At 74.2% G+C, this 44,703-nt stretch carries 35 protein-coding genes, 2 rRNA genes and 1 pseudogene; 29 read left to right on the forward strand and 9 right to left on the reverse strand.

Annotated features, from left to right (window positions below; genetic code table 11):
- The 4 genes and pseudogenes from ACIG5E_RS30730 to ACIG5E_RS30745 form a co-directional block, all read left to right on the forward strand.
- Window positions 1–93: ribosomal RNA gene (locus ACIG5E_RS30730) — 23S ribosomal RNA — on the forward strand; the annotation flags it as partial.
- 108 nt (window positions 94–201) lie between these two features.
- A 5S ribosomal RNA gene (gene rrf, locus ACIG5E_RS30735) occupies window positions 202–318 on the forward strand.
- 523 nt (window positions 319–841) lie between these two features.
- Window positions 842–1,762: pseudogene (locus tag ACIG5E_RS30740) on the forward strand (hypothetical protein); the annotation flags it as partial.
- Window positions 1,763–2,035: 273 nt separating this feature from the next.
- A complete protein-coding gene (locus tag ACIG5E_RS30745; RefSeq protein WP_396539013.1) occupies window positions 2,036–2,920 on the forward strand; it encodes a hypothetical protein in 885 nt (294 codons plus the stop codon).
- A gap of 71 nt (window positions 2,921–2,991) precedes the next feature.
- Here the strand turns inward: ACIG5E_RS30745 and ACIG5E_RS30750 are convergent, their stop codons facing one another.
- Complete coding sequence (locus ACIG5E_RS30750) at window positions 2,992–4,362, reverse strand: DUF1015 family protein (protein ID WP_396538923.1); 1,371 nt, start codon at window positions 4,360–4,362, stop codon at window positions 2,992–2,994.
- A gap of 92 nt (window positions 4,363–4,454) precedes the next feature.
- Here ACIG5E_RS30750 and ACIG5E_RS30755 point away from each other — a divergent pair, with 92 nt between their 5' ends.
- On the forward strand, window positions 4,455–5,018 hold the full coding sequence (locus tag ACIG5E_RS30755) for a tetratricopeptide repeat protein (RefSeq protein ID WP_396538925.1): 564 nt from the start codon (window positions 4,455–4,457) through the stop codon (window positions 5,016–5,018).
- Window positions 5,019–5,085: 67 nt separating this feature from the next.
- Window positions 5,086–6,126, forward strand: a complete 1,041-nt coding sequence (locus ACIG5E_RS30760; protein WP_396538927.1) for an HAD-IIA family hydrolase — start codon at window positions 5,086–5,088, stop codon at window positions 6,124–6,126.
- A 16-nt stretch (window positions 6,127–6,142) separates the two neighbouring features.
- Here ACIG5E_RS30760 and ACIG5E_RS30765 read toward each other — a convergent pair whose 3' ends face one another.
- Window positions 6,143–6,490 (reverse strand): alkyl sulfatase C-terminal domain-containing protein, encoded by a 348-nt coding sequence (locus ACIG5E_RS30765; protein WP_396538929.1) that lies wholly within the window; start codon window positions 6,488–6,490, stop codon window positions 6,143–6,145.
- 157 nt (window positions 6,491–6,647) lie between these two features.
- Here ACIG5E_RS30765 and ACIG5E_RS30770 point away from each other — a divergent pair, with 157 nt between their 5' ends.
- The 4 genes from ACIG5E_RS30770 (at window position 6,648) to ACIG5E_RS30785 (ending at window position 9,502) form a co-directional block, all read left to right on the forward strand.
- Window positions 6,648–7,469 carry a hypothetical protein gene (locus ACIG5E_RS30770; protein WP_396538931.1) on the forward strand — a complete coding sequence of 274 codons (822 nt, stop codon included), beginning with the start codon at window positions 6,648–6,650 and terminating at the stop codon, window positions 7,467–7,469.
- The gene (locus ACIG5E_RS30775; protein ID WP_396538933.1) at window positions 7,453–7,659 is read left to right on the forward strand and encodes a hypothetical protein; all 207 of its coding nucleotides are present in this window, start codon (window positions 7,453–7,455) and stop codon (window positions 7,657–7,659) included. Before ACIG5E_RS30770 ends, ACIG5E_RS30775 begins: the two co-directional genes overlap by 17 nt.
- A 36-nt stretch (window positions 7,660–7,695) precedes the next feature.
- A complete protein-coding gene (locus ACIG5E_RS30780; RefSeq protein WP_396539015.1) occupies window positions 7,696–8,502 on the forward strand; it encodes a TlyA family RNA methyltransferase in 807 nt (268 codons plus the stop codon).
- Window positions 8,503–8,593: 91 nt separating this feature from the next.
- On the forward strand, window positions 8,594–9,502 hold the full coding sequence (locus ACIG5E_RS30785) for an NAD kinase (RefSeq protein WP_396538935.1): 909 nt from the start codon (window positions 8,594–8,596) through the stop codon (window positions 9,500–9,502).
- 22 nt (window positions 9,503–9,524) lie between these two features.
- Here the strand turns inward: ACIG5E_RS30785 and ACIG5E_RS30790 are convergent, their stop codons facing one another.
- On the reverse strand, window positions 9,525–11,033 hold the full coding sequence (locus ACIG5E_RS30790; RefSeq protein ID WP_396538937.1) for a PLP-dependent aminotransferase family protein: 1,509 nt from the start codon (window positions 11,031–11,033) through the stop codon (window positions 9,525–9,527).
- Window positions 11,034–11,174: 141 nt separating this feature from the next.
- On the opposite strand from ACIG5E_RS30790, the gene ACIG5E_RS30795 reads away from it, so the two are divergent.
- From ACIG5E_RS30795 to ACIG5E_RS30805, 3 genes are all read left to right on the forward strand, one after another.
- Window positions 11,175–11,855: a YitT family protein gene (locus ACIG5E_RS30795; RefSeq protein WP_396539017.1), complete on the forward strand. Its 681-nt coding sequence runs from the start codon at window positions 11,175–11,177 to the stop codon at window positions 11,853–11,855.
- 88 nt (window positions 11,856–11,943) lie between these two features.
- Window positions 11,944–13,677 carry a DNA repair protein RecN gene (recN, locus tag ACIG5E_RS30800; protein WP_396539019.1) on the forward strand — a complete coding sequence of 578 codons (1,734 nt, stop codon included), beginning with the start codon at window positions 11,944–11,946 and terminating at the stop codon, window positions 13,675–13,677.
- Window positions 13,678–13,858: 181 nt separating this feature from the next.
- Window positions 13,859–15,025, forward strand: a complete 1,167-nt coding sequence (locus ACIG5E_RS30805) for a glycosyltransferase family 4 protein (protein WP_396538939.1) — start codon at window positions 13,859–13,861, stop codon at window positions 15,023–15,025.
- A gap of 7 nt (window positions 15,026–15,032) precedes the next feature.
- Here ACIG5E_RS30805 and ACIG5E_RS30810 read toward each other — a convergent pair whose 3' ends face one another.
- The gene (locus ACIG5E_RS30810) at window positions 15,033–17,027 is read right to left on the reverse strand and encodes a glycoside hydrolase family 15 protein (protein WP_396538941.1); all 1,995 of its coding nucleotides are present in this window, start codon (window positions 17,025–17,027) and stop codon (window positions 15,033–15,035) included.
- A 718-nt stretch (window positions 17,028–17,745) separates the two neighbouring features.
- Between ACIG5E_RS30810 and ACIG5E_RS30815 the strand changes: the two genes are divergently transcribed.
- The 10 genes from ACIG5E_RS30815 (at window position 17,746) to ACIG5E_RS30860 (ending at window position 30,412) form a co-directional block, all read left to right on the forward strand.
- A complete protein-coding gene (locus ACIG5E_RS30815; protein WP_396538943.1) occupies window positions 17,746–19,425 on the forward strand; it encodes a CTP synthase in 1,680 nt (559 codons plus the stop codon).
- A 106-nt stretch (window positions 19,426–19,531) separates the two neighbouring features.
- Window positions 19,532–20,179 (forward strand): NUDIX domain-containing protein, encoded by a 648-nt coding sequence (locus ACIG5E_RS30820; RefSeq protein ID WP_396538945.1) that lies wholly within the window; start codon window positions 19,532–19,534, stop codon window positions 20,177–20,179.
- A 218-nt stretch (window positions 20,180–20,397) separates the two neighbouring features.
- Entirely contained in the window at window positions 20,398–22,467 is a 2,070-nt protein-coding gene (locus ACIG5E_RS30825; RefSeq protein WP_396538947.1) for a tetratricopeptide repeat protein, read from the forward strand.
- 261 nt (window positions 22,468–22,728) lie between these two features.
- Complete coding sequence (gene ald, locus ACIG5E_RS30830) at window positions 22,729–23,844, forward strand: alanine dehydrogenase (RefSeq protein ID WP_396538949.1); 1,116 nt, start codon at window positions 22,729–22,731, stop codon at window positions 23,842–23,844.
- Between the two features lie 435 nt (window positions 23,845–24,279).
- Window positions 24,280–25,347, forward strand: coding sequence for a ParA family protein (locus tag ACIG5E_RS30835; protein WP_030245868.1), 1,068 nt, complete (start codon window positions 24,280–24,282; stop codon window positions 25,345–25,347).
- Window positions 25,344–25,952 (forward strand): hypothetical protein, encoded by a 609-nt coding sequence (locus ACIG5E_RS30840; RefSeq protein ID WP_396538951.1) that lies wholly within the window; start codon window positions 25,344–25,346, stop codon window positions 25,950–25,952. Before ACIG5E_RS30835 ends, ACIG5E_RS30840 begins: the two co-directional genes overlap by 4 nt.
- A gap of 102 nt (window positions 25,953–26,054) precedes the next feature.
- Complete coding sequence (locus ACIG5E_RS30845) at window positions 26,055–26,933, forward strand: segregation and condensation protein A (RefSeq protein WP_396538953.1); 879 nt, start codon at window positions 26,055–26,057, stop codon at window positions 26,931–26,933.
- A gap of 287 nt (window positions 26,934–27,220) precedes the next feature.
- Window positions 27,221–27,814: an SMC-Scp complex subunit ScpB gene (locus tag ACIG5E_RS30850; RefSeq protein WP_396539022.1), complete on the forward strand. Its 594-nt coding sequence runs from the start codon at window positions 27,221–27,223 to the stop codon at window positions 27,812–27,814.
- Between the two features lie 62 nt (window positions 27,815–27,876).
- Window positions 27,877–29,181 carry a pseudouridine synthase gene (locus ACIG5E_RS30855; RefSeq protein WP_396538955.1) on the forward strand — a complete coding sequence of 435 codons (1,305 nt, stop codon included), beginning with the start codon at window positions 27,877–27,879 and terminating at the stop codon, window positions 29,179–29,181.
- Window positions 29,182–29,404: 223 nt separating this feature from the next.
- On the forward strand, window positions 29,405–30,412 hold the full coding sequence (locus ACIG5E_RS30860; protein WP_396538957.1) for a helix-turn-helix domain-containing protein: 1,008 nt from the start codon (window positions 29,405–29,407) through the stop codon (window positions 30,410–30,412).
- A gap of 40 nt (window positions 30,413–30,452) precedes the next feature.
- Here ACIG5E_RS30860 and ACIG5E_RS30865 read toward each other — a convergent pair whose 3' ends face one another.
- The 3 genes from ACIG5E_RS30865 to ACIG5E_RS30875 form a co-directional block, all read right to left on the reverse strand.
- Entirely contained in the window at window positions 30,453–30,815 is a 363-nt protein-coding gene (locus ACIG5E_RS30865; RefSeq protein ID WP_396538959.1) for a DUF952 domain-containing protein, read from the reverse strand.
- A 65-nt stretch (window positions 30,816–30,880) separates the two neighbouring features.
- Window positions 30,881–32,428: a mucoidy inhibitor MuiA family protein gene (locus ACIG5E_RS30870; protein ID WP_396538961.1), complete on the reverse strand. Its 1,548-nt coding sequence runs from the start codon at window positions 32,426–32,428 to the stop codon at window positions 30,881–30,883.
- A gap of 3 nt (window positions 32,429–32,431) precedes the next feature.
- Entirely contained in the window at window positions 32,432–34,693 is a 2,262-nt protein-coding gene (locus tag ACIG5E_RS30875) for a DUF4139 domain-containing protein (protein ID WP_396538963.1), read from the reverse strand.
- 369 nt (window positions 34,694–35,062) lie between these two features.
- On the opposite strand from ACIG5E_RS30875, the gene ACIG5E_RS30880 reads away from it, so the two are divergent.
- The 5 genes from ACIG5E_RS30880 to der all read left to right on the forward strand — a co-directional run bounded on the left by ACIG5E_RS30880 (window position 35,063) and on the right by der (window position 41,234).
- The gene (locus tag ACIG5E_RS30880) at window positions 35,063–36,148 is read left to right on the forward strand and encodes a prephenate dehydrogenase (RefSeq protein WP_396538965.1); all 1,086 of its coding nucleotides are present in this window, start codon (window positions 35,063–35,065) and stop codon (window positions 36,146–36,148) included.
- Window positions 36,149–36,192: 44 nt separating this feature from the next.
- Window positions 36,193–37,323, forward strand: coding sequence for a DUF4419 domain-containing protein (locus ACIG5E_RS30885; protein ID WP_396538967.1), 1,131 nt, complete (start codon window positions 36,193–36,195; stop codon window positions 37,321–37,323).
- A complete protein-coding gene (locus tag ACIG5E_RS30890) occupies window positions 37,320–38,702 on the forward strand; it encodes a DUF4419 domain-containing protein (RefSeq protein ID WP_396538969.1) in 1,383 nt (460 codons plus the stop codon). The genes ACIG5E_RS30885 and ACIG5E_RS30890 overlap by 4 nt, the downstream gene beginning before the upstream one ends.
- Window positions 38,703–38,862: 160 nt before the next feature.
- Complete coding sequence (cmk, locus tag ACIG5E_RS30895) at window positions 38,863–39,576, forward strand: (d)CMP kinase (protein WP_396538971.1); 714 nt, start codon at window positions 38,863–38,865, stop codon at window positions 39,574–39,576.
- 203 nt (window positions 39,577–39,779) lie between these two features.
- Window positions 39,780–41,234, forward strand: coding sequence for a ribosome biogenesis GTPase Der (gene der, locus ACIG5E_RS30900; protein WP_396538973.1), 1,455 nt, complete (start codon window positions 39,780–39,782; stop codon window positions 41,232–41,234).
- Between the two features lie 176 nt (window positions 41,235–41,410).
- Here the strand turns inward: der and ACIG5E_RS30905 are convergent, their stop codons facing one another.
- Window positions 41,411–42,028, reverse strand: a complete 618-nt coding sequence (locus tag ACIG5E_RS30905; RefSeq protein WP_396538975.1) for a hypothetical protein — start codon at window positions 42,026–42,028, stop codon at window positions 41,411–41,413.
- 186 nt (window positions 42,029–42,214) lie between these two features.
- Window positions 42,215–43,099 carry a hypothetical protein gene (locus ACIG5E_RS30910; protein WP_396538977.1) on the reverse strand — a complete coding sequence of 295 codons (885 nt, stop codon included), beginning with the start codon at window positions 43,097–43,099 and terminating at the stop codon, window positions 42,215–42,217.
- Between the two features lie 594 nt (window positions 43,100–43,693).
- On the opposite strand from ACIG5E_RS30910, the gene ACIG5E_RS30915 reads away from it, so the two are divergent.
- On the forward strand, window positions 43,694–44,476 hold the full coding sequence (locus ACIG5E_RS30915) for a transglycosylase family protein (RefSeq protein ID WP_396538979.1): 783 nt from the start codon (window positions 43,694–43,696) through the stop codon (window positions 44,474–44,476).
- Window positions 44,477–44,703 lie beyond the last annotated feature (227 nt).

The following is a 44,703-nucleotide window of genomic DNA, read 5'->3' on the forward strand; positions in this document are numbered from 1 at the left end:
GGCTCCCAGTAGACGACTGGGTTGATAGGCCGGATATGGAAGCCCTGTGAGGGGTGGAGTTGACCGGTACTAATAGGCCGAGGGCTTGTCCTCAGACGCTCGCGTTCACTGTGTGGTTCCCGGGTAGCGAACAGCTATCGCCGGCGAACAAGAAACACTTATTCAACTGAAAAGTGTGTTTCGCTGAATACCCGATAGGGTTTCGGTGGTCATAGCGTGAGGGAAACGCCCGGTTACATTCCGAACCCGGAAGCTAAGCCTCGCAGCGCCGATGGTACTGCAGGGGGGACCCTGTGGGAGAGTAGGACGCCGCCGAACAATTATTCAAGGCCGCGGCCCCAGCGATTCGCTGGGGCCGCGGCCTTTTTGTGTTTTGCGAACTTGCACGAGACCGGCAGACCGGGACTTCCGCCCAGACGCGGACGCTTCCGACATGCCGGACAATGGAGATGGTGCGCGGCCAGGAGGCCGGCGCCGATACCGCGTGACGGCACTGATGTTGCTCGGTCCGCGCGGTGGAGCTGAAGCAGCAGAAGGAGTCACCAGGATGTCGAACCAGCCCGAGGGCCGTCCCGAGCGTCGATCGGACGACGGCCGAGGCTACGAGCCCCGGTCCCGTGGGGGCGGGTCGAACGACCGTGGCGGCTCCCGTCGTGACGATCGTGATGACCGTCCGCGTCGTGACGACCGTCCGTCGTACCGCGACCGTGATGACCGCGGTGGCGACCGCGGTGGTTTCCGTCGCGATGACCGTCCGCAGGGTGGCGGTTTCAACCGTGACCGTGGCGACCGCCCCCAGGGTGGTGGCTTCAACCGCGACCGCGACGACCGTGGCGGCTTCCGTCGCGACGACCGGCCCCAGGGCGGCGGCTTCCGTCGTGACGACCGCCCCGGTGGCTTCCGTCGTGACGACCGCCCCGGTGGCTTCCGTCGTGACGACCGTGATGACCGTCCGCGTCGTGACGACCGTCCGCACGGTGGCGGCTTCAACCGCGACCGTGACGACCGTGGCGGCGACCGCGGTGGTTTCCGTCGTGACGACCGTCCGCAGGGTGGCGGTTTCAACCGTGACCGTGGCGACCGCCCCCAGGGTGGTGGCTTCCGTCGTGATGACCGCCCCTCCGGCTTCAACCGCGACCGTGACGACCGCGGTGGCGACCGTGGCGGCTTCCGTCGTGACGACCGCCCCGGTGGCTTCCGCCGCGATGACCGTGACGACCGTCCGCGTCGTGACGACCGTCCGCACGGCGGCGGCTTCACCCGTGACCGCGACGACCGTGGCGGCTTCCGTCGCGATGACCGTCCGCAGGGTGGCGGTTTCAACCGTGACCGTGGCGACCGCCCCCAGGGCGGTGGCTTCCGCCGGGACGACCGTCCGCAGGGCGGCTTCCGTGACCGCGATGACCGCGGTGGCGACCGTGGCGGCTTCCGTCGCGATGACCGTCCGCAGGGTGGCGGTTTCAACCGTGACCGTGGCGACCGCCCCCAGGGTGGTGGCTTCAACCGCGACCGCGACGACCGTGGCGGCTTCCGTCGCGACGACCGGCCCCAGGGTGGCGGCTTCCGTCGTGACGACCGCCCCGGTGGCTTCCGTCGTGACGACCGTGACGACCGTCCGCACGGCGGCGGCTTCACCCGCGACCGCGACGACCGTGGCGGCGACCGCGGTGGTTTCCGACGTGACGACCGCCCCTCCGGCTTCACCCGCGACCGCGATGACCGCGGTGGTGACCGTGGCGGCTTCCGCCGCGACGACCGCCCCTCCGGCTTCACCCGCGACCGCGACGACCGCGGTGGCGACCGTGGCGGCTTCCGTCGTGACGACCGTGGCGGCGACCGCGGTGGTTTCCGTCGGGACGACCGCCAGGGTGGCGGCGGCTTCCGCCGTGACGACCGTCCGTCGTACCGCGACCGCCGGGACGACCGCGGCGGCGACCGCGACCGTCGGGACTATGACGACCGTCGCGGCAACTACGAGCCGGTCAAGCGCCTGCCGATCCCGGAGGACGTCACCGGCTTCGAGCTGGACGCGGACGTGCGCCAGGAGCTCAAGAGCCTGCCCAAGACCCTCGCGGACGATGTCGCCCGCAACCTGGTGATGGTGGCCCGCCTGCTCGACGGCGAGCCGGAGGAGGCCTACCAGTACTCGCGCGTCGCGCTGCGACTGGCGTCCCGCGTGGCCGCCGTCCGCGAGGCGGCCGGGTTCGCCTCGTACATGACGCAGCGGTACTCCGAGGCGCTGACCGAGTTCCGCGCCGCCCGTCGGATGACCGGCCGTGCCGACCTGTGGCCCGTGATGGCCGACTGCGAGCGCGGTCTGGGCCGTCCGGAGCGGGCGCTGGCGATGGCCGGTGAGCCGGAGGTGAAGCAGCTGGACAAGGCCGGCCAGGTCGAGATGCGCCTGGTGGCGGCCGGTGCCCGCAGCGACATGGAGCAGTTCGACGCCGCCGTCGTCACCCTGCAGAGCCCGGAGCTGGCCTCCAGCACCGTGCACTCGTGGACCGCTCGTCTGCGGTACGCCTACGCCGAGGCGCTGATCGCGGCCGGCCGTGGCGACGAGGCCCGTGACTGGTTCGCCAAGGCGGCCGAGGCCGACACCGACGGTTCGACCAACGCCTCGGAGCGTCTGGCCGAGATCGACGGCGTGGAGTTCACCGACGCGCTCGACCCGGAGCTGGCCGAGGACGACGCCGAGCAGGCCGACGCCCCGGCGAAGAAGCGCGGCGGCGACAACTCCGACGACCGGGTGATCTTCGAGGACGAGGAGGACGTCGAGGAGTACTACGACGAGGACGACCTCGAGATCGACGAGGAGTTCGACGGCGTGATGCCCGAGCGTGCCGAGGACGCCAAGGCGGACGAGGCCGAGAAGGCCGAGAAGTCCGACGAGGCCGAGGCCAAGGGCGACGCCCAGGCCTGAGCGCCCTGAAACACCGTGAGGCCCTGCCGTTCCCGGAGGAACGGCGGGGTCTCACGGCGTTCGGGCCTCTGCTACCCCAGCGGAAGGCTGCGCAGCACCAATCCGGTGGCCGGCTTCGGGCCGAACGAGGTCGACTTGCGCGGCATGGTGACGCCCTGCTCGGCCAGCCGCCGCACCACGCTCTCCCGGACGGGGTGGAGCAGGACGGCGGTCCCGCCGGCGCGGGCGGCCTCGCGCTCGGCGGCCGCGGCGGTGTGCAGGTAGCCGATGTCGTCGGGGCCGTCGGGGACGTGCCACGTGTGGTCGAGCAGGGTGGCGTGCAGCACGGTGGCGTCCAGGTGTCGCCACTCCTCGGGCCGGTCGTGCGGCACGGTCGCGTCGAGCAGGGCCTCCTCGGGCTCGCTGAGCAGCCAGAAGACACCGTCGCCGCCGGTGAGGACGAAGCCGTTGCCGCCGTGCCGCTTCTGCTCGGCGAGCGCCTGGAGGGCGGCGGGCAGCGGGCCGGGGACCTCCTTGACCTTCCACTGGTCGCCGAGCTTCTCCAGCGCCTCGGCCACCGGCAGCCGGTACAGCACGCGGTGGATGGCCCGGACCCGCAGTGGGTAGCGGGCGGTGTCCACCAGCAGCACCATGCCGCGGTCCCACGGGCTGCGCGGCAGGTGGCGGTGCTCGCGCTGGAGCCGCAGGTACATCGCCCACCGGTGGTGGCCGTCGGCGATCAGGGCCCGGCAGGTGGCCAGGTCGCGGCTGATCTCGCCGAGCAGGACGGGGTCGGTGACGGCCCACAGGCGGTGGTGGGTGCCGTCGCTGGTCGTGGTGGAGAGCAGCGGCGCGCCCTCGACCGTCCGCTCGATGACGCCGGAGGCGCCGCCGTTGCCCCGGTAGGTGAGCAGCAGCGGTTCGAGGTTGGCCCGGGTGGTGCGCATCAGCCCGACCCGGTCGGCGACCGGCCGGGGCATGACGTCCTCGTGGGGGAGGACGACGCCGACCTCGGGGCCGCTCACCGCCAGGGCGCCGATCAGGCCGCGCTGGAGCAGTTCGGGCGCGTCGCCGCTGCCGGGGACCCGCTGCTCGTAGACGTAGATCGCCGGTTCGGGGTCGGCGGCGAGGATGCCCTCGCGCTGCCAGCCGGTCAGCAGCCGGGCGGCGTGCCGGTACTTGGTGTCGCGGTCGGGGCGGTCGCCGGCGTCCTCGGGCTCGGGCCGGGGCAGGATCAGCCGGACCACGTTGTGCGGGTCGGCCGTCTCCAGGTCCAGCCGGCGCCCCGGGTCGACGACGTCGTACGGCGGGGACATCACCGCGGCCAGCGCGCCGACCCGGTCGGGGACGTAGCGCAGGCCACGGAAGGGGGACAGGGACAGGCCTGCGGTGGCGACGTGCCCGGGGTCACCGGGGCCGCCCACGGGAGTCTCGACTCCGTCTTCTGCACTGGGTGTGCTCATTCTGGGCATCGTAACCGGGTACGCGTTGTTGAGAGATCGGAATGCCCGCGCCGAGCGGTGGGGCGGGTGTGCGGACGAGGGCGAGGTACGGCATGCAGGACGGGCAGGAACGGGTGGACGGCGGCGTGCCGGGCGAGCAGCCGCCGACAGGGGGCGTCCCGGCCCAGGGGCGTTCCGGGGAGCCCGTGGGGGACGTCTACGACTGGTTCCGCCGGGGCGCGAAGCTGCTGGCCCAGGGGCATCCGGCGGCGGCCGAGCAACTGCTGGCCCGGGCGGCGGAGGCCGAACCGCACTCGCGCAGCATCCGGGAGGCGCTGGCCCGGGCGCAGTTCGACGCCGGTTCGTACGCGGCGGCGCTGGAGAACTTCCGGGCCGTGGCGCTGGCCGATCCCTCGGACGACTACGCTCAGTTCGGGTGGGGCGTCGCGGCGGCCCGGCTGGGCGACTTCGAGACCTCCGCCGAGCACCTGGCGCTGGCCGTGGCCATGCGTCCGGAGACCGACCACTACCGGTCGGCGCTGCGGCAGACCAGGGCGACCCTGGCGGCCCGCGCCGGGGCGTTCGGCCCGCTGTTGCCCGGTGCGCCGGGCTACCGGGAACCGAGCCTGCCGGGGGAGGCCGGGGGAGAGCCCGAGGGCATCGACGACGACGCCTGACCGGGCGGGCAGTGACGAGCAGACGGACCGCAGCGCACGAGGCTGCGGTGGATGGGATTGGGCAGGCATGAGCGAGACGGCCACCACCGCACGACGGACCGCCCCCGGCGGCAGCGACCGCCCGCTGACCGAGGCGTACGACACGGCGCTGCTGGACCTGGACGGCGTGGTCTACGCCGGCCCGCACGCGGTCGAGCACGCGGTGGACTCGCTGGCGGCTGCCCGTACGGCCGGGATGCGGCTCGCGTACGTGACCAACAACGCCTCCCGCCCGCCGCGGGTGGTCGCCGAGCACCTGACCGAGCTGGGCGTGCCGGCCGAGCCGGCGGACGTCATCAATTCGGCCCAGGCGGCCGCCCGGGTGGTCTCCGAGAAGGTGCCCGCCGGGGCGAAGGTCCTGGTGGTGGGCGGCCTGGGGCTGGAGGAGGCGCTGGCCGAGCGCGGGCTGGTGGCGGTCCGCTCGATGGCCGAGGAGCCGCTCGCGGTGGTCCAGGGCTTCGACCCGTCGGTGGGCTGGCCGCAGCTGGCGGAGGCCGCGTACGCGGTGCGCAGCGGGTTGCCGTGGGTCGCCTCCAACACCGACATGACGGTGCCCACGGCGCGCGGCATCGCTCCCGGCAACGGGACGCTGGTGGCGGCGGTGCGGGCGGCGGCCGGGGTGGAGCCGGAGGTGGCGGGCAAGCCGCTGCCGCCGATGCACCGGGAGACCGTGCTGCGGACCGGCGCCCGGCGCCCGCTGGTGGTCGGGGACCGGCTGGACACGGACATCGAGGGCGCGTTCAACGGCGGGGTGGACAGCCTGCTGGTGTTCACCGGCGTGACCACCCCGGCGCAGCTGCTGGCGGCCCCGGTCGAACACCGGCCGACCTATCTGGCCGCCGACCTGCGCGGCCTGCTGGTCCCGCAGCCCGCGGTGACGGCGGCGGACGGCGGCTTCGCTTGCGGCGGCTGGACGGCGACGGCGGAGGGCGGCGCGCTGCGGCTGGCCGGCGCCGGGGACCGCTGGGACGGCCTGCGGGCGCTGTGCGCGGCGGCCTGGACGGCGCTGGACGCGGCGGACGGCGAGCCGGTGGACGGGCGGAAGGCGCTGGCCGAGCTCGGCTTCTGACCGGTGGCCGGGGGCCTCAGAGCAGGGTGCGCAGCCGCAGCAGGTCGCGCAGGCCGGCCTCCAGCTTGACCCGGCCGCTCGCCCAGGCGGCGGCGAAGTTGAGGTCGCCGCCGACCAGGGCGAGCAGGTCGTCGCTGGCCATGGTCAGCCGGATGGCGGCCTTCTCGCCGGGCGGGCCGGGTGTGGTGATGACGTCCTGGATCCGGCCGTCGCGCAGCCGGCCGGTGAAGGTCAGGTCCAGGTCGGTGATCCGGCAGCTGAGCGAGCGGTCGAGGGCGGCGGCCTTGCGGACGTCGCCGGTGGAGCTCGCCATGTTCCGGCTGAACTGCTCCAGCGCTTCCCGGCACTCCTCGGCGTTCGCCATGGCGGTCGCTCCATCCCCAGGTCGCTACGGTGCTGACTGCCGGGCCACGGTACCTCAGGAGGGTTTTGGCGGTAGCGTCGTCAGTGGGGTGCCCGGAAACGCCCGGGTGCCGAGGGCGACGGAGCGAGGCGCGCGCAGGCGCGGAGGAGGCACCCGGATGCTGCCGAGGACGGTGCGGGGAGCGGTGGCGGCCGCCGCCGTGGTGGTGGAGGAGGTCGGCAAGCGGGTCGCCGACACGGCGGCCGCGGTCCTGGAGAAGACCGGCGTCGACGTCTCCGAGGTCGAGCGCAAGCTGGGCGGGCAGTTCCCGCCGTCGGCCAAGGCGCTGCAGAGCCTGGCGGAGGAGGCGGTCACCGCCGGGCGGGCCGGGGTGGACCTGGCCGTCGGGGTGGCGCGCAACGAGGTGGAGAAGGCCTTCGAGAAGGTCGGCGACCAGGTGACCAAGGTCGGCGTGGTGCTGGCGTACCTGGAGAGCAAGCTGCGCGAGGTCGAGGAGGAGCCGGCCGCGACGAAGCCGGCCCCGCATCCGTACGCGGCGCCGTACCCGGAGGACGAGCCGACGCCGGCGCCCCGGGCGGACGACCTGTTCGGGCGGGGCTGGGAGTTCGAGGACGAGCCGGTGGCGGCGGAGCCGGTCGTGAGCGAGCGGGTGGAGGTGGACGAGCCGGTCGAGTTCGATCCGCCGGTGTCCCCGCTCTCCCCGGCGACGGAGGCCGCGGTGCGGAAGGCGATGACCGAGGGCGCCGAGGAGCCCGCCGCCGGGAAGAAGGCGGCGCCCGGGAAGAAGGCGGCGCCCGCGAAGAAGGCACCCGCCAAGAAGACGGCCGTCGCGAAGAAGGCGACCGTCAAGAAGTCCGCCGCCGCGCAGCCGAAGCAGAACGGCGCCGAGCCCAAGGCGGCCGCCAAGCGCACGGCGACGAAGAAGACCACCGTCCGCAAGGCCACCAGCACCAAGAAGCCAGATGTCCGGGACGAGTGAGGGCGGCACCCGGGTGGAGGCGGTCGAGCCGCTCGGCGTCGAACTGCTGCCCACCGGGCACCCCGGGGTGGACGCCGGGCTGGCCCGGCTTGAGGCTCTGGACGGGGTCCCGGCCGAGGCACACGTCGCGGTGTACGAAGATGTTCACCAACGGCTCGCCGACACGCTGGCCGCGCTCGACCAGGAATGATCCGCAGGACCCGTAGGAGCTGAAACACCAGTGGCAGTGGCACGACGCCGACTCGACGCGGAGCTGGTCCGCCGCAAGCTGGCCCGATCGCGTGAGCACGCGTCCGAGCTGATCGCGGCCGGCCGGGTGACCGTCGGCGGCACCACCGCGACCAAGCCGGCCACCCAGGTGGAGACCTCGGCGGCGGTCGTGGTGGCCAAGGACGAGAACGACCCCGACTACGTCTCCCGCGGCGGGCACAAGCTCGCCGGGGCGTTCGCGGCCTTCGTGCCGCAGGGCCTGGTGGTCGAGGGCCGCCGGGCGCTGGACGCGGGCGCCTCCACCGGCGGCTTCACCGACGTGCTGCTGCGGGCCGGGGCCGCCCACGTGCTGGCGGTGGACGTCGGTTACGGGCAGCTGGCCTGGTCGCTGCAGAGCGACGAGCGGGTGACGGTGATGGACCGCACCAACGTCCGCGAACTGACCCGGGAGATGATCGGCGGCGCCCCCGTCGACCTGGTGGTCGGCGACCTGTCCTTCATCTCGCTGGGCCTGGTGCTGCCGGCGCTGGCCGGCTGCGCGGCCGAGGACGCGGACCTGGTGCTGATGGTCAAGCCGCAGTTCGAGATCGGCAAGGAGCGGCTCGGCAGCGGCGGGGTGGTGCGCAGCCCGGAGCTGCGGGCCGAGATGGTGCGCCAGGTGGCCGGGCAGGCGTGGCAGCTCGGACTGGGCGTGCGCGCGGTCACCGCGAGTCCCCTGCCGGGGCCGTCCGGGAACGTCGAGTACTTCCTCTGGATGCGCCGGGACGCCCCGCAGCTGGACCCCGCGGAGGCGGACCGGGCCGTGGCGGAAGGGCCCCGGTAGGGTGCTCTGCGAGCGTCCGGCCCGTCATGCTGGATGGCGCGGCCGCACCGGGCCAAGGGCGACCCGGCAGGCGTAGGGAGAGGGCAGCGGCATGAGCGATGAAGAACGCACGGTCTTCCTGATCGCGCACACCGGCCGGGAGGCGGCGCTGCGCAGCGTCGAGGGCCTGGTGCACGGGCTGCTGAAGGCGGGGCTCCGGATCAGGCTGCTGGAGGCCGAGGCGGTGGACCTCGACCTGCCGGAGGGGGTCGAGAAGGTCGCCGAGGGGCCGGGCGCGGCGGACGGCTGCGAGCTGATCCTGGTCGCCGGCGGCGACGGGACGCTGTTGCGCGGCGCGGAGTTGGCGCGCTCGCACGGGCTGCCGATGCTGGGCATCAACCTCGGCCGGGTCGGCTTCCTGGCCGAGGCCGAGCGGGACGACCTGGCCGTGGTGGTCGAGCGGGTGGTCGACGCCGACTACGAGGTCGAGGAGCGGATGACGCTCGACGTCATCGTCCGGACAAACGGCGATGTGGTGCACCAGGACTGGGCGTTGAACGAGGCGTCGATCGAGAAGGCGTCCCGGGAACGGATGTTGGAGGTGGTGACCGAGGTGGACGGCCGCCCGGTCTCCAACTTCGGCTGCGACGGGGTGGTCTGCGCGACGCCGACCGGCTCGACCGCGTACGCCTTCTCGGGCGGCGGGCCGGTGGTGTGGCCGGAGGTGGAGGCGCTGCTGATGGTGCCGATCTCCGCGCACGCGCTGTTCGCCCGGCCGCTGGTGACCTCGCCGGACTCGGTGCTGGCGGTCGAGGTGCAGCCCAAGACCCCGCACGGGGTGCTCTGGTGCGACGGGCGGCGCTCGGTCGAACTGCCCGCCGGGGCACGGGTGGAGGTGCGCCGGGGGCAGACGCCGGTGCGGCTGGCCCGGCTGCACCGGGCGCCGTTCACCGACCGGCTGGTGGCCAAGTTCGCGCTCCCGGTGACGGGTTGGCGCGGGCGGTCGAACAAGCCCTGCTGACCCAAGGTGACCTGACGCGGCGTCAGACCGCCAGTGCCTGGCCCTCGTCGGCCGGGCCGAACCGGCCGCCCGCCGTCGCGCGGGCGGCCACCTCGGCCAGCCGTTCGACGGCGGCGGGGACGGCCGCCGCGGGCACGGTGAGCGGGAGCCGGATGTGGTGCTCGAAGGCGCCGTCCGAGCCGAACCGGTTGCCGGCCGCGATCCGGACCCCGGCGGGCTCCCCGGCCTGGGCCAGCGCCGCGCCGGACAGGCCGCCGGTGGAGCCCCAGAGCGAGAGGCCGCCGGGCGGCAGCGGGAAGCCCCAGTCCGGCAGCTGCCCGGAGAGTGCGGCGGCGAAGGCGTGGGCGGTGGCCCGCAGCCGGTCCAGCTGGTGGGCGCGGACGGCCCGGAGCGGCTCGCCCAGCAGCTCGGCGGCGATCAGCTGGTCGAGCACCGGGGTGCCGACGTCGCTGTAGACCCGCTCGGTGGCCAAGCGGCGGACGAGCGCGGGCGCGGCCCGGACCCAGCCGATCCGCAGGCCGCCCCAGAGCAGCTTGCCGGCCGAGCCGACGGTGACCACCTGGGCGGAGCGGTCCAGCGCCGCCATCGGGCGCGGAAGCGGCATGGACTCCGGGACGCCCCAGCCGAGTTCGGCGGTGGTCTCGTCCACCAGCACGATGCTTCCGGCGGCCCGGGCGGCGGCCAGCAGCCGGCGGCGCTGCTCCTCGTCGATCAGCGCGCCGGTGGGGTTGTGGAAGTCCGGGATGACGTACGAGACCTTGGGGGCGGCCCCGCGCAGCACCCGCTGCCACTCCTCCAGGTCCCACTGCCATTCGCCCGCTCGCCCACCGGAGGCGTACGGCACCGGCACCAGGCGGGCCCCGGTGAGGCGCAGTGCCTGGAGGGTGTGGGCGTAGCTGGGGGCCTCGACGGCGACCCGGTCGCCGCGGCCGACCAGGACCCGCTGGACCAGGTGCAGGCCGCCCATCGCTCCGGTGGTGACCAGGATCTGGTCGGGGGTGGTGGGCAGTCCGCGCTCGGTGTAGCGGCGGGCGACGGCCTCGCGCAGCACCGGGACGCCGGTGGGGTAGTGGCCGTGCCCGGCGGCGTAGTGCGGCAGCAGTTCGACGGCCCGGGCGGCTGCCCGGCCGAACCAGGGCTGCGGGGCGGGCAGGGCGGCGACGCCGAGGTCCAGGATCCGGCCCTGCTCGTCCGGCGGGACGGGGTGCAGGGCGTCGCTGGGCGGCGGGGCGCCCTCGGGCAGGCAGGTCCAGCTGCCGGCGCCGCGGCGGCTGTGCAGGTAGCCGTCGCCGCGCAGGGTCTCGTACGCGGTGGCGACGGTGGTGCGGCTGAGTTCCAGGGCGGAGGCGAGTTCGCGTTCGGCGGGCAGCCGGGCGCCGACCGGCAGCCGGCCCTCGGTGACCAGCAGCCGGATCTGCCCGGCGAGGGTGCGGTAGGCGGGGCGGCGCGCGGTGGCCGGTTCGGGGAGCCGGGCGGTGGCGAGCAGTCGGGCCAGTGCGGGCGGGGTGACGGTGGTGTGCCAGTCGGCCATACGCTCATCAGTCCACTTGCTCGGGATTGGCCCTGTCGAAGGCCTCATTGGCCTGTTCATCATGGCAGGGCGGCCGTCGGGCCGCCACCACCGGGGCCGCCCCGGGGTGCGGCACCACCCGCAGGAGCACCAGTGGCCACCATGACCACCCCGACGTCCACCATCGCCTCCGAACCGGCCCGACCGGGCCTCGCCGTCCGGGTCCTCGGCGACACCCACGCGCTGGGCCGGCGCCTCCCGCAGCTGGCCGTCGGCCTCACCCTCTACGGGGTGAGCATGGCGCTGATGCTCCGCTCCGGCCTCGGCCTCGACCCCTGGGACGTCTTCCACCAGGGCCTGCAACGGGTGCTCGGCCTCACCGTGGGCGCCTGGGTGACGATCTGCGGCGCCCTGGTCCTGCTGCTGTGGATCCCGCTGCGCCAGCGCCCGGGGGTGGGCACCGTCGCCAACGTGCTGATGATCGGTGCGGCGATGGACCTCACCCTGGGGCTGGTCGGAGGCCCGCACGGCCTGACCGCCCGGGTGGCGCTGATGGCCGCCGCGGTGGTGCTCAACGGCGTCGCCTCGGGCCTCTACATCGGAGCCCGCCTCGGCCCCGGCCCGCGCGACGGCCTGATGACCGGCCTGCACCGGCGCACCGGGAGGTCGCTGCGGCTGATCCGCACCGGCATCGAGCTGACCGTACTGGCCGCCGGACTGCTGCTCGGCGGCACCGCCGGGGTCGGCACGGTCGTGTACGCGCTGCTCATCGGCCCGTTGGTGCAGGTCTTCCTGCCGTGGTGCACGGTGCCCACCGCTACCGAAACCTCCCGGAAGGGGTGAACTTGGCGGCAGCGAGTTGCCGCACGCCGTTGCCGCTCGTCGCGCTCCGGGGGCGGAACCTCGTAAGGTCGTCTCCGTGTTGGACGAGATGCGGATACGGGATCTTGGGGTCATCGACGACGCGGTGGTCGAGCTGGCCCCCGGCTTCACCGCCGTGACCGGTGAGACCGGCGCCGGCAAGACGATGGTCGTGACCAGCCTCGGCCTGCTGCTCGGCGGACGCGCCGACCCCGGCCTGGTACGGCACGGCGCCGGACGCGCCGTGGTGGAGGGCCGGCTGGAACTGCCCGCCGACTCCCCGGTCGCGGCGCGCGCCGTCGAGGCCGGGGCCGAACTGGACGACGGCGCCCTGCTGGTCAGCCGCACCGTCTCCGCCGAGGGGCGCTCCCGGGCGTACGTCGGCGGGCGGGCCGTCCCGGTCGGGCTGCTCACCGAGCTCGGCGAGGATCTGATCGCCGTGCACGGCCAGACCGACCAGCAGCGGCTACTGCGCCCGGCCCGTCAGCGCGGCGCACTGGACCGCTACGCCGGCGAGTCGGTGGCCGAGCCGCTGGCCCGCTACCGGGAGACCTACCGCGTTCTGCGCGAGGTCTCGGCCACCCTGGAGGAGCTGACCACCCGGGCCCGCGAGCGCGCCCAGGAGGCCGACCTGCTCCGCTTCGGCCTGGACGAGATCGCGGCCGCCGAGCCGGTGGCCGGCGAGGACGTCGAGCTGGCCGCCGAGGCCGAGCGGCTCGGCCACGCCGACGCGCTGTCCTCCGCGGCGACCCTCGCCCACGCCGCCCTGGCCGGCGACCCGGCCGACCCGGAGGCGCTGGACGCGGGCACCCTGCTCGCCCAGTCCCGGCGCGCCCTGGACGCGGTGCGCCACCACGACGAGCGGCTGGCCGTTCTGGCCGACCGGCTGAACGAGGTCGGCTACCTGCTGGCCGACGTCGCCGGGGACCTGGCCGGCTACGCCGACGACCTGGACGCCGACCCGGTGCGGCTGGGCGCGGTCGAGGACCGCCGGGCCGTGCTGGCCCAGCTGCTGCGCAAGTACGGCGGCGAGGAGAACACCCTCGCCGAGGTGATCGACTGGGCCGAGGCCGGCTCCACCCGGCTCGCCGAACTCGACGGCGACGACGAGCGGATCGACCAGCTCGGCGCCCAGGAGACCGAGCTGCGGGCCGAGTTGGCCGAGCTGGCGGCCGAGGTGTCGGCCGCCCGGCAGGCCGCGGCCGGGCGCTTCGCCGAGGCCGTCTCCGCCGAACTCGCCGAACTGGCCATGCCACACGCCCGGGTGACCTTCTCGATCACCCGGGTCGACGATCTGGCCGGGATCGAGGTGGACGGCCGCACGGTCGCGTACGGACCGCACGGCGTGGACGAGGTCGAGGTGCTGCTCGCCCCGCACCCCGGCGCCCAGCCGCGCCCGATCGCCAAGGGCGCCTCGGGCGGTGAGCTGTCCCGGGTGATGCTCGCCGTCGAGGTGGTCTTCGCGGGCGCCGACCCCGTCCCCACCTACCTGTTCGACGAGGTGGACGCGGGCGTCGGCGGCAAGGCCGCGGTCGAGATCGGCCGCCGGCTGGCCAAACTGGCCGAAACCGCCCAGGTCGTGGTGGTCACCCACCTCCCTCAGGTCGCCGCGTTCGCGGACCGGCACCTGGTGGTGGAGAAGACCAACGACGGCACCGTGACCCGTTCCGGCGTCAAGGTGTTGAACGACGAGGAGCGAGTGCGCGAACTCTCCCGGATGCTGGCCGGCCTGGAGGACTCGGAGCTGGGCCGCGCTCACGCCGAGGAGCTGCTGGCCGCCGCCCGGGCCCCCCGCCACCGGTAGCCCGGGACCGGCGGCCCTCACCGCGGGACGACGGCGCGCCCCCCGTGGCGCCGACTGTCCAAGAGGGCCGCCGACCTGGCATGGTGGCGGCTGGACACTGGCTTTCCAGTCCCGAGCGCCGCCCGGCGGGCAACCCTCGCGAAGCGGCGCGCGAACCTGATCGAGTCGGATGCGAGACGACGTGGACCATTCCGCCGCCCGGGCCACCGCGGCCGCCCCGGAACCGGGGCAGCTGCACGTGGTACTCGTCCTGGCCGCCAGCACCGGCGGCATCGGTGCGCACGTGCGCTCCCTGGCCCAGGGCCTGGTCGCGCACGGGGTGATCGTGACGGTCTGCGCACCGGCCGGTACGGACGCGCTGTTCGGCTTCTCCCGCACGGGCGCGCGGTTCCACACGGTCGACATCACCCCCACCGCGGGCGCCCGCAGCGACGCCACCGCGATCGGCGAGCTGCGGCGGGCCTTCACCGGAGCCGACGTGGTGCACGCCCACGGGCTGCGCGCCGGGCTGCTGTCCGACCTCGCGCTGCGCACCGCCGGCCGCTTCCCGGGCCTGCGCCCGGAGACCCCGCTGGTGGTCACCTCGCACCACGCGCTGCTGGCCACCGGCATGGAGCGGCGCCTGCAACGGCTGATGGAGCGCCGGGTGGCGCGCGCCGCCGACCTGGTCCTCGGCGCCTCCTCCGATCTGGTCGCCCGGGCCCGCGAACTGGGCGCCACCGACGCCCGGCTGGGCCCGGTGGCCGCCCCGCCGATGCCCGAAGGCCGACTCGGCCGGGCCGAGGCGCGCGCCGCGCTGCTCGGCGACGGCCCGGACCGCCCGCTGGTGCTGGCGGTCGGCAGGCTCGTCCCGCAGAAGGCCTTCGGGCTGCTGCTGGACGCGACCGGCGAGCTGTCCGCGCTGGACCCGGAGCCGCTGCTGCTGCTCGCCGGGGACGGCCCGGAGGCGGGCCCGCTGCGCGAGCGGGTGGCCGCGGAGAAGCTGCCGGTGCGGCTGCTCGGCTACCGCACCGACGTGCCCGACCTGCTGGCCGCCGCCGACGTGGTGGTGGTCTCCAGCCGCTGGGAGGCCCGTTCGCTGGTGGTCCAGGAGGCGATGCGGGCCGGTGTGCCGGTGGTCGCCACCGCCGTCGGCGGCATCCCCGAACTGGTCGGCGACGCCGCCGTGCTGGTGCCGCCGGGCGACCCTGCGGCACTGGGCCGGGCCGTGCGCGAGCTGCTGGTCGCCCCGGCCCGCCGCGAGCAGCTGGTGGCGGCCGGCCGACAGCAGGCCGAGACCTGGCCGGACGAGGCCGCCACCGTCGCCCAGGTGCTCAGCACCTACGACGAGCTGGTCCAGCGGGCCTGAGTCACGCTCAGACCGTCGCCTGCTCGACCCGGTCGGCGGCCGGGCCGTCCGGCTGGGCCGACAGGTAGGCGGCGCCGCAGGCGGTCAGCCGCAGGGCGGTGTCGATCAGCGGGACGTGGCTGAAGGCCTGCGGGAAGTTGCCGACCTGGCGCTTGAGCCGCGGGTCCCACTCCTCGGCGAGCAGTCCGAGGTCGTTGCGCAGCGACAGCAGCCGGTCGAACAGCTCGCGGGCCTCCTGCACCCGGCCGATCATGGCGAGGTCGTCGGCCAGCCAGAACGAGCAGGCCAGGAAGGCGCCCTCGTGGCCGGACAGCCCGTCCACGTTGGTCCCCGACTCGTCGTGGGTCGGGTAGCGCAGCACGAAGCCGTCCTCGGTGGACAGTTCGCGCTGGATCGCCTCGATCGTGCCGATCACCCGCTTGTCGTCCGGCGGCAGGAAGCCGACCTGGGGGATGAGCAGCAGCGAGGCGTCCAGCTCCCGGCCGCCGTAGTACTGGGTGAAGGTGTTGCGCTCCGGGTCGTAGCCCTTCTCGCAGACGTCCCGGTGGATGGTGTCGCGCAGTTCGCGCCAGCGCTCCAGGTGGTCGTCGGCGGGGGCGTCCTCGGGGGTCTGCTCCAGCAGCTTGATGGTGCGGTCGACGGCGACCCAGGCCATCACCTTGGAGTGGACGAAGTGCCGGCGCGGGCCGCGGACCTCCCAGATGCCCTCGTCCGGGTTCTGCCAGTGGTCCTCCAGGTACTCGATCAGGCGCAGCTGGAGGTGGTGGGCGTGGTCGTTGCGGACCAGGCCGGTCATGTGGGCCAGGTGCAGGGCCTCCACGACCTCGCCGTAGACGTCGAGTTGGAGCTGCCCGGCGGCGCCGTTGCCGATCCGGACGGGCTGGGAGCCCTCGTAGCCGGGCAGCCACTCCAGCGAGGTCTCGTTGAGCTCGCGCTCGCCGGCGATGCCGTACATGATCTGCAGGTTCTCCGGGTCGCCGGCGACGGCCCGCAGCAGCCACTCGCGCCAGGCCTTGGCCTCCTCGCGGTAGCCGGTGCGCAGCAGCGAGGAGAGGGTGATCGCGGCGTCGCGCAGCCAGGTGTAGCGGTAGTCCCAGTTGCGCTCGCCGCCGATGTCCTCCGGCAGGGAGGTGGTGGGGGCGGCGACGATGCCGCCGGTGGGGGCGTAGGTGAGGCCCTTGAGGGTGATCAGCGAACGGATCACCGCCTCGCGGTAGGGGCCCTGGTAGGTGCACTGGTCGGCCCAGTCGTGCCAGAAGTCGGCGGTGGCGTCGAGCATCGCCTCGGCGTCCGGGACGGCCGGGGGCTCCAGGTGGGAGGCCTGCCAGGTGAGGGCGAAGGCGATCCGCTCGCCGGCCCGGACGGTGAAGTCGGCGTAGGTGGTGAGGTCGCGGCCGTAGGTCTCGGCCTCGCCGTCCAGCCAGACCGAGTCGGGGCCGGCCATGGCGACGGTGCGGTGGCCGCCGTCGGCCTGCTCGACCCGGTGCACCCAGGGGACGATCCGGCCGTACGAGAAGCGCATCCGCAACGCCGAGCGCATCCGGACGGCGCCGGCCACGCCCTCGACGATCCGGATCACCTGGGGGACGGCGTCCCGGCCGGCCAGCGGACGGGGCGGCATGAAGTCGATCACCCGGACGGTGCCGCCCTGGGCGTCCCACTCCTGCTCCAGGATCAGCGAGTCGCCCCGGTAGCGGCGCCGGTCGGCGGGCACGGCGGGGGCGGCGACGGTGGGCGGAGGCACGCGCAGGTCGCCGGGGGCGGCGATGCGGACCCGGCCGGCGGTGGGGGTCGTGGCGGCCGGGGCGGGGAGCTCGGTCACGACGGCCTCGGCCGGGCCGATCCGCCAGAAGCCGTGTTCATCGGTGCCGAGCAGGCCGGCGAACACGGCCGGCGAGTCGAAGCGGGGAAGGCAGAGCCAGTCCACCGCCCCGTCCCTGCTGACCAGGGCAGCGGTCTGCATGTCCCCGATGAGTGCGTAGTCCTCGATACGGCCGGCCACGTGGATCTCCAGTTCGCAATGTGGTCAGGGCATCGGCGAACCAGGGAGCGAGCGGTCTGCGGGGCCGGAGGTTCACCCCGGGACGTCCGGCCCGCCGGGGGGTGGTGGCGGGCCTTGCTGGAGTGTCCGCGCGGGGCTCGGTCGAGCCCCTGAGGGTGGGTGGGGAGGAGCTGGATTACGGGGAGGTCCGGTCGCGCATCGGGGACCGGGAGTGTCCTGACGCTCCCACGCCCTCCGCGTGCTCGTGCTGTCGCGATGCGTCCGTGCAGCTTACGACGGACGAAAGGGGCGAAGCACGCGGGCGCAGCCTCGTGTGGCGCCGCAATTCGGCGGAAATGCCGTGCATCGCGGGGGTGCGGCGCAGGATGGTCCGGAAGGATCAGCTCCGGGTGGCCGTAACGGAGGGCCTGGCATGGCCCGACCGGAGCGCCCCGGCTGGCCCGGTCCGGCGGGTGGTGCGACCGGTGTGACTCGTGCGGCGCATGATGCGCCGGTGGTGCGCCCGGCGTACGCTCCCGGAGTGCCGCGCGCGGGCCGAACGGCGTCCCGGTCAGGTCACTGATACCCTGGTATCCCGTGGACCGGCGGGATAAAACGCCCCGGACCAGCCGAACCGACGACCCTACGAGCGCCGAGCACTCGCCGGCCTCCGTCGCCCGGCGAGCCGCGAGCCTCCCGCCCACGTCACCTTCGACACGCGACCCACGGGAGCCCCCTCTTGGCACAGCCCCATTCCGGCAAGGCAGCGAACGGCCGCGCCGTGACGACCAAGCACCTCTTCGTCACCGGGGGTGTCGCCTCTTCGCTCGGCAAGGGGCTGACCGCCTCCAGCCTCGGCGCGCTGCTCAAGGCCCGCGGCCTGCGCGTGACGATGCAGAAGCTGGACCCTTACCTCAACGTGGACCCGGGCACCATGAACCCGTTCCAGCACGGTGAGGTCTTCGTCACCGACGACGGCGCCGAGACCGACCTCGACATCGGTCACTACGAGCGCTTCCTCGACACCAACCTGCACGGCTCCGCGAACGTCACCACCGGCCAGGTGTACTCGACGGTCATCGCCAAGGAGCGCCGCGGCGAGTACCTGGGCGACACCGTCCAGGTCATCCCGCACATCACCAACGAGATCAAGTCCCGGATCCGCCGGATGGCGACCGAGGACGTCGACGTGGTGATCACCGAGGTCGGCGGCACCGTCGGCGACATCGAGTCGCTGCCGTTCCTGGAGGCCGTCCGCCAGGTCCGCCACGAGGTCGGCCGGGACAACGTGTTCTTCGTGCACGTCTCCCTGCTGCCGTACATCGGCCCCTCGGGCGAGCTCAAGACCAAGCCCACCCAGCACTCCGTCGCCGCGCTGCGCAACATCGGCATCCAGCCCGACGCGATCGTGCTGCGCGCCGACCGCGAGGTCCCGCAGGCGATCAAGCGCAAGATCTCGCTGATGTGCGACGTGGACGAGGAGGCCGTGGTCGCGGCCATCGACGCCAAGTCGATCTACGACATCCCCAAGGTGCTGCACGGCGAGGGCCTGGACGCCTACGTGGTGCGCCGCCTGGACCTGCCGTTCCGCGACGTGGACTGGACCACCTGGGACGACCTGCTGCGCCGCGTCCACGAGCCGCAGCACATCGTCAAGGTCGCCCTGGTCGGCAAGTACATCGACCTGCCGGACGCGTACCTGTCGGTGACCGAGGCGCTGCGCGCCGGCGGCTTCGCCAACAACGCCCGGGTCGAGATCAAGTGGGTCACCTCGGACGACTGCGAGACCCCCGAGGGCGCCCAGGCGCAGCTCGGTGACGTCGACGCGATCTGCATCCCCGGCGGGTTCGGCGACCGCGGCGTCAACGGCAAGGTCGGCGCCATCACCTACGCCCGCGAGAACAAGGTCCCGCTGCTGGGCCTGTGCCTGGGCCTGCAGTGCGTGGTCATCGAGGCCGCCCGCAACCTGGCCGGCCTGCCCGAGGCCAACTCCACCGAGTTCGACGCCGCGGCCAAGCACCCGGTCGTCTCCACCATGGCCGAGCAGCTGGCCATCGTCGACGGCAAGGGCGACCTGGGCGGCACCATGCGCCTGGGCCTGTACCCGGCCAAGCTCGCCGAGGGCTCGATCGTCCGCGAGGTCTACGGCGGCGAGCAGTACGTCGAGGAGCGCCACCGCCACCGCTACGAGGTCAACAACGCCTACCGCGCGGACCTCGAGAAGACCGGCCTGCAGTTCTCCGGCCTCTCGCCCAAGGGCGACCTGGTCGAGTACGTCGAGTACCCGCGCGAGGTGCACCCGTACCTGGTGGCCACCCAGGCCCACCCGGAGCTGAAGTCCCGCCCGACCCGCCCGCACCCGCTGTTCGCGGGCCTGGTCAAGGCCGCCATCGAGATCAAGACCACGGCCGCCGAGTAGTCACCTTCTCCTCGGCCCCGGTCGTTCACCGGACGGCGGCCCCGCGATTCCCGCGGGGCCGCCGTTCGGCGTTAGATTGTGTCGTACTGACGAAAAGGGGAGAGCGATGGACGAGCAGCGCGACGTGGTGATCGCCGACACGGCCGAGGAGTGGGAGGTCCGGGGCAGCGCGACCCCGTTCCAGGGCAAGGTCACCGGTGTGCGCAGCGAGGAGGTCCGGATGCCCGACGGCAGCTGGGCCCGGCGCGACTACCAGACCCACCCAGGCTCGGTCTCCGTGCTCGCCCTGGACGACAAGCAGCGGGTGCTGGTGCTGCGCCAGTACCGCCACCCGGTCCGCCAGCGCCTGTGGGAGCTGCCGGCCGGCCTGCTCGACGTGCCCGGCGAGAACCCGTGGCACGCCGCCCAGCGCGAGCTGTACGAGGAGGCCCACTGCAAGGCCGACACCTGGCGGATCCTCGCCGACTACTACACCTCCCCGGGCGGCACCGACGAGGCGCTGCGGATGTTCCTGGCGACCGACCTGTCGGACGCCGAGGGCGAGCGCTACGCGGCCGAGGGCGAGGAGCAGGAGATCGAGGTCGCCTGGGTGCCGGTGCCCGAACTGATCCGGCTGATCCACGCCGGACAGCTGCACAACCCGACCCTGATCACCGGCACCCTCGCCGTGCACGCCGCACTGACCTCCCCGGAGGGCCTGGACGGGCTGCGCCGCCCGGACGCGCCGTGGCCGGCCCGGCCCTTCGAGGTGTGACCCCTCCCGACGCGTGGCGCCCCGCGGGACGTCGGCGAACGACCCGGCTTGATGCCTTGGGGTGATTTGCCGGTTCGTACGACCGGATGTCACCTCGGATCAGCCGGACGGTCGAACTACGCTTCGCAGACAGGGCGCCCGTCCCGGGCCGCCTCCGCCGAGCACCGGACACTGACCAGCCGGTCGCCGGGCGCGGGATGACGTCGGGAGTGGCACGGGTGGCGAGGAAGACGGCGACGATGGACCCCGGCCCCGACGTGCCCGCGAGCGCCGTTCCGGGGCTCGACCGGCTGCCGGCCGGGCCCGCGCTGTTCGCCGGGCGGCGCGCCGAGCTGGCCGCGCTGCGGGCGGGCGCCACCCGGCGGGTGAACGGCCGCTGCCCCGTCCTGGTGCTGGCCGGGCGGCCCGGTTCGGGCCGCACGGCGCTCGCCGCCCGCTTCGCCCGGACCGTCGCCGCCGACTACCCGGACGGCGTGCTGTTCGCCCGGCTCTCCGCCCCGGACGGCGGGCGGGTGCCGCCGGGCCGGGCCGCCCGGCTGCTGCTGGAGCAGCTCGACCCGCAGGCCGCCGTGCCGCTGCCCGGGGTGGTCGAGGACGGGCGGGACGAGCCGGGCTGCGTGGCGCTGCGGGAGGCGCTGGCGGGGCTCAAGGTGCTGCTGGTGCTGGACGACGTGCGGGACGCCGGGCAGGTGTGGCCGCTGCTCGCCGACGAGCCCGGCTGCCTGGTGATCGCCACCACGCCCGGGCCGCTCACCGGGATCGAGGACATCGACCCGGTGATCCTCGGCGGGCTGGACCGGCAGGCCTCCGGGGAACTGCTGGCCGACCTGGTGGGCGGCACCCGGATCTCCTGCGACCCGGTCGGCGGGGCCGACCTCGCCGAGGCCTGCGCCGCCCGGCCCGCCGCGCTGCGGCTGATGGCGGGGTTGCTGCGCAGCGACCCCAAGCTCGCCGTCACGGAGGCGGCGCGCGAGCTCAACCGGGTGGTGGGGGAGCAGTCGGAGCCCGGGAAGCCGGGGGAGGAATCGGCCAAGCCCGGGAAGCCCGGGAAGGCGGGGGAAGCGGGACGGCGGAACCCCCGGGAGAAGAAGGGGGAGGGGAAGGCCGCCGAGCCCGCCTCCGCCGCCGAGCCGGCCGTGCCCGAACCAGCGGCCACCGAGCTGACCAGCAGCCCGGCGAGCTGGGTGAAGCCCGGGCCGGAGCCCGCGGAGCCGGTGCCCGTCCCCGACAACGACCCGCTGCTGGGCGCGTTCACCCTGCTGTACCGGGGGCTGCCGGCCGCCCAGGCGCGGATGCTGCGCACCCTCACCCTGGCCCCGGCGCAGACAGCCGACCCGCGCACCGCCTCCGCCCTGGTCGGCTGCCCGGCGCCGGAGGCCGCAGCGACGCTGGCCGCGCTGGCCGAGCGGGAGCTGCTCGGCGAGGAGGCACCGGCCGTCGACGGCACTCCGCGCTACCGGGTGCCCGGGCGCCTCTACCCGCGGCTGGTCCGGCTGCGGGAGCAGGAGGACCGGCCCGCCGAGACCGAACTCGCCCGGGCCCGGCTGCTGGAGCGGCTGGTCCGGCTCACCGAGTCGGCCCGCGCCCTGCTCGACCCGGCCGACGGTCCGGCTCGCGAACCGCTGTCGGCCGCGCTGCGGCTGGGCTCGGCCGGGCACGCCCGGGACTGGCTGCTCGGTGAGCGGGAGCTGCTGTTCGGCGCGGTGGCCGACGCGATCGGCCAGGGCGACCTGGACGGCTCGGCCGGCCGGCTGGTCACCGCGCTGCTGCGGGCCCTGCCGCTGACCGGCGCGGCCGCTCCCGCCGACCTCTACCGGCTGCACGAGCTGGTGCTCACCGTCGCCGAGCGCAACGGCCGCCCCCGCCGGGCCTCGGCCGCGCTGCTCAACCTGGGCGACCTACAGGCGGCGGCGGGCAGCTGGGAGCAGGCCGCGGCGCACTACCGGGCCGCCCTGGAGCACGCCCGTACCGTCGGGGACGAACCGCTCTGTGCCAGGGCCCTGGAGGGCGCGGCGGGCTGCCACCGGGCGCTCGGCGACGCGGTGCGCGCCGCCGACTGGTACGGGCGGGCGCTCGGCCTGCGGCAGTCGCTGGGGGACCACGCGGCGGAGGCCCGGCTGCTGGCCCGGGTGGCCGAGGCGCACACCGCCCAGCGCCGCTTCGAGGAGGCCGACCGGGAGTACCGGGCCGCCCTCGCGGTGCTGCGCCGGATCGGCGACGAACGGGGCCGGGAGGCCGTCGGGGCGGCGCTGGCGGACCTGCGTGAACGCGTCGAGGGCGGGTGGTGAGGGCGGTTTCGGAGGTATCGTCGAAAGTGCCCGGTTGGAGCGATTATGGCAGGTAAGTTCCAGTGGAAGCCTACGAACCTGCCAATGTGTTCGGCGAAATTATTCGATTTGGAAGGCTGACACGCCGCCTGGGCTTCATTACACTCGAACTCAGTCGCGCAGCGATCCCCTGCCCCGGCCTGCCCGGAGGCTTCCCCACGTGCGCGTCGCCCACCGGTCTTCTCCGGTCGGGACCCCCATGGCAAGAGGACGTGTTCAGTCGTGAAGGTCGGCATCCCCCGCGAGGTCAAGAACCACGAGTACCGCGTGGCCATCACGCCCGCCGGCGTGCATGAGCTGGTCCGCAACGGACACGAGGTCTACATCGAGGACAACGCCGGTCTCGGCTCCTCGATCCCCAACGAGGAGTACGTGGCCGCCGGCGCCACCATCCTCCCCACCGCCGACGAGGTGTGGGCCACCGCCGACCTGCTGCTGAAGGTCAAGGAGCCCATCGCCTCCGAGTACCACCGGCTGCGGAAGGGCCAGACCCTCTTCACGTACCTGCACCTGGCGGCCGACCGGGCCGGTACCGACGCGCTGGTCGCCTCGGGCACCACCGCGATCGCGTACGAGACCGTGCAGCTGGGCAACGGCGCGCTGCCGCTGCTCGCCCCGATGTCCGAGGTCGCGGGCCGCCTGGCCCCGCAGGTCGGCTCCTACCACCTGATGCGTCCGGCCGGCGGCCGCGGCGTGCTGCCCGGTGGCGTGCCCGGTACCCACCCGGCCAAGGCCGTCGTCATCGGCGGTGGCGTCTCCGGCTGGCACGCGGCCACCATCGCCATCGGCATGGGCTACGACGTGACCCTGCTGGACCGCGACATCAACAAGCTGCGCGAGGCCGACCGCATCTTCGGCACCAAGATCAAGGCCATCATGTCCAACTCGTTCGAGCTGGAGAAGGCCGTCCTGGACGCCGACCTGGTCATCGGCGCCGTGCTGATCCCGGGCGCCAAGGCCCCGAAGCTGGTCACCAACGAGCTGGTCTCCCGCATGAAGCCGGGCTCCGTGCTGGTCGACATCGCCATCGACCAGGGCGGCTGCTTCGAGGACTCGCACCCGACCACGCACGACGACCCGACCTTCCAGGTCCACAACTCGGTCTTCTACTGCGTGGCCAACATGCCGGGCGCCGTCCCGAACACCTCCACCTACGCGCTGACCAACGCCACCATGCCGTACGTGCTGGAGCTGGCCAACCGCGGTTGGAAGGACGCGCTGCGTCGTGACCCGGCGCTCGCCAAGGGCCTGAACGTCCACGAGGGCCAGATCACCTTCCCGGCCGTGGCCGAGGCCTTCGGCCTGGAGTCGGTCACGCTGGAGAGCGTGCTCGCCTGAACTCCCTGACCGCACGGCGGTCCTTCGCCCCCGACCCGATCCGTTCGGGTCGGGGGCTTCACCGTGCCCGTGAACACCGGGTGGAGCGGGCGGGTCGCTCTGTCGTCAATTCCCGTCGGTCGTGTCACCCGACCCACACCCGCCCGCAGAAACGTTAGGGTCATAAGCCCGCTCATCCCTTGACAGCAGCCCGCCCGATAGTCGACACATCGTGCCCACTACCGTGGATTGTGTTGCTGCGAACGCCTTGAACGGCCTAGAGTCGCAAACCGTCGGCTGCTGCCACGCTGACGAATCGACATAGAGTCCTGGATCCCCAAGGAGGTAAGACGACTTGTGAATGAGTCGACAATTGCTCCCGGGGGTGGTCAGCCAGGACTGGCGGAGCTCACCGCCGGCCAGCCGAGTGAGGAGCCCGGGGCCCGGCAGCCCTCCGTGGGCTCGGCCGAGGTCGGCTCGGTCGCACTCCGTACCTTCGAAGCACGCCAGAACACAGCGCAGGTGACCACGGTGACCGACCACGACGCCGACTTGGCGGCCTACGGCCTGGCCTACGGCGAGTTCGCCTACGGCGCCTACGACGACCCGGACGCCGAGTACGAGCCGGACCCGGAGTACGCCGCCACGCTGGCCCCCGACGCCGCGCGCCAGCGCCGCGAGCGGGTCGGCCCGACCGGCCGTCCGCTCCCGTACTTCCCGATCCCCGCGCCGGTCGCCGAGCACGGCCCCGCCCAGATCATCGCCATGTGCAACCAGAAGGGCGGCGTCGGCAAGACCACGTCGACCATCAACCTGGGCGCGGCGCTGGCCGAGTACGGCCGCCGGGTGCTGCTCGTCGACTTCGACCCGCAGGGCGCGCTCTCGGTCGGCCTCGGCGTCAACCCGATGGAGCTCGACGTCACCGTCTACAACCTGCTCATGGAGCGGGGCCTGACGGCCGATGAGGTGCTGCTCAAGACCGCCGTCCCCGGCATGGACCTGCTGCCCTCCAACATCGACCTCTCCGCCGCCGAGGTGCAGCTGGTCAGCGAGGTGGCCCGGGAGTCCGCGCTGGCGCGCGCCCTGAAGCCGCTGCTGCCGGACTACGACTACGTCATCATCGACTGCCAGCCCTCGCTGGGCCTGCTGACGGTCAATGCGCTGACGGCCGCTCACAGCGTGATCGTCCCGCTGGAGTGCGAGTTCTTCGCGCTGCGCGGTGTCGCGCTGCTGACCGAGACCATCGAGAAGGTGTGCGAGCGGCTCAACCCCGAGCTGCGTCTGGACGGCATCCTCGCCACCATGTACGACTCGCGCACCGTGCACAGCCGTGAGGTGCTGGCGCGGGTCGTCGAGGCGTTCGGCGAGCACGTCTTCCACACCGTCATCGGGCGGACCGTGCGCTTCCCGGAGACGACCGTCGCCGGCGAGCCCATCACGACGTACGCGACCAACTCGGTCGGTGCCGCCGCCTACCGCCAGCTCGCCAGGGAGGTGCTCGACCGGTGCCGCCCCGCCGAGTGAGTCTCCCGGGTGCCGACGAGCTGTTCCGGACCACCGGCGGGATGGCGCTGTCGCCGTCCCTCGCGCCGCGTCCGGCCGCCGAGGCATCCAGACCGGAGACCGCGCGGACCGTCAACGGCACGGACGGCGCCGAGGGGGCCCAGGCCGCCCAGGACGACCGGCGGGCGCCGCAGGACCAGCAGTCGGCCGCCGCGCTGCCCCCGCCCGGGCAGCCGCCCGTCCAGCGGACGGCCGGGGGCCAGGGCGCCGCGCCGGGCGAAGGCCAGGCCGGGACGACCGTGACCGGGGGCCGCGGTGCCGCCGCCGCTCCGGCGGGCCGCACCCACGCGGGTGCGGCCGAGGAGCAGGCCGCCGGACGCGCCCGGCCGCGTGGCCGCGCGCCGCGCCGCCCGAGCGGGCGCGAGCGGCACGACGAGAAGATCACCGTGTACGTGTCCGCCGAGGAGCTCATGGACCTGGAGCACACCCGGCTGGTGCTGCGCGGCGAGCACGGGCTGGCCGTGGACCGCGGACGGATCGTCCGGGAGGCCATCGCGGTGGTCCTGGCGGACCTGGAGCAGCGCGGCGAGGCCTCGATCCTGGTCCGGCGGCTGCGCGGCCGCTAGCGCGCCCCCGCCGGGCGCCGACGGCGGTGCGCCGGTGCCGGGCGGCGTGTCGGCGGGACCCGGGGCGGGACCGGCGGCGCGGGCGGGTGAAGATGGACCGTCATGCCGAGCACCGTCGAACCAGCCGCCAGCGCCGTGATCGCCACCGAGGAGGAGCCGCGGGGCGGCTTCCGGGTACGGCTGGACAACTTCGAGGGCCCCTTCGACCTGCTGCTCAGCCTGATCGCCAAGCACAAGCTGGACGTCACCGAGGTCGCGCTGGCCACCGTGACGGACGAGTTCCTGGCGCACATCCGGGCGATGGGCCCGGACTGGGACCTGGACGCGGCGACCGAGTTCCTCGTGGTGGCCGCCACCCTGCTGGACCTCAAGGCCGCCCGGCTGCTGCCGGTGGCCGAGGTCGAGGACGAGGCGGACCTGGCCCTGCTGGAGGCGCGTGACCTGCTGTTCGCGCGGCTGTTGCAGTACCGCGCGTACAAGCGGGCGGCGGCGTTGTTCGGCGAGCGCTGGGCGGCCGAGCTGCTGCGGCGGCCCCGGACCGTCGGGCTGGAGCCCCGGCACGCGGAGCTGCTGCCCGAGGTGGTCATCACCGTCGGGCCGGAGCGGCTCGCCCAGCTGGCGGCCAAGGCCATGGAGCCCAGGCCGAAGCCGGTGGTGTACGTGGACCACATCCACACCCCGCCGGTCAGCGTGCGCGAGCAGGCCTCCCTGGTGGCCGGGCTGCTCACCGGCCTCGGCGAGGCCTCCTTCCAGCAGCTGGTCGCGGACGCGCCGGACACCCTGGTCGTGGTCGCCCGCTTCCTGGCGCTGCTGGAGCTGTACCGGGAGCGGGTGCTGGCCTTCGAGCAGCCGGAGGCGCTCGGCGAGCTGCGGGTGCGCTGGGTGGCCGAGGAGGGCCGGGGCGCGGTGGAGGTGACCGACGAGTTCGACCGGCCGGCGGGTGAGGCGGAGCGGTCCCAGGAGGAGGACGGGCGGCGATGAGTGGCGGGAACGACGGCGGGCGGCCGGTGCGGCGCCCGCTCGGGCTGCCGGGGCGACCGCGGGCCGAGGAGTGGCTGGAGCCGGCCTTCGAGCTGCTGCCGGAGCCCGTGCCGGAGCCCGTGGCGGTGCCGGTGGCGGTGCCGGTGGCGGTGCCGGGCCCGGTGGACGGCGAGCCCCGGGTGGTGCACCAGAAGTCGGCTCCGTCGACCTCCGGTGCGGAGGAGCCGGCCGCCGCTCCCGAGGAGCCCGTCGGGCCGGGGCTGAAGGCCGAGCTGGAGGCGATCCTGATGGTCGTCGACGAGCCGGTCGGGGACGAGCGGCTGGCCGGGGTGCTGGAGCGGCCGCGGGCCGAGGTGGCGCGGGCGCTGCGCGAGCTGGCCGCCGAGTACGCCGCCCAGGGGCGCGGGTTCGACCTGCGGCTGGTGGCCGGCGGCTGGCGTTTCTACAGCCGGGAAACCTGCGCCGCGGCCGTCGACCGCTTCCTGCTGGACGGCCAGCAGGCCCGGCTGACCCAGGCCGCGCTGGAGACCCTGGCGGTGGTCGCCTACCGGCAGCCGGTGTCCAGATCGCGGGTTTCCGCCGTCCGCGGTGTGAACTGTGACGGCGTGATGCGTACCCTGGTACAGCGAGGACTGGTGGAAGAGGCCGGATCCGAGCCTGAAACAGGTGCGATCCTGTATCGGACGACGAACTACTTCCTGGAACGGATGGGGCTCCGCGGCTTGGACGAGCTGCCGGAGCTCGCTCCCTTCCTGCCCGAGGTCGACGACGTGGAAGCGGAGTCCCTGGAGGGCACGATGATCGCGGAGGCGGTCGCCGCCGCTGCCGTGCAGGCCGCGGACGGCAGTGGCGAGGCCGGTCGGGCAACGCACGATCGGTAGGGGGAGGTGAGGTCGGCCGAGACGACCGCACATCCCAGACGGAACGACGTACGGACACTTTGATGCGTAGCAGTGGCAACGGCAGGAACGGCAGCGGCGGCGGCAGCGGCAGCGGTCGCGGCGGACAGGGCGGGGGCCGGGGCGGCTCGTACGGCGGCGGCAGCGGCGGCGGTCGCGGCGGCTCGGGGTCGGGTTCGCGCGGCGGTTCGTACGGTGGCGGCTCGGGTTCGGGTTCGGGCTCGCGCGGCGGCTCGTACGGCGGCGGCAGCGGCGGCGGTCGCGGCGGTTCGTACGGTGGCGGCTCGGGTTCGGGTTCGGGCTCGCGCGGCGGCTCGTACGGGCGGGACGGCGGCCGCCGGGACGACCGGCGCGACGACCGCTACCCGGACCGCCCGCTGCGGCCCGAGGAGCGCAGGTACGACCGCCCCGAGTACGGCGGCGGCCCGAACGCCACCCCGGCCCGCGGCGGCTTCGCCGGCCGGCGACCCGGTCCGGCCCCGCGCCCGCGCCGGGAGGGCCAGGGCGCCCCGGGCGACCCGCGCCGCCAGCCGCAGCGCTCGCGCGAGCTGCAGGCCAAGATCGAGGACGCCGTCCTCGCCCGGCACGACAAGCCGGCCGTCAAGCTGCCCAAGACCTTCGGCGAGCCCGAGGGCGAGCGCCTGCAGAAGGTGCTGGCCCGGGCCGGCGTCGGCAGCCGCCGCGCCTGCGAGGAGCTGATCGAGCAGGGCCGGGTCGAGGTCAACGGCAAGCGGGTCACCGAGCAGGGCAAGCGGGTCGACCCGCAGAACGACGAGATCAAGGTGGACGGCCTGACCGTCGCCACCCAGTCCTACCTGTTCTTCGCGCTCAACAAGCCGGCCGGCGTGGTCTCCACCATGGAGGACCCGGACGGGCGCCAGTGCCTGGGCGACTACGTGACCAACCGGGAGACCCGGCTGTTCCACGTCGGCCGGCTGGACACCGAGACCGAGGGCATCATCCTGCTCACCAACCACGGCGAGCTGGCCCACCGCCTCACCCACCCCAAGTACGGCGTGACCAAGACCTACCTGGCCGCCATCCAGGGCCCGATCCCGCGTGACCTGGGCAAGCAGCTGGCCCAGGGCGTGGAGCTGGAGGACGGCTTCGCCCGCGCCGACAGCTTCAAGGTGGTCTCCAACGTCGGCAAGAACTACCTGGTCGAGGTGACCCTGCACGAGGGCCGCAAGCACATCGTCCGCCGGATGCTGTCCGAGGTCGGCTTCCCGGTCGAGAAGCTGGTGCGCACCCACTTCGGCCCGATCGCGCTCGGCGACCAGAAGTCGGGCTGGCTGCGCCGCCTGACCAACCCGGAGGTCGGCCAGCTGATGCGCGAGGTCGGTCTGTAACCGGTAGGTTCACCCGGACTTCTTCGGAGGGTCCCCCGCCCGTGGTGGCGGGGGACCCTCCGGCGTTGTCTGTGAGCCGGGACGCAACCGCTGGTCACGGCCTTGTCAGTGTCATGATCCGTGGCCGAGGATGGCCACCGGAGCACCGGCCCGCCGAGTGGCGGGACTGCGCCAGCACGGCGCCGGAGGGGGTGTTCCGGGGCGAACAGGGGGAGACGGCGTCGTGTCCGATGCAGCACTGGGGCGGTCCGCCGGGCACGCGCTCGGCCCGTTGGGACTGGCCGAGCCGGACGGGCGGGTGTACGCGGCGCTGGTGGCCAGTCCGCAGTCCACCGCGGAGGAGCTGGCCGAGAGCTGCGCCCTGACGTTCCAGCAGTGCGTGCGCGCGCTGGACCGGCTGGCGCAGCAGGGGATGGCCACCCGGGCGCCGGTGGACCGGGAGCGCTACCTGCCGGTCGCCCCGGACGTGGCGATAGGGACCCTGATCGGCCACCGGGAGTCCGAACTGCGGCACGCCCGGGCCGAGATGCACCGGCTGATGGACGCCTTCCGGGAGGCCTCGCGCTACACCGACCCGGCGCACTCGGTGGAGGTGCTGACCGGCGGCGAGGCGATCGCCCAGCGGCTGGAGCACATCACCGGGACCAGCCAGTACCAGGTGCGCGGCTTCGACCGTCCGCCGTACATCCAGGACCCGGTGGCGGCGATGCCGCTGCAGCGGCGGCGGCTGCGGGAGGGGCTGAGGTTCCGGACGATCTACGACCGGGAGGCGGTGGCCTGGCCGGGCCGGCTGGAGAAGAACATCATGGTCGGCGTCGCGGACGGCGAGGAGGCGCGGGTACGGCCGACGCTGCCGATGAAGATGATCATCTCGGACGACCGGATGGCGATCATCCCGATCAGCGTCGGCGACAGCGTGCTGGACGCGGCCTACGTGATCCACCCCTCGGCGCTGCTGCAGGCGCTGGACACGCTGTTCGAGGCGGAGTGGGAGCGGGCCGTGCAGCTGCAGGCCGCGATCGGCACCGGGAACGCGTCGCCGGAACCGGACGCCGACCACCGCAAGCTGCTCGGCCTGCTGGCCGCAGGGCTGACCGACGAGTCGATCGCCCGCTCGCTGGGCTGGAGCGCCCGGACCACCCAGCGGCGGCTGCAGGCCCTGATGCGCTCGCTGGGCGCCACCACCCGCTTCCAGGCCGGGATGGCGGCCCGGGAGCGGGGGTGGCTGTGAGGGCCCGGGGGGACGGTTGTGAGCGGGCCCGGAGTTCCGGTCAGCTCCAGGGGCTGAGGGCGGCCCAGCGGCCGTCCGGGCCGCGCTCGACCTTCTCCAGGCCGACCACGGCGGTGCGGTTCAGCCGCCCGTAGATGTGCGGGAACAGGACCCCGGGGGTGGCGCCGGGCGGTGGGGCGCCGTGCGGGGCCTCCCACTTGACCATCGGCTCGACCAGTGCCTCCTCGATCAGCAGCACCATCAGCGGGTCCGGGGTGTCGGGGAAGAAGGCGTTGGCCACCGCGAGCGCCGTCTGCTCGTCCGCCGAGCAGTGGATGAACCCGTCGGTGAGCAGCGACGCGGTGGCGTACGGGCGGCCCGGGTCGGCCAGCCAGTCGTCCAGGGGTGCGAGATGGAGGATCATGTTCCTTTTGTACCCGCTTTCCGGTTCCGATTCCGGTCCTGAACGGTCGTCACGGGTGGCCGGCCTCAGAGCCCGGCCACCTTGGCCGCGGCGGAGACCTCGTACACCAGGGTGAGGCTGCGGCGGGCGCCCGGGCCGAGCGGGACGTCCCAGCGGACGATGCCCTCGGCGTCGAAGGAGTCCGGTGCCGGGGAGCACTCGTCCTTGCGCAGCCGCACCTCGACCGCGGCCACCTCGGAGACCGGCACCCGTTCGCGCACCGTGACCAGTTGCTCGTCGCGCTCCTCCGGGCCGGAGAAGCGGGACAGGTGCAGCTGGACGGTGCGGGTGGTGGTCTGGCGGCCGCCCAGGGCGGCGGTGGTCCGGCGCTCGTCGGTCTCGCGGACCACCCGGTAGCCGTCCGTGCTGCCGAAGGACAGCTCGGCGTCGGCGCCGGTGGCGGTGAAGCGCAGCTCGCCGCGGCCGGTGAAGCCGCTGCCGCGCACCAGCTCGACCGGGCCGGCCAGCAGCGGGTGCCCGGCCGCGTTGCGGAACCGGACCACCTGGGTGACCAGCGGGGACAGCTCGGGGGCGCAGGCGTACTCGGTCCTCGCCGGGCCGCTGAAGGAGCCCAGCGGGACCCGGTGCGCCCGGCCGTCGGAGGGGACGGTGGCCGGGGCGGGGGCGGGCAGCACCCGCACCTCGCCGCCGTCGTCCAGGCCCGGGACGGCGGCGCCCGGGCCGAGGGTGCTGACCTCCTCCTCGCGCAGCTCGACCTCGACCGTGCGGCGCTCCTCGTCGGTGCGCTCGCGCAGGGTCAGCCGGTCCTCGGTGAGCGCGGGCGGGTCGGTGGCGAGGGCCGATCGGGCGGTGGAGAAGGTCAGCCGGGCGCCGGTCCAGTCCTCGCCGGTGCGCTGCCAGACCACCGCCTCCGACTCCAGCCGCAGGTCGCCTTCGCCCAGGGTCGCGCGGTAGGACGGGCGCCACAGGGCGCAGGGCACCAGGTGGTGGACGGTCAGCCCGGCCGGGCCGGGCCGCTCGGCCTCGACGGTCAGCTCCAGGTGGGCGAGCAGCTCGGCGGGCTCCTCCTCGGCCCGGTCCAGGGCCAGCATGGCCTGGGAGCGCTCCTGGTCCAGGCGGCGCAGCCGGGAGTGGGTGGCGCGCAGCTCCTCGCCGTAGCGCTCGCGCTCGGCGTCCACCCGGTCCAGCTCGCGGGCCCAGCGGGTGCGCTCGATCTCGCCGACGCCGGCGCCCTCGCCGACCTCGCGCAGCAGGTCCGCGGAGAGCTGGGCGAGCAGGGCGAGGCGGGCCTCCAGCCGGGCGCGGGTCTGCTCCGCGAGCCGGGCCTCGGCCTCCAGCGCGTGCAGTCGGTGGCGCAGCGCGGAGTCCTCCGGGCCGGGCGGCAGCGGGGCGCGCGGGGTCCAGCTGCGCACCAGCCGGGCCTCCAGCACCCGGGTGCCGGGGGCGGCGGACTCGGCGCGCAGGGTGCGGTCGACGGCGAGGGCGGTGAGCGGGCCCAGCCGCAGTCGCTGGACGCCCGCGGCGAGTTCGACGGTCACCGCGCGTTCGACCTGGGCGCGGTCCTCCAGGCAGGTGACGGCGGTGACTGGGAGGGGGACGGTCTCTTCGGTCATCTGTCAATTCCTCCGGTTTCCGCCGAGGATGGCCTTTCCGGCCGGGATCTTGATCTGGTAGCCGCCGTCCAGCTCGGCGCGGCCGCCCGGCGGCAGTTCGATCCGCCAGAGCCGGGTGCCGGGTGGGCACTCCGGGGTGGGGACGGCCGGGGCGTGCCAGTCGGCACGCTCCTCGATCCGGATCTCGGTGTCGGAGGCGAGCGGCACGCGTTCGCGGACCTCGACCGTGACGGCACGGCCGAGCCGGTTCGCCAGCTGGACGTGCACCCGGTGGTCGAGCACGGTGCTGTTGCCCTTCAGCATGCCCGTGGCGGACTCGCGCAGCTCGGTGCGGCGCGCCACCTCGATGCTCTCGGTGACGCCGATGCCCAGGTGGCGGGTCTCGCCGGGGGCGAGCGTCGGCAGGGCGGCGGTGAGCAGGAACTCGTCGTCCACGGTGACCTCGACCGGGCCCGCCAGCACGGCGCGGTCGGTGCGGTTGGCGAGCACCAGGGTCGCGTACACCTTCTGCTCGACGGCGGGGACGGTGACGTACTCGGGGCTGACGGAGAGCGGGATCTCGTCGACCGTGACGGAGTGCCAGGTGCCGTCGGAGGGGATGTCGGCGGGGGCGGCGGCGTCGAAGCGGTGGTCGAAGGAACCGGCCGACCGGCGGGGCGGGACGGCGTGGCGGGGGAGGGGGAGGTCGCGCAGGCGAGCGCCCTCGGGGCCGCCGGGGAGGAAGCGTTCCAGCTCGGCACGCTCGACCCGGGCGGGGTCCGGGTGCAGGGTGCCGCGGCGGTCGGTGGGTTCGTCGGGGCCGGCCAGCCGGAGGCCGGGGTAGTCGAGCAGGACGGTGTCGGGGGCGAGGCCGGTGGCCGGCGGCGGCGTGGCGCCGCGGCGGAGCCGGGGCCGGCGGGCCTCCTGCGGCGGGGCGCCGCCGAAGGCCTGGGGCATCGGGGGGCCGCCGGGGGCCTGGGGCATCGGTCCGGGCGGGGCGCTCGCCGAGGGTGGGGCGCCGTAGCCGGCGAAGCCGGGCGGCGGGGGCGCGGGCGCCGGCTCCCGGACGCTCAGCGAGCCGCCGCCGGACGGGCCGGCCGACGCCGTCTCGTCCGGGAGGAAGTCGGGGTGGGCGCCTGCCGGGCGGGCGCCACCGGCGCGGGGCGCGCGGCGCCGGGCGGGCTCGGGGGCGGTGGGGTGGGGCGCGGCGAGGGCCGCGACCGGGATCGGGGCGCCGGAGCGGGGGGTGGCGGGGCGGTCGGCCGCGGCCGCGTCGTAGCCGGTGAAGAGGTCGGACAGGCCGGCCGGGGGTTCGCGCCAGCCGGAGGGCGGCGGGGCGGGCTGGCTGCGGCCGATCCGGAGCGAGGCGAGCCGGGGCAGGTCGGTGCGGCGCTCCAGGTCGGCGGTGGACAGGGCGAGCCGTACGCCCGTCCAGTCCTCGCCGGTGTGCTGGGCGACGGCGGCGCGCAGGACCAGGTGGGCGGTGTCGGCGCCGGTGCGGTGGCTGAGGCGGTAGGCGGGCACCCAGCGGGCGGCGGGGACGCCGTACTCCAGCTCCAGTTCGACCTGTGCGGCTGTTCCGGCTGGTTCGGTTCCGGTCGCGTCCTCGGTGCCGGTTCCGGTGGTGGTGCCGGTGGTGGTGCCGGTACCGGTGGTCAGGGTGAGCACGACGGTGTCGGTGGCCTCGACCGGCTCGGTCCGCCCGGCGGTGGACGCGCGATCCAGCCGGTCGGCGGCCAACTGGCGCTCGTGGTCGGCGAGTTCGATCTCCCGGGTGAGCTGCTCGGCGCGCTCCTGGAGCTGGGCCAGCCGCTCGTCGACGAAGTCGGCGAGCTCCAGCCAGGCGTCGGCGGGGGTGCGACGCAGCGGCTCGTCGCGGCGGCGCTGCGGCGGTACGGCGCGCAGCGCGGCGGTCTCGGCGATCGCGGTCCGGACCAGCCGGTGGCGCTCGTTCAGTGCGCCCTGGCGCTCCATGGCCTCGTCCAACTCGCGGCGCAGCTGCGGGAGTTCGGCGGGCTCGTGGAGCTCGGCGACGGTCTCCAGGCGGGCCTCGACGACCGCCGTGCCGGCCGGGCCGGCGAGCACCCGGGCGCGCAGCGAGTCGGCGTCCAGCGAGTCGGGCAGGCCGGTCAGCCGCAGCCGCCCGCCGGGCGGGACCGGGACAGTGGCCCGGCGGCGGCACACCGCGCCCTCCGCGTACACCACGACGGAGTCCAGGACCGACGGATGGGCCGGTACGGCCGGCGGTTTCGACGACCCGGTGTGACTGCTGTGCTGATCGTCCATGCGCAACCCCTTCGTTCGCGTCCGGTGTGCCGCGGCTCGCCCCGCCGCCCCCGGCGGCCAGTCTGCCCCGCTCGGGGCCGGGCGTCGCCGGATTTCCCGGGGCGCGGCGTGTGCACTGTGGGGGACGGGGGCGGGGGCGCGGTGGTTGCCGGGCTGACGGGGGATGGGGTCGATGGGGTTGGCGGGGTCGGGGGTTTCCGGGGGCAGTCGGATGGGAGGATGGGGCGCGGGTGCTCCCGGTCGACTCCGGTACCTGCCGCGACTCCGGTACCTGCCGCAGCACGGCACCCGTTGGGACCGTGGCACCTGTTGAGCACCGCCAGCGAGAACCGTCCAGTCGAGAACCGTGATCGAGGAGAGCCACCCGCCATGCGCACTGCCGTCGTCGTCGGCACCGGACTGATCGGCACCTCCGCAGCCCTGGCCCTGGCCGCACGCGGGCTGACCGTCCATCTGGAGGACTCCGACCCGGACGCCGCCCGCACCGCCGAGTCGCTCGGCGCAGGCACCACCGAACCGGCCGAGGGCCCGGTCGACCTGGCGATCATCGCCGTCCCGCCGGCGCTGGTCGGCAAGGTGCTCGCGGACTGCCAGCGCCGCAACCTGGCGCACTGGTACACCGACGTGGCCAGCGTGAAGTCCGGCCCGGGCAGTGAGATCGCCGCGCTCGGCCTGGACACCGTCCACTACATTGGTAGTCACCCGATGGCCGGCCGCGAGCGCTCCGGGCCGCTGGCCGCCCGAGCCGACCTGTTCGAGGGCCGCCCCTGGGTGCTCACCCCGACCGCCGACACCGACACCGACACGCTCAACGCCGCGCTGGAGCTGGTCGCGCTGTGCGGCGCGATGCCGATCGTGATGGACGCGGACGCGCACGACCGGGCCGTCGCCCTGGTGTCGCACGCCCCCCAGCTGGTCTCCTCGCTGGTCGCGGCCCGGCTGGAGAACGCCGACGAGACGGCGATAAGGCTCTCCGGCCAGGGCGTGCGCGACGTGACCCGGATCGCCGCCTCCAACCCGGGGATGTGGGTCGACATCCTGTCCGCCAACGCGGGCGCGGTCGCCGACGTGCTGGAGGAGGTCGCCGGCGACCTCGGCGAGACCGTCATCGCGCTGCGCGCCATGGCGGCCGAGGAGGAGGGCGAGCGCCGGGCCGGCCTGGAGGGCATCGAGGCGGTCATGCGTCGCGGCAACAGCGGGCAGGCCCGCATCCCCGGCAAGCACGGCGCCCCGCCCACCCGGTACGAGACCGTCGCCGTGGTGCTCGGCGACCAGCCGGGCGAGCTGGGCCGGCTGTTCGGGGAGGTCGGCGAGGCCGGGGTCAACATCGAGGACGTCCTCATCGAGCACTCGGACGGGCAGCAGGTCGGCTTCGTCCAGCTGTCGGTGGCGCCGATGTCGGTCAAGCGGCTGACGGCGGCGCTGCGCGCGGGCGGCTGGAGCGTTCGGGACTGACGGCCGTCGGGTGGCGAGGGGCGGGTGCTGAAGGGGGAGCGGGCGTGATCATCGAGTTGCCGCTGGGGGAGACCCGGCACGGCTCGGCCGGTGAGGCGGTGGACCTCGGGAACGAGCGGTTCCTGCGGGCGGTGGTGGGCGGGGGGTTCCTGATCCGCCACCGCAGCGTGGCGGCGATGGTCGAGCGGCCCCGGCCGGTCCGCACGGAGGCCGCCGCTCCGGAGCCTTTCGAACCCGAGCCTTTCGACCGCGAACCTGTCGAACCCGACCCGACCTGCAGTCTGCTGCTGCGCGCCGCCCACGCCGCCTTCGCCGAGCACCTGCCGTTGAGCCTGTCGCCGGACGTGCTCTGGTACGCGGTGGTGCACGAGGTCGCGGTGCACGTACGGATGTACCCGCCGCGCTACCGGGCGCTGTTCGGCGCGGCGGACCGGGCGCGGGTGCTCACCGTGCGCGACGACACGCTGACGGGCTGGGACGCCGACTGGACGCGGTCGCTGCGGCTGGTCCGGGAGCCGCTGGCGGCGGCGCTGGGCGCCGAGGTGGTCGAGCTGTTCCGGCCGGGCTTCTCCACCACCACGCCGGACGACGAGGCCTCCGCGCTGGTGGCGCTGATGGACGTGATCGGCCCGTACTACGACTTCCGCTGGGAGACCCGCTGCGGCATCCCGAAGGTCCGGCTGGAGGGCACCGCCGAGGACTGGGCGCTGCTGGCGGCGCGGGTCGGGGAGCTGGCGGAGCGCTTCGACTGGCTGGCGCCCTGGTTCGCCGAGCTGCGCCCGGTACTGGCGGAGATCGCGGCGACGGCGGCGGGCGGGCCGGTGGACGAGGGCTTCTGGCGTTCGCTGTACAAGTGGGAGTCGGTGTCGGGCGGGCCGCGGGTGACCGGCTGGCTCACCGCCTTCTTCGCCCACACCCAGACCCCGGACGGGCCCCGGCTGCGGCAGACCTTCGACTGGTGGGAGGCGGCGGGCACGTCGTACCACCGCGACGCCTTCGCGGTGAACGACTTCCCCTCGCACCTGTCGACGGTGCCGTTCGTGTGGGAGTGCCTCGGCGTCGAGCGGCCGATGGCCTTCATCGCCGGGGTGCTCGGGATCGAGCGGGACGGGGAGTTCCTGCGGCCCCGGCTGGGGCACGCGGTGTTGGAGCGGGAGAACGGGGGTGGGCTGTGATCGTCGACATCGCGCTCGGGGACGGGCAGGAGCCGGGCGACGTGGCGCGGCTGGACGTCGTCGGGAACGACGGATTCCTGGCGGCCGTGGTCGGCGGGGAGTTCACCGTGCTCCACCGCAGTACGGGAACGCTGCTGGCGGTGCCGACGGAGTACGAGCCGCAGCGGAAGCCGCCGGAGCCGACCTGGAGCCTGCTGCTGCGCGCCGCGCACACGGCCTTCGCGGAGCACCTGCCGTTGAGCCTGTCGCCGGACGTGCTCTGGTACGCGGTGGTGCACGAGGTCGCGGTGCACGTACGGCTGAACGCGCAGCGGTACGAGGGGCTGTTCAGCGCCACCCCCGGGCAGAAGCGGACCATCGAGGTCAGGGACGACAGCCTGCTGCGCGCCGAGGCGGACTGGGCGCGGTCGATCCGGCTGGTCCGGGAGCCGTTGGCGGAGGCGATCGGGCCTGAGCTGGTGGAGCTGTTCCAGCCCTCGTTCTCCACCACCACGCCGGACGACGTGTCCGCGGCGCTGGTGGCGCTGATGGACGTGGTCAGCCCGTACTACGAGTTCCTCTGGATCACGATGTGCGGCATCCCGAAGGTCCGGCTGGAGGGCACGGCCGAGGACTGGGCGCTGCTGGCGGCGCGGGTCGGGGAGCTCGCGGACTGGTTCGAGCCGCTCGGGGCGTGGTTCGCCGAGCTGCGCCGGGTGCTGGCGGAGATCGCGGCGACGGCGGCGGGCGGGCCGGTGGACGAGGAGTTCTGGCGTTCGCTGTACAAGTGGGACTCGGAATCCGGCGGGGACTTCGTCTCCGGGTGGATCACCGCGTTCTTCGCCCACACCCAGACGCTCTCGGGGCCGAAGCCGCGCGCGGACTTCCGCTGGCGGGACGGGCGGGTGCGGTTCGAGGAGAACGCCTTCCCGTCGCACGTCTCGAAGGTGCCGTTCGACTGGCAGACGCCGGGCGGGACCCTGCGGATGGCCTTCGTCGGCGGGGTGCTCGGCATCGAGCGGGACGGCGAGTACGTGCGGCCCCGGCTGGGGAACGCGGTGCTGGAGGTCGTGCGGGAGGCCGTGGACCCGGCGGCCGAGCAGGCGGAGCTGGCGGCGGCGCAGCTGCCGGAGGGGTGGACGATCGAGCGGGTGCGGGAGGTCAGCGGGTCGGAGTGGGCGAAGCTGGTGAGCACGGACGGGGTCCGCGTCCAGGACATGAGCGGCGAGCCGCTGGGCGGAGCCGTCGCCGTCATCCGCTTCTCGGTCTTCTCCCTGGTCCGGTGTGCGGAGGACGACGACTGGCAGCTGGGGCTGCACACGCCGGACGGTGTCATCTACCGGGAGGGCTCGCTCGGGCCCGACCTGGCGGGCGCGCTGGCGTCGGCTTCCGGATGGTGAGGTGTGGTGACGCCCGTGTGGTGATGTCCGTGTGGTGACGTCCGTGTGGTGACCGGCCTGGGACGGGGTCCGGCGGCGGTCCATTAACCTTGAGGGAGACAATCCCCGGCCGTACGCCCGCGCAGGCGTCGGCTTCCATGCTCAGAGAGAGGTTCGCCCCGTGGACACTGCCGACCGAGCGCACGCCCCGGTCGTCGTCGCCATCGACGGACCCTCCGGCTCCGGCAAGTCGACCGTCTCGCGGGCGGTCGCCGCCCGGCTGGGCCTGAGCTTCCTGGACACCGGCGCCATGTACCGGGCGATGACCTGGTGGATGCTGGCCAACGACGTCGACGTGACCGACCCGGAGGCGGTGGCCGTCGCGTGCGGCAAGCCCGTCATCGTGTCGGGTACGGATGCCGACGGGCCGACCATCACCGTGGACGGTCAGGATGTCTCCGGCCCGATCCGGGGCCCCGAGGTGACGGCGCAGGTCAGCGCCGTGGCCGCGGTGCCGGCGGTGCGGTCCCGGCTGGTGGAGCTGCAGCGCGGGTGCGCCGAGGTCGCCGAGCGCGGCATCGTCGCCGAGGGCCGGGACATGGGGACCGTGGTGTTCCCGCAGGCCACCATCAAGGTGTTCCTGACCGCCTCCGAGGCGGCCCGGGCCGAGCGCCGGGCGGCCGAGCTGCGCGCCAAGGGCGTGGACGAGGCGACCATCACCGCGATGGCCGCCGACCTCGCCCGCCGCGACGCCGCCGACTCCTCGCGCGAGACGGCCCCGCTGGCCCAGGCCGCGGACGCCGTGCTGGTGGACACCAGCGCGCTCACCCTGGAGCAGGTGATCGACCGGATCGCCGCGCTGGTGGAGGAGCGGGCCGGGCTGTCGTCGGTCTGATCAGTCGAAGAGTTTGACTGGTCGGTCGGTCGATCGGTCGACCGTCTGATCAGCTGGGTGATTGACTCGGCTGGTTGCACGACCATTGAACGAACCGCGGGCCGTCAAGGCGCCGCGGCGGAAACCATCGCGCTGCCCCCACGGGGCAGGTACGCACGGCGCGCCCCTGGGAAGGGCCGGGCCGGGAAACGGAACAGACGAACATGACCACAGAGCACTCCGCCACCGGCCCCGGTGAGCTGGACGCCGCCGACTACGCCGAGTTCATGGCCCTCGCCGCCGAAGAGGGCTTCGACCTCGACGGCTTCGACGGCGTGGACGGCGCCGAACACGTCCGGCTGCCGGTGCTGGCCGTCGTCGGCCGCCCGAACGTCGGCAAGTCGACCCTGGTGAACCGCATCATCGGCCGCCGCGAGGCCGTCGTCGAGGACAAGCCGGGCGTCACCCGCGACCGGGTCACCTACGAGGCCAGCTGGAACGGCCGGCGCTTCAAGGTGGTCGACACCGGCGGCTGGGAGATCGACGTCCTCGGCATCGACGCCATGGTCGCCGCGCAGGCCGAGCTGGGCATCGAGCAGGCCGACGCGGTGCTGTTCGTCGTGGACGCCACCGTCGGCGCCACCGACACCGACGAGGCCCTGATCAAGATCATCCGCCGGGCGGGCAAGCCGACCGTCCTGTGCGCCAACAAGGTCGACGGCCCGTCCACCGAGGCCGAGGCCGCCTACCTGTGGTCGCTGGGCCTGGGCGAGCCGTACCCCGTCTCCGCCCTGCACGGCCGCGGCTCCGGTGACCTGCTGGACGCCGTCATGGACGCGCTGCCCGAGGCCCCGCCGCAGACCTTCGGCGACGCCGCCCCCGGCGGCCCGCGCCGGATCGCGCTGATCGGCCGGCCCAACGTCGGCAAGTCCAGCCTGCTGAACAAGGTCGCCGGCGAGGAGCGGGTGGTCGTCAACGAGCTGGCCGGCACCACCCGTGACCCGGTCGACGAGATGATCGAACTCGGCGGCAAGACCTGGAAGTTCGTGGACACCGCCGGCATCCGCCGCCGGGTCCACCTGACCGCCGGCGCCGACTTCTACGCCTCGCTGCGCACCTCCGCCGCGCTGGAGAAGGCCGAGGTCGCGGTCGTCCTGATCGACGCCAGCGAGACCCTCGCCGAGCAGGACACCCGGATCATCTCGATGGCCGTCGAGGCCGGGCGCGCCGTCGTCGTCGCCTACAACAAGTGGGACCAGCTCGACGAGGAGCGTCGCTACTACCTGGAGCGCGAGATCGAGCGCGACCTCGTCCAGGTGCAGTGGGCCCCGCGCGTCAACGTCTCGGCCAAGACCGGTCGGCACATGGAGAAGCTCGTCCCGGCGATCGAGACCGCGCTGGAGGGCTGGGAGACCCGGATCCCGACCGCGCGCCTGAACGCCTTCCTCGGCGAGCTGGTGGCCGCCCACCCGCACCCGATCCGGGGCGGCAAGCAGCCGCGCATCCTGTTCGGCACCCAGGCGGGCATCCGGCCGCCGCGCTTCGTGCTGTTCGCCTCGGGCTTCCTGGAGGCGGGCTACCGGCGCTTCATCGAGCGCCGGCTGCGTGAGGAGTTCGGGTTCGTGGGTACGCCGATCTCGATCTCGGTGCGGGTTCGGGAGAAGCGCAAGAAGAAGTAGTCGTGGGGTAGTTGGCAGTACGGCTGAGGGCTCCGTCACCGGTGGTGGCGGGGCCCTCGGGCTTTCCGGCTTCTGCTGCTCGGGGCAGTGGCGGTTGTCTGGCCGAGACGGCGGTGGCTGTCGGGTCTGAGCAGCGGTGGCTGTCGGGTCTGGGCAGCGGTGGTCGCCTGGTCAGGTCAGTGGTGGTCGCCGGTGCGGCCCGGGGGGAGCGAGAGCATCTGGCGGTGGCGGCCGCCGGTGGACTGGGCGGTGGCGAGGCCGGTGGCCGTGCCCAGCACTGGGGAGGGGGCCGGGGGCGGTGCGGGGGTCGCGTGCGGGAGCGGGCCGAGGTAGCCGGCGGCGACCCAGCCCTGGCCGTTGGGGAACTGGGGGGAGGTGGGTGGGGCCTGGCTGTGGCTCTGGCCGTCGCCGGTGGTGGTGGCGGCGGGGGTGGGGCTGGAGTCGGGGTGGCTGGTGGCGTGGGTGTGCTGTGACTGCGCCGGCATGAACTGGGGGAGGCCGGACGGCTGGCCGGCGTAGGTGTGGAACGCCTGCTGCTGCGGCTGGTACGGGCGCTGCTCACCGAGCAGGGGGTAGCCGTCGCGGATCGCGAAGCCGGTGAACCTCAGGTCCTCCTCGCCCGAGCGGTCGCCGGGCAGGGCGCGGAACAGCCGTCGGTACTCGGAGTACAGCTCGTCGTAGATCGGGGTTGCCGAGTGCGGGTGCTCCGCGTCGTACGACGGGCGCATGCCCGGGATCGAGCGGGCGGAGGTGGCGGACCGTCCGGCGGGCGCGGAGACGTCGTAGCTGTACACGTAGGGGCCAACGAGTGAGAGGCGGCGGGGATGCGGGGGCGTTCGGCGTACGGGGCCGGGGGGTGGGTGTGCCGGGGCTGGAGGGGTAGGTGTGCCGGGGTTGGGGGGTAGGTGTGCCGGGCGCTTCGGATCGGTGGCCGCTGACCGGGGTCGGCAGCGGCCACCGATCCGAAGCGCCGGAGCGGATCAGGTGCCGGCCAGCGGGAGGGAGGCGGCGACCACCTGACCCAGCGCCACCGCCCGCTCCAGCGCCTGGCGAAGCAGGTCCTCGCGGGGCTGGCGGCCGACCATGCCGGCCGGGACGGCGTACATGGTCACCTCGGAGAGCTGGCTGGCGGCCATCCGCCAGGCGTCGGTGACCTGGAGCGGCTGGTGCGCCTGCCACCAACCGGTGCTGCCGCCGGCCGCGGCGGGCTGCAGGATCGCGTGCAGCTTGCCCATGGCGACCAGCACCGACCAGCCGGGCAGCTGCTCCGGGGTCTCGTCGAGGTCGCCGACCGGCTGGAAGCCCGCGTCCTGGAGCAGGTCGAGGAACTCGTCCTCGCCGGAGGTGCTGCCGGGGCGGCCGACCGGGCCGGTGGGCTCGACCACCAGCGAGGCGTGGCCGACCTTGCCGTGCAGGACGAGCCCGCAGGTGATGCCCAGGATGGCGGCCTGGCCGGGGGCGGTCGGCTGGGGCGGGGCCCCGGCGGCGCCTTGGGAGGGGATGGCGAAGTCCGGAGCGGGGACCGCGAAGTCCGGGGTGGGGACCGCGAAGTCAGGGGCAGGGACCGTCAGGTCCGGGGCGGCGGGCTGGGACTGGCTGATGCTGCGGACGGCGCCGGCCAGTTGCTCCTCGGCGACCGGCACCACCTGGGAGGGGACGCAGCGGGCGTGGGCGAAGGCCAGGACGGCGGTCTCGTCGCCGACGAACAGCACGGTGCTGGTGGGCTCCGCGTGGGTGTCGCCGGGGGTGCGGCAGGAGGTGCATTCGTAGCTGTCGGGGGCGCGGTCGCCGCCGAGCAGGCGGTCGGCCTCGTCGTCGCCGATCTCGGACCGGACCTCGTCGCTGACGTCGAGCATGCGCGGCACAGGGTCTCCTCGGATGGGTGCGGTTGGGTCGTGGGGGGCGGACTCGGGGAGGTCGCCATGCCCAACGGGCCCTTGTGTCAGGCGTCACGGGTGCCCGTCCAGGCTGACGGGAATTGCCCCGGATCCGATCGCGCCACGTGTTCTCGTGGTCGCAATCTGTCGATGTCGGTGGCAGGACTGCCGGAATGAAGCTGTGAGGTGGGCCACCCGAACTCGATGTTTGATCTAGGAATCGATGGCCAAATCAGACATTTCGGGCAAGTTTGTATGGCCATTACCGCCGGTAACCCCTTGCTGAGCTGGGCAGACCGGTGGGGTTTTGGTTTCCCCGGTGACCGGCTCGTAGCTTCATTGGCGGCGCAACGAGCGCCACCCGGGCTCACCCCCGACGCACCGCCTCCCGGTTCCGGCCGGGTGCGACAGGTGCCCGCCGATGCGATCGCTCGAACAGGTCGCCGGCGAGCGGCTGGGTGGCCGGGGCGGCAGCGGCACGTCCGACACGTGCACGGCCGTCCGACGGACGCGGCAAGCGAAACGCGGCCCTCTCCAGGGTCTGGTTCCGCATGCCCGCCCGGGGCTGTCGAGAGGAACCCCATGACCTTCCGTCACGAGAACGCCGCTGCCACCACCATCGCCGCCACCAAGCGCAACCGCGTTCGGATGGCCGTCGTGGCGGGCGCCGCTGTCGCGGCCCTGCCGGTGGCCGGCCTCGTCACGGCCACCTCGGCCTCCGCCGCCCCCGTCTCCACCTGGGACGCCGTCGCCCAGTGCGAGAGCGGTGGCAACTGGGCCATCAACACCGGCAACGGTTTCTACGGCGGTCTGCAGTTCACCTCCAGCACCTGGGCCGCGTACGGCGGCACCGCCTACGCCGCGCAGGCCAACCAGGCCACCAAGGCGCAGCAGATCTCCGTCGCCGAGAAGGTTCTCGCCTCGCAGGGCCCCGGCGCCTGGCCGGTCTGCTCCGTCAAGGCGGGCCTGACCAAGGGCGGCGCCCCGGCCGCCGTCGACACCACGGCCGGCTCCGCCGCCGCCAAGCCGGCGCAGACCCCCGCGCCGAAGGCCGCCACCCCGAAGGCCGCGGCCGCCCCCAAGGCCGCTGCCGCGCCGAAGGCTGACGCCCCGAAGGCCGCTGCGCCCAAGGCCGCTGCCGCGCCGAAGGCTGACGCCGCCAAGTCCTGGAACGGTGCCAAGTCCTGGAACAGCTCCAACGACGCCAAGCCGGCCAAGGGCAACTACACCGTCAAGTCCGGTGACACCCTGAGCTCCATCGCCGCCGCGCAGGGCCTGGACTGGCACGACCTGTACAAGAACAACGCCAAGGTCATCGGTGGCAACCCCGACCTGATCTTCCCGGGTCAGACCCTGAGCATCTGAGACTCGATGAGCTGATCGCTGGTCGCTGGTCGCTGGTCGGCTCGGGCCGTGCTGTGCGATGCGATGACATGCCGTGCGGTGCTGTGCGATGCCGTGCGGTGCTGTGCCGCGGCGCCCGGTGGCGGGGCCCCCCCCCCGGGGGGGGGGCCCCCCCGGGTGCCGGGGGGGGGGGGGGGGGGGGGGCCGGCCGGGGGGGGGGGGGCGAGGGTGGGGGGGCCGGGGGGGTT

The sequence above is a fragment of the Kitasatospora sp. NPDC053057 genome (assembly GCF_044546945.1).
In the GTDB taxonomy this organism is placed as follows: domain Bacteria; phylum Actinomycetota; class Actinomycetes; order Streptomycetales; family Streptomycetaceae; genus Kitasatospora.

Excerpts from the sequence above, each read along its gene's own strand:
- ACIG5E_RS30750 (WP_396538923.1), bottom strand. The coding sequence starts at position 4,362 with ATGAGCACACCCAGTGCAGAAGACGGAGTCGAGACTCCCGTGGGCGGC.
- ACIG5E_RS30755 (WP_396538925.1), top strand. The coding sequence starts at position 4,455 with ATGCAGGACGGGCAGGAACGGGTGGACGGCGGCGTGCCGGGCGAGCAG.
- ACIG5E_RS30760 (WP_396538927.1), top strand. The coding sequence starts at position 5,086 with ATGAGCGAGACGGCCACCACCGCACGACGGACCGCCCCCGGCGGCAGC.
- ACIG5E_RS30765 (WP_396538929.1), bottom strand. The coding sequence starts at position 6,490 with ATGGCGAACGCCGAGGAGTGCCGGGAAGCGCTGGAGCAGTTCAGCCGG.
- ACIG5E_RS30770 (WP_396538931.1), top strand. The coding sequence starts at position 6,648 with ATGCTGCCGAGGACGGTGCGGGGAGCGGTGGCGGCCGCCGCCGTGGTG.
- ACIG5E_RS30775 (WP_396538933.1), top strand. The coding sequence starts at position 7,453 with ATGTCCGGGACGAGTGAGGGCGGCACCCGGGTGGAGGCGGTCGAGCCG.
- ACIG5E_RS30785 (WP_396538935.1), top strand. The coding sequence starts at position 8,594 with ATGAGCGATGAAGAACGCACGGTCTTCCTGATCGCGCACACCGGCCGG.
- ACIG5E_RS30790 (WP_396538937.1), bottom strand. The coding sequence starts at position 11,033 with ATGGCCGACTGGCACACCACCGTCACCCCGCCCGCACTGGCCCGACTG.
- ACIG5E_RS30795 (WP_396539017.1), top strand. The coding sequence starts at position 11,175 with ATGACCACCCCGACGTCCACCATCGCCTCCGAACCGGCCCGACCGGGC.
- recN (WP_396539019.1), top strand. The coding sequence starts at position 11,944 with ATGCGGATACGGGATCTTGGGGTCATCGACGACGCGGTGGTCGAGCTG.
- ACIG5E_RS30820 (WP_396538945.1), top strand. The coding sequence starts at position 19,532 with ATGGACGAGCAGCGCGACGTGGTGATCGCCGACACGGCCGAGGAGTGG.
- ACIG5E_RS30845 (WP_396538953.1), top strand. The coding sequence starts at position 26,055 with ATGCCGAGCACCGTCGAACCAGCCGCCAGCGCCGTGATCGCCACCGAG.
- ACIG5E_RS30850 (WP_396539022.1), top strand. The coding sequence starts at position 27,221 with ATGGTCGTCGACGAGCCGGTCGGGGACGAGCGGCTGGCCGGGGTGCTG.
- ACIG5E_RS30855 (WP_396538955.1), top strand. The coding sequence starts at position 27,877 with ATGCGTAGCAGTGGCAACGGCAGGAACGGCAGCGGCGGCGGCAGCGGC.
- ACIG5E_RS30865 (WP_396538959.1), bottom strand. The coding sequence starts at position 30,815 with ATGATCCTCCATCTCGCACCCCTGGACGACTGGCTGGCCGACCCGGGC.
- ACIG5E_RS30870 (WP_396538961.1), bottom strand. The coding sequence starts at position 32,428 with ATGACCGAAGAGACCGTCCCCCTCCCAGTCACCGCCGTCACCTGCCTG.
- ACIG5E_RS30875 (WP_396538963.1), bottom strand. The coding sequence starts at position 34,693 with ATGGACGATCAGCACAGCAGTCACACCGGGTCGTCGAAACCGCCGGCC.
- ACIG5E_RS30880 (WP_396538965.1), top strand. The coding sequence starts at position 35,063 with ATGCGCACTGCCGTCGTCGTCGGCACCGGACTGATCGGCACCTCCGCA.
- der (WP_396538973.1), top strand. The coding sequence starts at position 39,780 with ATGACCACAGAGCACTCCGCCACCGGCCCCGGTGAGCTGGACGCCGCC.
- ACIG5E_RS30915 (WP_396538979.1), top strand. The coding sequence starts at position 43,694 with ATGACCTTCCGTCACGAGAACGCCGCTGCCACCACCATCGCCGCCACC.